The sequence below is a fragment of the Cystobacter fuscus DSM 2262 genome (genome assembly GCF_000335475.2).
Classification (GTDB): Bacteria; Myxococcota; Myxococcia; order Myxococcales; family Myxococcaceae; genus Cystobacter; species Cystobacter fuscus.
Genome location: NZ_ANAH02000001.1, coordinates 1 through 56695 on the forward strand (window position 1 = coordinate 1; position 56695 = coordinate 56695).

The 56695-nt window shown below is 70.5% G+C and carries 49 protein-coding genes and 1 pseudogene (1 of these 50 cut by a window edge); 19 read left to right on the forward strand and 31 right to left on the reverse strand.

What is annotated here, in order from left to right; all coding sequences use genetic code 11:
* Positions 1-594, forward strand: a 594-nt coding sequence (locus tag D187_RS00005; protein ID WP_211241425.1) for a hypothetical protein, incomplete at its 5' end; no start/stop codon positions are given.
* Positions 595-1118: 524 nt separating this feature from the next.
* On the opposite strand, the pseudogene D187_RS00010 reads toward D187_RS00005, so the two are convergent.
* Positions 1119-1376 (reverse strand): annotated as a pseudogene (locus D187_RS00010) (hypothetical protein); the annotation flags it as partial.
* Between the two features lie 81 nt (positions 1377-1457).
* Between D187_RS00010 and D187_RS54570 the strand changes: the two are divergent.
* Entirely contained in the window at positions 1458-1751 is a 294-nt protein-coding gene (locus tag D187_RS54570) for a hypothetical protein (protein WP_155893090.1), read from the forward strand.
* 908 nt (positions 1752-2659) lie between these two features.
* On the opposite strand, the gene D187_RS57345 is transcribed toward D187_RS54570, so the two are convergent.
* A complete protein-coding gene (locus tag D187_RS57345) occupies positions 2660-2941 on the reverse strand; it encodes a hypothetical protein (protein WP_245591568.1) in 282 nt (93 codons plus the stop codon).
* Between the two features lie 46 nt (positions 2942-2987).
* Between D187_RS57345 and D187_RS57350 the strand changes: the two genes are divergently transcribed.
* The gene (locus D187_RS57350; RefSeq protein ID WP_245591588.1) at positions 2988-3173 is read left to right on the forward strand and encodes a helix-turn-helix domain-containing protein; all 186 of its coding nucleotides are present in this window, start codon (positions 2988-2990) and stop codon (positions 3171-3173) included.
* A 42-nt stretch (positions 3174-3215) separates the two neighbouring features.
* On the opposite strand, the gene D187_RS00020 is transcribed toward D187_RS57350, so the two are convergent.
* The 4 genes from D187_RS00020 to D187_RS00035 all read right to left on the reverse strand — a co-directional run bounded on the left by D187_RS00020 (position 3216) and on the right by D187_RS00035 (position 9872).
* Entirely contained in the window at positions 3216-4601 is a 1386-nt protein-coding gene (locus D187_RS00020; protein WP_002632569.1) for a formimidoylglutamate deiminase, read from the reverse strand.
* A gap of 15 nt (positions 4602-4616) precedes the next feature.
* Positions 4617-5414, reverse strand: a complete 798-nt coding sequence (gene hutG / locus D187_RS00025) for an N-formylglutamate deformylase (protein WP_002632570.1) — start codon at positions 5412-5414, stop codon at positions 4617-4619.
* Positions 5415-5518: 104 nt separating this feature from the next.
* A complete protein-coding gene (locus D187_RS00030; RefSeq protein WP_051256142.1) occupies positions 5519-8881 on the reverse strand; it encodes a tetratricopeptide repeat protein in 3363 nt (1120 codons plus the stop codon).
* 37 nt (positions 8882-8918) lie between these two features.
* Complete coding sequence (locus D187_RS00035; RefSeq protein WP_002630145.1) at positions 8919-9872, reverse strand: RluA family pseudouridine synthase; 954 nt, start codon at positions 9870-9872, stop codon at positions 8919-8921.
* Between the two features lie 232 nt (positions 9873-10104).
* On the opposite strand from D187_RS00035, the gene D187_RS00040 reads away from it, so the two are divergent.
* The 3 genes from D187_RS00040 (at position 10105) to D187_RS57360 (ending at position 12063) form a co-directional block, all read left to right on the forward strand.
* On the forward strand, positions 10105-10803 hold the full coding sequence (locus D187_RS00040) for a hemerythrin domain-containing protein (RefSeq protein WP_002630144.1): 699 nt from the start codon (positions 10105-10107) through the stop codon (positions 10801-10803).
* A gap of 250 nt (positions 10804-11053) precedes the next feature.
* On the forward strand, positions 11054-11614 hold the full coding sequence (locus D187_RS57355; RefSeq protein ID WP_002630143.1) for a hypothetical protein: 561 nt from the start codon (positions 11054-11056) through the stop codon (positions 11612-11614).
* Between the two features lie 41 nt (positions 11615-11655).
* On the forward strand, positions 11656-12063 hold the full coding sequence (locus D187_RS57360; RefSeq protein ID WP_043427615.1) for a GIY-YIG nuclease family protein: 408 nt from the start codon (positions 11656-11658) through the stop codon (positions 12061-12063).
* A 53-nt stretch (positions 12064-12116) separates the two neighbouring features.
* Here the strand turns inward: D187_RS57360 and D187_RS00055 are convergent, their stop codons facing one another.
* Together D187_RS00055 and D187_RS57365 are read right to left on the reverse strand one after the other, a co-directional pair.
* Positions 12117-12482, reverse strand: a complete 366-nt coding sequence (locus D187_RS00055) for a hypothetical protein (RefSeq protein WP_043427616.1) — start codon at positions 12480-12482, stop codon at positions 12117-12119.
* A gap of 12 nt (positions 12483-12494) precedes the next feature.
* A complete protein-coding gene (locus D187_RS57365) occupies positions 12495-12959 on the reverse strand; it encodes a hypothetical protein (protein WP_245591569.1) in 465 nt (154 codons plus the stop codon).
* 205 nt (positions 12960-13164) lie between these two features.
* Between D187_RS57365 and D187_RS00060 the strand changes: the two genes are divergently transcribed.
* Entirely contained in the window at positions 13165-14685 is a 1521-nt protein-coding gene (locus D187_RS00060; RefSeq protein WP_002630138.1) for a hypothetical protein, read from the forward strand.
* Positions 14686-14719: 34 nt separating this feature from the next.
* On the opposite strand, the gene D187_RS00065 is transcribed toward D187_RS00060, so the two are convergent.
* Complete coding sequence (locus tag D187_RS00065; RefSeq protein WP_002630137.1) at positions 14720-15049, reverse strand: hypothetical protein; 330 nt, start codon at positions 15047-15049, stop codon at positions 14720-14722.
* A gap of 258 nt (positions 15050-15307) precedes the next feature.
* Positions 15308-16348 (reverse strand): hypothetical protein, encoded by a 1041-nt coding sequence (locus tag D187_RS00070; RefSeq protein ID WP_002630136.1) that lies wholly within the window; start codon positions 16346-16348, stop codon positions 15308-15310.
* A gap of 107 nt (positions 16349-16455) precedes the next feature.
* On the opposite strand from D187_RS00070, the gene D187_RS00075 reads away from it, so the two are divergent.
* On the forward strand, positions 16456-17301 hold the full coding sequence (locus tag D187_RS00075; protein ID WP_002630135.1) for a DUF2058 family protein: 846 nt from the start codon (positions 16456-16458) through the stop codon (positions 17299-17301).
* A gap of 76 nt (positions 17302-17377) precedes the next feature.
* Here D187_RS00075 and D187_RS49215 read toward each other — a convergent pair whose 3' ends face one another.
* The 4 genes from D187_RS49215 to D187_RS00095 all read right to left on the reverse strand — a co-directional run bounded on the left by D187_RS49215 (position 17378) and on the right by D187_RS00095 (position 25535).
* Positions 17378-21076, reverse strand: coding sequence for an OmpA family protein (locus tag D187_RS49215; RefSeq protein ID WP_002630134.1), 3699 nt, complete (start codon positions 21074-21076; stop codon positions 17378-17380).
* Between the two features lie 166 nt (positions 21077-21242).
* Entirely contained in the window at positions 21243-22553 is a 1311-nt protein-coding gene (locus tag D187_RS00085; protein WP_002630133.1) for a hypothetical protein, read from the reverse strand.
* Positions 22554-22684: 131 nt separating this feature from the next.
* Entirely contained in the window at positions 22685-24127 is a 1443-nt protein-coding gene (locus tag D187_RS00090; protein WP_051256190.1) for a M20 family metallopeptidase, read from the reverse strand.
* Positions 24128-24269: 142 nt separating this feature from the next.
* Positions 24270-25535, reverse strand: a complete 1266-nt coding sequence (locus D187_RS00095) for an acyl-CoA dehydrogenase family protein (RefSeq protein ID WP_281171736.1) — start codon at positions 25533-25535, stop codon at positions 24270-24272.
* Here D187_RS00095 and D187_RS00100 point away from each other — a divergent pair.
* Together D187_RS00100 and D187_RS00105 are read left to right on the forward strand one after the other, a co-directional pair.
* On the forward strand, positions 25534-26295 hold the full coding sequence (locus D187_RS00100; protein WP_002630129.1) for an SDR family NAD(P)-dependent oxidoreductase: 762 nt from the start codon (positions 25534-25536) through the stop codon (positions 26293-26295). The genes D187_RS00095 and D187_RS00100 overlap by 2 nt on opposite strands.
* Positions 26296-26409: 114 nt before the next feature.
* Positions 26410-29742 carry a hypothetical protein gene (locus D187_RS00105; protein WP_002630128.1) on the forward strand — a complete coding sequence of 1111 codons (3333 nt, stop codon included), beginning with the start codon at positions 26410-26412 and terminating at the stop codon, positions 29740-29742.
* Between the two features lie 7 nt (positions 29743-29749).
* Here the strand turns inward: D187_RS00105 and D187_RS00110 are convergent, their stop codons facing one another.
* Together D187_RS00110 and D187_RS00115 are read right to left on the reverse strand one after the other, a co-directional pair.
* A complete protein-coding gene (locus D187_RS00110) occupies positions 29750-31042 on the reverse strand; it encodes a hypothetical protein (protein ID WP_020917687.1) in 1293 nt (430 codons plus the stop codon).
* Positions 31043-31063: 21 nt separating this feature from the next.
* A complete protein-coding gene (locus D187_RS00115; RefSeq protein WP_002630125.1) occupies positions 31064-31945 on the reverse strand; it encodes a hypothetical protein in 882 nt (293 codons plus the stop codon).
* Between the two features lie 239 nt (positions 31946-32184).
* On the opposite strand from D187_RS00115, the gene D187_RS00120 reads away from it, so the two are divergent.
* Both D187_RS00120 and D187_RS00125 read left to right on the forward strand, forming a co-directional pair.
* Positions 32185-32667 carry a peroxiredoxin family protein gene (locus D187_RS00120; protein ID WP_002630123.1) on the forward strand — a complete coding sequence of 161 codons (483 nt, stop codon included), beginning with the start codon at positions 32185-32187 and terminating at the stop codon, positions 32665-32667.
* A 22-nt stretch (positions 32668-32689) separates the two neighbouring features.
* On the forward strand, positions 32690-33724 hold the full coding sequence (locus D187_RS00125; RefSeq protein WP_002630121.1) for an SDR family NAD(P)-dependent oxidoreductase: 1035 nt from the start codon (positions 32690-32692) through the stop codon (positions 33722-33724).
* A 54-nt stretch (positions 33725-33778) separates the two neighbouring features.
* Here the strand turns inward: D187_RS00125 and araH are convergent, their stop codons facing one another.
* From araH to D187_RS00140, 3 genes are read right to left on the reverse strand one after another with little or no spacing between them, the layout of a single operon-like run.
* Positions 33779-34726, reverse strand: coding sequence for an L-arabinose ABC transporter permease AraH (araH, locus tag D187_RS00130; protein ID WP_002630120.1), 948 nt, complete (start codon positions 34724-34726; stop codon positions 33779-33781).
* Entirely contained in the window at positions 34723-36246 is a 1524-nt protein-coding gene (gene araG / locus D187_RS00135) for an L-arabinose ABC transporter ATP-binding protein AraG (protein WP_002630117.1), read from the reverse strand. Before araG ends, araH begins: the two co-directional genes overlap by 4 nt.
* A gap of 13 nt (positions 36247-36259) precedes the next feature.
* Positions 36260-37249, reverse strand: coding sequence for an arabinose ABC transporter substrate-binding protein (locus D187_RS00140; protein ID WP_002630115.1), 990 nt, complete (start codon positions 37247-37249; stop codon positions 36260-36262).
* A gap of 423 nt (positions 37250-37672) precedes the next feature.
* Here D187_RS00140 and D187_RS00145 point away from each other — a divergent pair, with 423 nt between their 5' ends.
* Together D187_RS00145 and D187_RS00150 are read left to right on the forward strand one after the other, a co-directional pair.
* The gene (locus D187_RS00145) at positions 37673-38593 is read left to right on the forward strand and encodes an alpha/beta fold hydrolase (RefSeq protein ID WP_002630111.1); all 921 of its coding nucleotides are present in this window, start codon (positions 37673-37675) and stop codon (positions 38591-38593) included.
* 45 nt (positions 38594-38638) lie between these two features.
* Entirely contained in the window at positions 38639-39745 is a 1107-nt protein-coding gene (locus D187_RS00150) for a helix-turn-helix transcriptional regulator (protein WP_155893091.1), read from the forward strand.
* A 42-nt stretch (positions 39746-39787) separates the two neighbouring features.
* Here the strand turns inward: D187_RS00150 and D187_RS00155 are convergent, their stop codons facing one another.
* Both D187_RS00155 and D187_RS00160 read right to left on the reverse strand, forming a co-directional pair.
* Positions 39788-40660 carry a hypothetical protein gene (locus D187_RS00155; protein WP_043427935.1) on the reverse strand — a complete coding sequence of 291 codons (873 nt, stop codon included), beginning with the start codon at positions 40658-40660 and terminating at the stop codon, positions 39788-39790.
* Positions 40661-40776: 116 nt separating this feature from the next.
* A complete protein-coding gene (locus D187_RS00160) occupies positions 40777-41889 on the reverse strand; it encodes an MJ1255/VC2487 family glycosyltransferase (RefSeq protein WP_002630105.1) in 1113 nt (370 codons plus the stop codon).
* A gap of 59 nt (positions 41890-41948) precedes the next feature.
* Between D187_RS00160 and D187_RS00165 the strand changes: the two genes are divergently transcribed.
* Positions 41949-42260 carry a hypothetical protein gene (locus D187_RS00165; RefSeq protein WP_002630103.1) on the forward strand — a complete coding sequence of 104 codons (312 nt, stop codon included), beginning with the start codon at positions 41949-41951 and terminating at the stop codon, positions 42258-42260.
* A 92-nt stretch (positions 42261-42352) separates the two neighbouring features.
* On the forward strand, positions 42353-43252 hold the full coding sequence (locus tag D187_RS00170) for a LysR family transcriptional regulator (protein ID WP_002630101.1): 900 nt from the start codon (positions 42353-42355) through the stop codon (positions 43250-43252).
* Here the strand turns inward: D187_RS00170 and D187_RS00175 are convergent.
* Positions 43218-43991, reverse strand: a complete 774-nt coding sequence (locus D187_RS00175; RefSeq protein WP_043427622.1) for an alpha/beta fold hydrolase — start codon at positions 43989-43991, stop codon at positions 43218-43220. The two genes, D187_RS00170 and D187_RS00175, sit on opposite strands and share 35 nt — an antisense overlap.
* Entirely contained in the window at positions 43975-44586 is a 612-nt protein-coding gene (locus D187_RS00180) for a TIGR02265 family protein (protein WP_002630097.1), read from the reverse strand. The genes D187_RS00175 and D187_RS00180 overlap by 17 nt, the downstream gene beginning before the upstream one ends.
* Before the next feature lie 201 nt (positions 44587-44787).
* Here D187_RS00180 and D187_RS00185 point away from each other — a divergent pair, with 201 nt between their 5' ends.
* Positions 44788-45549: a protein kinase gene (locus D187_RS00185; RefSeq protein ID WP_162159603.1), complete on the forward strand. Its 762-nt coding sequence runs from the start codon at positions 44788-44790 to the stop codon at positions 45547-45549.
* 10 nt (positions 45550-45559) lie between these two features.
* Here the strand turns inward: D187_RS00185 and rsmB are convergent, their stop codons facing one another.
* From rsmB to D187_RS00225, 8 genes are all read right to left on the reverse strand, one after another.
* Complete coding sequence (rsmB, locus tag D187_RS00190; protein ID WP_002630094.1) at positions 45560-46879, reverse strand: 16S rRNA (cytosine(967)-C(5))-methyltransferase RsmB; 1320 nt, start codon at positions 46877-46879, stop codon at positions 45560-45562.
* Positions 46880-46889: 10 nt separating this feature from the next.
* Positions 46890-47852, reverse strand: coding sequence for a type II 3-dehydroquinate dehydratase (locus D187_RS00195; protein WP_002630092.1), 963 nt, complete (start codon positions 47850-47852; stop codon positions 46890-46892).
* 12 nt (positions 47853-47864) lie between these two features.
* Positions 47865-48800 carry a methionyl-tRNA formyltransferase gene (gene fmt / locus D187_RS00200; RefSeq protein ID WP_043427627.1) on the reverse strand — a complete coding sequence of 312 codons (936 nt, stop codon included), beginning with the start codon at positions 48798-48800 and terminating at the stop codon, positions 47865-47867.
* 30 nt (positions 48801-48830) lie between these two features.
* The gene (locus D187_RS00205) at positions 48831-49433 is read right to left on the reverse strand and encodes a sensor histidine kinase family protein (protein ID WP_002630089.1); all 603 of its coding nucleotides are present in this window, start codon (positions 49431-49433) and stop codon (positions 48831-48833) included.
* A gap of 110 nt (positions 49434-49543) precedes the next feature.
* On the reverse strand, positions 49544-50830 hold the full coding sequence (gene mxcL, locus D187_RS00210) for a myxochelin B biosynthesis transaminase MxcL (RefSeq protein ID WP_002630087.1): 1287 nt from the start codon (positions 50828-50830) through the stop codon (positions 49544-49546).
* Between the two features lie 49 nt (positions 50831-50879).
* Complete coding sequence (gene mxcK / locus D187_RS00215) at positions 50880-52103, reverse strand: myxochelin export MFS transporter MxcK (protein WP_043427628.1); 1224 nt, start codon at positions 52101-52103, stop codon at positions 50880-50882.
* Between the two features lie 136 nt (positions 52104-52239).
* Positions 52240-53565, reverse strand: coding sequence for an MFS transporter (locus tag D187_RS00220; protein ID WP_002630083.1), 1326 nt, complete (start codon positions 53563-53565; stop codon positions 52240-52242).
* Positions 53566-53620: 55 nt separating this feature from the next.
* Entirely contained in the window at positions 53621-53983 is a 363-nt protein-coding gene (locus D187_RS00225) for an LETM1 domain-containing protein (RefSeq protein ID WP_002630081.1), read from the reverse strand.
* Between the two features lie 174 nt (positions 53984-54157).
* On the opposite strand from D187_RS00225, the gene D187_RS00230 reads away from it, so the two are divergent.
* Together D187_RS00230 and D187_RS00235 are read left to right on the forward strand one after the other, a co-directional pair.
* Positions 54158-55987, forward strand: coding sequence for an HSP90 family protein (locus tag D187_RS00230; RefSeq protein WP_002630079.1), 1830 nt, complete (start codon positions 54158-54160; stop codon positions 55985-55987).
* Positions 55984-56695: the 5' portion of a hypothetical protein gene (locus D187_RS00235; protein ID WP_002630077.1), read on the forward strand. It continues 407 nt past the right edge of the window; 712 of the gene's 1119 nt are visible here — the first part of the coding sequence; it begins with the start codon at positions 55984-55986; the stop codon falls past the right edge of the window. Before D187_RS00230 ends, D187_RS00235 begins: the two co-directional genes overlap by 4 nt.

Consider the following 56695-nt stretch of genomic DNA (forward strand, 5'->3'; position numbering starts at 1 on the left):
CTTTCGCTCCTTCCCCCGCCAGTCCTTTCGCCCATACTCAGGCTAAATGGGACGGCAATTGGGTGTCTGGGTTTTTGCAGCAATGCACTTGACGGCTCGAAAAATCAGGAGCAACTATTAAGCCGCAGGACACAACAAGGAAAGCTTGCCCGTTTGAGCACACTTTCCGTACAAACCAGGACAACCCAAGCAATGGCCAATATGACCCAGGGATTCGCCGAGCTTATCTGTTACGGTGACGCACTACTCAACCCGAAGAAGTGGCTTGCAGAAGAAGTAAGCTATGAGGCCTTAAACATTCCCAATCTGGACGAATTTTCGCCTCAGGCCATCTTGCCGCTGGCGATGTTGGTTGCGAAGGGGGAGTGTGATGCGGCCAAATTGGCGCGGGCAATCGACATTGACAAGAGCAAGGTCGACTTATACCTGGAAGCGCTCTGCGAGTTTAAGTTTGCCGAGGAGACAGGGGACGGCTACAAATCAACACAGGCCGGCAAGCAGGCTTTCGAGGCGATCGGGAAGAGAATGGTGGAACGCGAGCTATTCGAGGTGAAGAGAAGACTGAAACAACTCGAAGAGCTACGTCAGGCATAGCAACGACAGGCGAGCTTCAAGAACCAGGGAGTCGTCCCTGAACAACGCTTGGTACGCGTTCAGTCGTCCGATAGAGGCTGCCTCTACGCGCTGAACGCGTACGACACAACTGGCCAACATCTCCAGGATTTCTCTCAGTCATTCGAGGTGGCAGCACGGACTCTTTCCTCGTGGTCTGCAGGCGGTGTGGAGCCGTGACCACCGAGGACCTGGACGGGGCGGTGCCCGAGGCAGCCTCGGACAGGTAGATGGGAAACTCCTGCATGGACCGGCGGGTGTCCAACAGGAAGATGACATTGGGGGCCACGGCGCCCGAGGAGCTCGACTGTCCCGGGCTCACGAGGGGCACGAGTCCCATCACGGTCACCAGCACGCGTCCCATTCACGGAGGCCCTGACAGACACGGTATCGACGGGTCGTTCCTGGGCCCCCCTGGACGCGCCCGCCACGAAGCACCTGACCAGACAGACGCGGGTCAGGTGCTCGGACAGATGGCGCGGGCCGGGGACAAGCCCACGCGGGGTTCAGCGCTTCTCGAGCTCTTCCGGGTGGAAGACGCGCGAGGCCACGCGATCGAGCACCTCGCGGCCCCAGACGAGGCTCGCCGCCCCCAGGCGCTTCATGTCCCGGGAGAAGTCCGCGCCCACGGGCATGGTGGTGTACTCGCGGCTGAGGAACAGGCCGCGATTCTCCCGCTCGTAGTCCACGGTGCCGCCGCCGGTGTCGGTGCCCTCGGCGGCCTCGGCCTCGAAGCCCGCGATGACGCCCGGCTTGGGCGGCTGGTGTTGAGCCTCGAGCCGTCACGGTGCCAAAGACGCCCACGCCCCTGCTGCCTTCCCCTGGGAAGGCCACTGGGCCGGCGTGTGCCCCATGGGGCTGCACCGCGTCTCCACCGGCCCGGCGCACAGCCCTCGTGGCACCCGTCCGCAGCCCTCCTCGACCCCTCGGCTCCTGCCCTCTCCCTCCACACCGCCCCCATCCCTCCTATACGCTACGGCTCCAAGTCACTGCGCGGCACCGAGGTGGCCGCCCTCTTCTACTCGCTGATTGAGACGGCCCGCCTGCGCGGCGAGGACCCCGGACGCTACCTGCTGCGCGCCGCGCTCGCCGCCATCGAGAATCCCGGCACCGTCTCGCTCCCGGCCTGCTCCGACTGACGCTGCTACGTCGTGCTTCAATGCCGGCGGGCGCATCCCCGCCCCGTCCAGACGGGGCGCGGCGAGCTATTACGCACTCCCAAGGCAGGCTTGCCCCGCGCATGGGCTTCGGCTTCCACTTCCTGGAGCAGTCCCCGCACCGCGCCCTGCCTCTCTTCTTCACTCCTCCCCGCCCAACACGGCAGCGGCGCTACCTCCAACTCCACCGGCTCGGCCTATTGCTTGGCGAAGCGCCCTCCCCCTCCGCCATGCCCCTACTTCCGCGTTTGCTCCAGCGCTTCGTCCAGTTGAACCACTGGAAGCGCCGCCGCGCCGCTCCCAGCAACTGCTCCCCCAAGCAGGAGAGGAGGAGGCGAGCGTGGCGCCCCAGGCTCCAGCGCTTCGTCCAGTTGAACCACTGGAAGCGCCGCCGCGCCGCTCCCAGCAACTGCTCCCCCAAGCAGGAGAGGAGGAGGCGAGCGTGGCGCCCCAGGCAGCTGCGAGGCAGGAAACGAGGAAGGAGCGGACAGCGCGAGTGGACTGGGCAGGGCTGCTACGAAGGACCTTCGCGGTGGAGGTGTTGGCCTGCGTGAGGTGTGGAGGCAGGCGGCGAGTGCTGGCGTACGTGAAGGGGGCTTCCGGGGTGCGCGCGATTCTTTAGCACCTGGGCCTGCCCACGGCAGGTGCGAGGCGGGCCCCGGCGCGAGGGCCCCCCCAGGCCGCGTGGTGTTGAGGCTCAAGCCGCCCGGGCCAAGAGAGCCAGCCCCCAGCCGCGCACCCCAGGGGAGCGCGGCCTGGGCAGTCGTGTACCTCATGGGGCTGCGCGGCCTCTCAACCGACCGGGTGCGCTGCTCGGGCGGCCCCTTTCAGCGGCCCTCCTCGGCCCCGGCGTTCCAGCTCGCCACCCCTCAACAGGCCTTCCCTCCTTCCTATACTCCTTGACGTCGGCGGGCGCCGCGGCGGGGCTCGATCTCTGTCTGCACATGGTGCGGCTCGACTACGGCGCCGCGGTGGCGGCGGATGCGGCCCGGCTCTCGGTGATGCCGCTCGAGCGCGACGGAGGACAGTCGCAGTTCATCCTGCACGCGCCGCCCGCCCCGGATGGCTCGTCGCTCGAGCCGCTGCTGCGCTGGCTCGACGAGAACCTCCACGAGCCGCTCACGCTCGAGGACATCGCGCGCCACGCGGCGCTGAGCGTGCCGCACGCTCAACCGCCGCTTCCGCGAACAGCTGGGCACCACGCCCCTGCAGTGGCTCCTGCGCACCCGCGTGCGCCGCGCGCAGCAACTGCTCGAGACGACGGGGCACTCCGTGGAAGTCATCGCGGAGCGGGTCGGCTTCGGCTCGGCGACCGCCTTCCGTGAGCACTTCCAGCGGTTCGTCACCACGAGCCCACAAGCCTACCGCCGGGCGTTCCGCTCCGCGCCTCCAGCCAGCCACTGAGGCGCCCGGGGAAGCGCGACTTCACCCGGGACGGGACTGGGGTCAGGCCACCGCGAGCAGCCGGTCCAGCTCGCGCCGGTAGCGCGCCAGAAGGGTGTCCTCCGCGGGGTGGCGCCCCTCGCGCACCACGAAGCGCCCGGCCACCATGACGTCGCGGACGCAATCGCTCCCACTGGCGAAGAGGTAGGAGTCGAGGAGCGCATCCCGCGTGCGCCCGTAGAGCTTGGGGTGGTCCGCATCGAGCACGACGAGGTCGGCCGGGGCCCCCACGTCCAAGCCGGGAGCGGACAGCCCCAGCGCCCGGGCACCTCCGGCCACGGCGGCGCGGTAGAGGCCCGCCCCCACCGAGTCCTCCGAGCCCACCCGCAGCACGTTGCGGCGCCGGGCCACCAACCGCTGGCCGTACTCCAGCAGGCGCAGCTCCTCCGGTGCGCTGACGCTGATGTGGCTGTCCGAGCCGATTCCGAACACGCCCCCCTGGCGCAGGTAGTCCCCCGCGGGGAAGAGCCCGTCCCCCAGGTTGGCCTCCGTCGTCGGGCACAGGCCGGCCACGGCGCCACTGGCCGCCAGCCGGGTCACCTCCTCGGGCGTGAGGTGCGTGGCGTGCACCAGGCACCACCGGGAGTCCACCGGCACGTGATTCAACAACCACTGCACGGGACGCTCACCGCTCCAGCCCAGGCAGTCCTCCACCTCCTTGACCTGCTCGGCGATGTGGATGTGGAGCGGCGCCCGCGCGTCCAGCGAGTTCATGCCGGCGAGCGCCTCGCGCAGCAACTCGGGCGTCACGGCGCGCAGCGAGTGCAGCGCCAGGCCCACGCGCACCGACGGATCCTCCGCCGTCGCCCGCCGCACGGACTCCACGATGCCCAGCAACCCCTCGACCGTGTTCAGGAAGCGCCGCTGCCCCTCGGTGGGAGCGCGTCCCCCGAAGCCCCCGTGGGCATAGAGCGTGGGCAGGTGCGTCAGCCGGATGCCCGTCTCGCGCGCGGCGGCCACGATGCGGTGCGAGTTCTCCGCGCAGTCGGAATACCGCGTCCCCGCCTGGTCATGGTGGAGGTAGTGGAACTCGGCCACGGAGGTGTAGCCGGCCTTCAACATCTCCAGGTACAGGAGCGCGGCCACCGCCTGCAGGCCCTCCGGGGTGAACCGGGCGAGAAAGCGGTACATCGTGTCCCGCCACGTCCAGAAGTCATCCTCGGTGCGGCCCGCCCGCTCGGCGAGCCCGGCCATGGCGCGCTGGAAGGCATGGGAGTGCAGATTGGGCAGCCCCGGTATCACCGGTCCCCCGGCCCGTACGTCCCCGGGTCGCGCCCCGCGATCCACCGCGGTGATGACGCCCCGGTCATCGAACCGCAGCAGCACATCCTCCGCCCAACCGTCCGCCAGCAGCACCGAGTGGCAGAACAGGCTCGTCTCACGGCTCATGGGAGTTCCTCGCGCTCAGGACCGGCCGCCGGAGCGGGCGAAGTCGGCCAGGACCTCGACGAAGCGCCGGAGCGCGGGCCGCAAGGCCGCCGCACGCTCCTCGCGGAAGGTGAAGGGCGCGTCCTCGTCCATGTAGTTGCACTGGGCCATCTCGAGTTGCACGGCGTGGTAGCCGGTGGTGGGCCGCCCGTAGTGGCGGGTGATGTAGCCGCCCTTGAAGCGGCCGTTGAGCACGTGCGAGTAGCCACTCGTGGCGCACGTGGCCACCAGCCGCTCGGTGACTTGCGGCGCGAGGCTCCGCCCGTCCGCGGTGCCGATGTTGAGGTCCGGCAGGCGTCCCTCGAACAGCCGCGGGACGACCGAGCAGATGGAGTGCGCATCGAGCAGCACCGCGACTCCATGCCGCGCGTGGAACCCGGCCAGCGTCTGCTCGAGGCGCTCGTGATAGGGGCGCCAGTACGTCTCGAGGCGCGCCTTGCGCTCGGTGGGCTCGGGAGCGAGGCCAGAGCGGTAGAGCGGACGCCCGTCGAAGAGCGTCTCGGGGAAGAGGCCGGTCGTCGCGGTGGCGTAGAGCGGCGTGTCATCCGGCGGGCGGTTGAGATCGATGGTGTAGCGCGAGTAGCGGGCCACCAGCACGCTGGCACCCACCTCCTCGAGGAAGTCATAGAGGATGGGCAGGTGCCAGTCGGTGTCCGGGAGGCCCTGGGCGTCGTCGGTGAGCCGCTCGCGCAGCCCCTCCGGGAGCTGGGTCCCCACGTGAGGCATGCTGACGAGCAACGGAATGCGTCCCGGTTTGAAGAGGTAGGGCTCCATGGGCCTCGAGTCGTTCGTAGGGGGGCGCGATTCTAGGGGACGGCCGGAGGGATGCCCAGGGCGCGCACCGGGGGGCTGTCGCGGGGCTGACCGTGGAGGGCGGCTCAAGCGCCGAGCGCGCGCAGGGGCAGGTAGCGCTCGGAGGCGGAGAAGCGCACCAGCTCGATGCACTCCGGCTCGCTGGACTTGAGCTGGCGCAACGCCGCCAGGGCCGGTCCCGGACCGCCGCCCGCCACGAGCCCCGCGCGGTTGGCCGAGTGCCGTGCCGCCTCCGCGAGCGCCGCCGCGTCGAACTCGCGCTGGGCCGACTCCAACAGGCCCAACGCCCGCTCGCGCGCCCGGGGATGCAGCGCGTCGCGGACCACCCGCGACTCGGGGCCGAAGTCGGAGCCCTCGCGCAGCACCGAGCCGAGAATGGCCACCGCGCGCAGGAGTTGATCCTTGCGCAGGCAGCGCAGCGCGAGCAGATCCGAGCTGACACAGAACAGGGCGCGTCCGGCGAAGAAGCGCAGCTCCGGCTCCGGGAGCACCTGGCGCACCGCGAGCCGACCCACCAGCACGCGCGGGCCGCCCGGATGCACGAGCGAGAAGGGTGGACCGTCGTCCTCGGACAGGTAGACGTCGGGCAGGGGCACGTCCAGCATGCGCGCGACGGCCTGCAACGCCTCGAGGGCGGCGCGGGCCCCCGGCCCCGAGTCCGGAAGGAGCGGCTCGGACGAGCCCGCGGCCCGGCCGAAGGTGGGGAAGAGCCGGCAGAGGGCGGAGCCCACGGCGACGAGCAACTCGCCCGACGGGTTGCGCAGGCCCGGGTGGCGCAGTCCCGCGCGCTCCTCGGGGGTGAGGGGACGGCGCGGAAAGCGGACCGTGGCCTCCCGGTTGCCCGCGAGCGCCGAGGACACCTCCGCCATCAACGCGCCGCGCGCCTGGTCCCCCCGGCTCTGGAAGAAGGCCGAGAGCTCGCGGTAGGCCGCCGGATCCAGCGGACGCTCGCGCACGCGCTCGATGGCCGCCGGCCGGGACTCGGCGGGAGCGGGCGCGGGAGCGGAGCGGGCGAGCGGCGTGGCGAGGGCGCGGGTCACGGTGACATCGGGGGAGGCGGGCACGAGCGGGAGCGGCTCGGGAGCCCCCTTCACCCGGCGGCGCACGGGGTCCATCTTCCCCGGCGGCGCTTCCCAGGCGGACGCCGGAGAAGCGTCCCCGGACGGGGGCGGAGCGGAGGGCTCGGACGCGGCCGGCGGGGGCGTCACGGCGGAGCGCGTCCGAGAGGTGGACGTCGCCGGCTTCGCGGGCGGGAGCGGGAGCTCGACCGCGGGCATCTCGAGGACGGTGGGCGCGGACGCGGAGACATCCGACTGCGAGATGGGAGGCGGAACGAGGACGGCGGAGCGGGTGCCGGTCGTCTCCGGCCGCGTGGAGGCGGCGCGAACCGGCTCGGGAGGCAGTGGCAGGGGCTCGGCCAGGGAGGCGCGCAGATTGTCCGCGCGGTTGGCGTACACCTGGGCCCGGGCCGCGTCCCCGAGCACGTCGCGGCAGAAGCGCGCGAGCCGCTCCCAGGCACTCATGCGCTCGCGATCGTCCTCGGTGGCGGTGGCGGCGTGCTCCAGGGCCCAGGCGGCCTCGCCATTCTGTCCGAGCGCGATGAGGCGCTCGACGAGCAACAGCCAGGCCTCCTTGTGGCCGGGCTCGAAGCGCACGGCCTGACGCAGCTCGGCGAGCGCGGCGTCCCGATCGCCCGCGGCCTCTTGCAGGGCCACCAGCTCCAGCCGGGCCTTGCGCGCCACCGGACCCCGGGGCTCGCGCGCGAGGCTCGCGCGCAAGAGGCGGCTCAACCCCTCCGAGTCTCCCAGGCGCCGCGTCAGCTCGAGCAACTGCTCCTGGGCCGCGGCATCTCCGGGGTTCTCCGCGAGCACCTCCGTCCAGGCCCAGTGGGCGAGCCGCGCGTCGCCGAGCGGATGGGAGACGAGCTCGGCGAGGCGGCGCAGGCCCTCGGCGCGCAGGGGAGCACGGCGGGGCATGGTGGTGAGCACGGCGCGCAGCCGCTCGGCGGCGCCGGGCCGCTCGGGCTCGGAGACACACCGGGCCAGGCCGATCAGCGCCGGCAGGGACTGGGGCGCGAGCGCCAGGCAAGCCTCGAAGTCGGCGCGGGCGAGCGCCTCCTCACCGGTGGACAACAACCGCTCCCCGCGCGCCAGGAAGGCGCTGGCCCGGGCCTCGGGGGTGCTCGCGCGCTGCACCGCCTCGTCGAGCACGCGCCGCACCGCCCAGTCATCGCCGTCGGAGCGCTGGGACAGCAGCCGCACCTGCTCGGCGAGCGCGGACTTGTCCCCGGTGAGGGCGACGATCTGCCCGTAGACGCGCGCCGCCTCCGCCCCGTCGTGCAGCTCGTTCTCGAGCAGCTCGGCGAGCCGCGTGAGGGCCTCGGCGCGCACGGACAGCTCCTCGGCCGAGTCCGCGCGGGCCAGGTAGAACTGAGCCAGCTCGCGCCAGGCCTGACGCGCGATGAGCTGCGCCTCCAGGCGCGGATCCTCGGGCTGCTCGCGCCGTCGCACGCGGGGAATCGAGGGGCCCGTCTCGTCGTCCTGGCCCCAGGGCACGGGAGGTCCGGAGCGGAGCGCCGCGGGCGGCGGGGCCGCGGGGCGCGCGGGGGCGTCGTCCTCGTCCAACGGAAGGTCGTCGGTGACGTCGAGGGTCATCCGCCGGTGGCTGAAGGCGGCTCCCTCGGAGTCCTCCCTCGGGGACGAAGGAGGAGCGGCGTCGGTCGAGAAGGGCAGGCCCGAGGCCTCGGAGGTGATCTCCTCCTCCTGCCTCGCCCACGGAGAGCGCGTCTCGAGCGGAGTACCATGCCGGTCATCGACGGAGGAGGCGCGCGGGGAGAAGCGCGCATCCGGCGGGACCGGGTTCTCCTGCGTGTGCTCGTCCTCCTCCTCCCAGGAGGTGGCGCCGAACATCAGGGTCTCACTGAAAATGGGCGGTGAGCCGGCCGCGGGCGGCGCGGGCGGGACCACGAAGCCGCCCGGGGGAGTCCCCTCACTCCGGGGCGGCCGGGGAGTGGTGGGGGCGCGTCCGGAGAGCAGCTCGAGGAGCCGGCGGGCGCGGCGATCCCCGGGGAACTCCTTGACGAGGGACTGGAGCGTCTCGATGGCGCGGGACTTCTGACCCACCCGGCGCAGCACCCGGGCGAGCTGGAGCCGCACGGCACGGCGGGTGTCGCCGCGGGTGGAGGGGAGCGAGGAGGACAGGAGCGCGATGGCGGCGGCCTCGGTTCCCGCGAGTTGCGAGAAGGCGACGAGCACGGCGGCCAGGCGCGGCGACATGGGCAGGACGCGGCTGGCGCGCACCATCTCGCCAAAGGCCCGCGCCGCGAGACCCTCGCGCAGCAGTCGGGCGGCGCTCTGGCGGTGCCGCTCGACGGGATCGAGCCCCTCGGCCCCCTCGCGGGAGCCCTTACCGTTTCTCACGCCAGCCATGGGGCGCGCAGTCTACACACGATGGGGCCTCCGGTCGTCACTGTCCGCCAGGGGGCTCGGCGACGGGGATGGCACCCGAGGGAGCGAGGAGGCTCGCGGCCGAGAAGAACCGGGCGAGGTCCTCCGGCACGGGGGCCTCGAACCGGACCGGAGCCCCCGTGCGGGGGTGGGCCAGCTCCAGGGTGCGCGCATGCAGGAGGCACCGGGGAGCGGCGAGTCCGCCTGCTTGGGGTGCGCCGCCATAGCGGGAGTCCCCGAGAATGGGCGCGCCCAGGGCGGTCAGGTGCGCGCGCAACTGGTGGGTGCGTCCCGTCTGGGGCAACAGCTCCACCAGGAGGAAGTCCGAGCCGGTGAACAGCACCCGGTAGCCGGTGAGCGCGGGAATGCCGTTGGCGGCGCGGGTCGCCCGCCAGCGGCCCGGACGGGAGGGATCCTTCGACAGGGGCAGGTCGATGAACCCCTGGGCGGGCAGCGACACGGGGCCCACGGCGGCCAGGTAGCGCTTGCGGGCGTGGCCCTCGCGGAACTCCCCGGCGAGCGCGGCCGTCGCCTCGGGCGTCTTGCCGAACACCGTCACCCCGGAGGTTTCGCGATCCAACCGGTGCACCAGGCCCGCGGGGCGCCCCAGGTGCGTGCCCACCCAGTCCACGAGGCTGTCGCCCACGCGGCCCTCGGTGGGCTGCGCCGTCATGCCCGCCGGCTTGTCCACCGCGAGCAGCCGATCGTCCTCGTGGAGGATGCGCGGCTCGAGCCGGGGAGTGCTCGCGGCCGCGAGGGGACTCTGTCCGCCCTCCTCGAGCACGACCGTCACCACCTGCTCCGGCGTCAGCCGCGCCGCCGCGTCGCGGCTGCGGCGTCCGCCCACGTACACCGCTCCCACGCCCACGAGCCGCTCCACCTCCTCGCGCGGCAGGCCCAGCACTCCGGCCAGCACCTCGCCCAGGGGGCGGCCCACGTGAAGGGTCTCGACTCGGAAGGTGCGGCGCTTCATGGAAGGAGTCCTCGGGGCTCGGCGGAAACGGCCCCCGGGCGCGTATCTCCTGGGCGCTCGCGGTTCAAGTCCTCCGCAACTGGCAATGCGACGGCGGGACGAGTGCCCCCCCGCGTCTTCCGCCCAGGAACCAACATCTTGGAGTGAAGGAGTATGGGAATGAACAAGGCCTCCCGGAATTCGGATTGTCAGACACTTCCGGCGGCGCGGCGAGGACTCATCCTGTCCACCCATGAACGCACTCAAGCTGCTCAAGAATGATCACCGCGCGGTGGAAGCCCTTTTCAAACAGTTCGAGAAGGCGGGCGACAAGGCATTCAAGGAGAAGCAGGAGATCGCCCGGAAGATCGTGAAGGAGTTGGCCATCCACGCCTCCATCGAGGAGCAGTTGCTCTACCCCGCCGCGCGCGCGCGTGACGAGCGGTTGGAGGATCAGGTGCTCGAGGCGCTCGAGGAGCACCACGTGGCGAAGTGGACGCTCGATGAGATCGATCGCATGTCGCCCGAGGACGAGCGCTTCGATGCGAAGGTCACCGTGCTCATGGAGAGCATCCGCCACCATGTGAAGGAAGAGGAGACCGAGCTGTTTCCCAAGCTCGAGCGGCTGATGGGCAAGGCGGAACTCAATGCGCTCGGCGCGGCCCTGGAGCAGGCGAAGACCCTCGCGCCGACGCGCCCGCACCCGATGTCGCCCGACACGCCGCCCGGCAACATCATCTCCGATGCGCTCGCGAAGATCCTCGACATGGGCCGCGACGCGGCGCGTGAGGTGGGCCGCCGGGCGGGCAAGGTGGCCACCCAGATGGTGAACCGGGCCAAGAACCCGAGAGGGGCGGCGAAGGCCAGCGGCGGCACGGCGAAGCGCGTGGCCACGGCCAAGCGCTCGGCCGCGGCCAAGCGAGGGGCCCGGCGGACCTCGGCGGCTCGCTAGGACAACACCCTCGGAGGGGTGGGGAAGGCAGACATCCGGAGCGGGCGGGGAATCCCGCCCGAGACATCCCGGATAAAAAGCACTTGCGGGCATGCCTGTCTTTCGCTCATTGTTCCCCGCACAGGTGCCGAGGGGCGCCTGTACCCTCCAAGACGACGTCACCCTCGCTTCACCGGTAGTCTGGTCCGTTCAGCTCAAGTTCCTGTCACGGTCCTCTCCAGGGTAAGGGGCCGCCTCCGAGGGACTTGCCATGCGTACCGCATCCTCCGCCGCTCCCCTGCCCCTGCGCGAGTGCAAGATTCGAGCATCGCTCCTGCTCAAGAGCCTGCTCGGTGCCGACGCGTCGAGCGCGACGCGGGCCGCGCAGCGGCTGTGCACCCTGCCCGACTACGCGGGGCTGAGCCCGGACGAGCTGCTCGCGCGCCGGGAGCAGGTGAGCCACAAGCACGCGCTCGCCGTCATCGCGCGTGAGCAGGGCCATGCCTCGTGGCGCGAGTTGAAGCACGCGCGCGAGACGGCTCCGCGGCGCTTCGACCCGGAAGCCTTCTTCACCCGGGAGGGGGGCGGCGACCTCAAGCGCTGGTTCTCCACCTACGCCCAGGCACGCGAGTCCCTGCTCGCGCACGGCGGCTGGCTCTTTCCCTTCCGCCAGCAGTTCTTCGTCTGCGAGCACACCTTCCTGCGCGCGCTCGGCGTGGACGCCACGGACCCGGACTGGCAGCGCATCGGCTTCAACTGGGTGGAGCCGGCGGACGACGCCGCGCGGGCCCGGCTGGAGTCCAAGCTCATCGCCCTCGGCTACACGCGCTGAAGCACGCGCGCGCCCTTCAACCCCCACCCGAAAGCCTCCTCATGTCCTCGAACGATTCCTCCGTCCCGAGCGGTGCGTCGTCGCGCCGTTCGGAATTGAAGCGTGCCTACAAGGAAAAGCCCCCCGCCATGGGCGTGTTCGCCGTGCGCAACCACCCCGAGGGCAAGGTGCTGGTGGGCTCGAGCCTCAACCTGCCCGGAGCACTCAACCGCCTGCGCTTCGAGCTGATGCACCTCGGCCACCGCAAGTTCCCCGCCCTGCAGGAGGACTGGAACCGGCTCGGCGCCGACGCCTTCTCCTTCGAGGTGCTCGACGTCCTGGAGCCACCGGAGGAGCCGGGCACGGACCTCGGCGAGGAACTGCGCGTCCTGGAAGCACTCTGGATGGAGCGGCTGCGCCCCTACGGCGAGGCTGGCTACCACCCTCCGCCCGAACCGTCCGCTTCGTGATTTCTCCGCCGTGGGATTGGAGCCCAGAGGCTCCAGCTCACCCGGAAGGAGTCCTACCGGCTCAGCTCTTCTGGCAGGGGAGTCCGGATGAACTTCAGTTCGTGCAGGGCCTGGATGACGGTGAACCCCTGACCGGCGATGCTGACCAACTCGCCATCCCGAGCCTCTCCACTGACGAGCCATGCGTCCGCGTCCGCCCGGGTCGGGAAGACATGCGCGGCAACCACGGGCCGGTGGGTGAAGAAGCGCTGGAAATAATCCCGGTACTCCTCCAGCTTCTGGATGTCTCGAACGTAGAGCAAGGCGACCGCGGCGATCCGCAGCGCTTCATCTTCCGGTGAGCCCTCCGTGAATCCATTGTTCACGGTTCCCAGCGTTTCCAACACGGCGTCGAGATTGAAGTTCGGGTTATAGGGCATGGGCACACCAGCTCAGAGCGCAAGAGGCGCCAGGATCAAGGAACCAAAACCACCTGTCGTCACGACGAAGGCCGTACCGGCAATGATGACAACGGTGCCAAGCGCCACCTCGGCCTTGTGATTCTTGATCCATTCGACGGCCTCATCCGCACGAGAGAACTTCAATTCTCCTGATTTCTTTTCGTTGGACCTCTCGCATTCGATGTACAGCTCGCGGCATTTCCGGGTGCAATGTTCGTGAAGCCAACCATCTCTCTTCGTGTGCGGATAGGGGAGCGGATCGGCGTTCCAGCAATCGGAAAAGCAGGTGTTCTGCTCCGCATCGCAATCACGGAAACCGGACCCACCCGTGCCGAGCGAAGAGCCAACGCCTCCAGCATCCTCGGCAATCACGTAGACCCGAGCCGATGGTGGCCGGGAGTGGGCACATCCAGACATCAGCACACTGGCAATCAACAGCAAAACAAATCGCGGCATCCGCCCCCCCCTATCAGCCATGGATCCTTTCGCCAAGAATGTTTGCTCGCGAGCAAAGAGAACAAGGTGCCTGGGCTCGTCGCCAGCGTCTACCCCACGGCGTTCGGAGTGTTCCGTCCATGACCAGAATGTCCATGCGGCCCAACGAGGGCGCCCATGGCAAAGGCCCATGCCGGACCCTCGCCGCTGGAGTATGAGAAGGGGCATGGACCGTCCCCTTCCCCTTCTGCGCGAGAACCTGGACGACTTCCTCGCCGCCCTGGCCACCTCCGCCTGGCGCTCGGCCGCGGGCCGCCCCCAGGACTCCTCCCTCCGCGAGCTCTATGAGGACTCGCCGGAGATCGCCTCCGCCGAGGCCTTCGCCGCCGCCACCGAGGCCGTTCCCAAGGCCCAGGCCAAGGGAGACCTGCTCGCCGTGCGCCGCCTGCGGCTGCTGCGCGACTTCATCGCCACCCAGGTCGAGGAAGCCCTCGCCGCCCCCGAGGCCGAGGCCGTGGCCCGGCTCGAGACCCGCTCGAGCCTCCCCGTGGACGATGGGACGCTCTCCTTCGGAGAAGTGCTCGGACAGATTCCCCTCGAGGGCAATCGCACCCGGCGCACCGTGCTCGAGAACGCCGCGGGCGGCTTCCTCTGGGACAACCGCGGCCGCTATGGCGCCCGCCACGAGGCCACCTTCCGCGTCGCCGAGAAGCTCGGCGCCCCGAGCTACCTCGCCCTGCGCGAGGACGTCTCCGGCATCGCGCTCCAGCCGCTCGCCGAGGCCGCCGCCCGGACGCTGCGCGCCACCGAGGATGCCTACCGGGACGTGCTCTCCTACGTGCTCAAGAAGGTGGAGCCCACGCTGCGACCGCTGCCCACGGGCAACGCGCGACGGCATGACCTGCGCGCCGCCACCCAGGTGCCCTGGATGCACGCCTTCTTCCGGCGCGAGGACGGGCTGCCCGCCGTCATCCGCTGGCTCGGTGAGTGGGGCTTCCACCCGTCCGCCGAAGGCCGCATCCGCCTGGACGACGAGGCGCGGCCCGGCAAGGCGGCGCGCCCCATCACCGCCGCGGTGCGCGTGCCGGGCGAGGTGCGCCTGGTGCTCCAGCGCCACGCGGGGCTCGACGCCCTGGGCAGCCTGCTGCACGAGTACGGACACGCGCTGCACCACGCCCACGTGTCGGAGCAACTCCCGCTGGAGCTGCGCCGCCTGGGCGACGCCTCGGTGACGGAGGGCTTCGCCACCCTCTTCGAGCGGCTGCTCATGGACGAGGAGTGGCTCAAGCGCTACGCGGGCCTGCCCACGGCACCCGCGCGCGACGCGGCCCGCATGGCGGCCTTCCAGGCGCTCACCGTGTTGCGCCGGCACTGCGCCCGGCTCGCCTACGAGCTGTCGCTGCGCACCAGCGGGCCCTCCACCGAGCGCGCCGAGGAATACGTCGACACCCAGCGCCAGGCGCTCTTCGTCGAGCCCCACCGCGGCTTCTTCCTCTTCGACGTGGACCCGCAGCTGTACGTCACGCGCTACCTGCGCGGCTGGGCGCTGGAGGCGCGGCTCACCCCGTTCCTCACCGGACGCTTCAACGAGGACTGGTGGCGCAACCCCTCCGCGCGCCAGTGGCTCCAGGGCCTCTTCGCCCGGGGTGGCACCGACGACGCCGAGACGCTCGCCCAGGAGATTTCAGGCAAGGAGATGGCGCTCCCCGAGGCGGGTGACCGCCTCGTGGCCCTGCTCAATCGCTGAGCGCCTTCTCGGGAATCCCCCCCTCGGGTACCGGCTACGGCTTCTTCTTCAGGGCGCGGACGATCTTCTCCTTCGTCGCCTTCGCGCTCGCGGCCGTCTGGGGCTTGTTGCTGGCCGTCTTCGTCTGGCCCGTGCGCTCGCGCATGGCCTTCATGAGCTGCATCTCGATGAGCAGCAGCTCATCGCCCAGCTCCTCGTTCTGGCCCGCGGCCCGCGGCAGCGGCGCGCTCTTGCTGGCGGCTCCGGCGCCGTGCCGCATGCGCAGCACCTTCTCCTCCTCGGGTGCCAGGGTCCGCGCCTTCTCCAGCGCTACCTTGACCTCCTTGGCCGTCACCGTGGTGCTACCGCTGACCTTGCGCTCCATTTCCACTCCCTTGCGATCGACCCTGAACATCCGATCATGTCGGACGCGTCCGAGCCGCAACCGACGAGGATTGTAGAGATCGCAAGAGGAGGGTCAAATTTTCTTCCAACATCTCGGTGCCTGCCTGTAGCGAGGCACACGCCTGCCTACCTCGGGGCATGAGACCCGGGTCTGATTCCCAAGTCCAATTCCGGACAGGCACGCGTGGGAACAGCGGGGGGACAGCGGGTGGAGACAACGAGGCCCCCCCCGGCGGGACTACGGCTCGTCCGGAGGATCCTCCGCCGGAGCGGGAGCGGCGCCGCCCGTCGTGGCGCCCTCGGGCTTGTTGCGCGGAATCCCGAAGCGATCCAGCGCGTCCGCGATGCCCTGCGGCTTGTCCGCGTCCGGCAGGAAGTTCTCCGGCGCCTGCAGCTTGGGATCCTTCCCGATTTCAGTCACGGCGGATTCCAGCACCATGCGCAGCTCGGCCAGACCGGCGGCGTCGTTGGCGGGCACGGAGATGCGGCCGTCGAGACGGACCTTGAGGACGACGGAGGTGGCGGCGTCCACGAGCACCTCGCCGCTGAGCGACTGGGGGACGCGGTGCTCGAAGAAGGCCAGGCGGCGGCGGGTGGTGTCGTCGCGGCCACCCTTGGGCGTGGCGAGCGCGGGCAGCACGACGGGCTGGGTGCCCGTGTTGCCCTCGGGCCCCAGGCTCACCTGGTAGCGCCACGCGGTGCGGCCCTCATAGGTGACGGTGCCCTGGGCCGCCAGATGCAGCCGATCCCGGAAGAGCGCGTCCAGGTCGCGGATGGCGCCGGTGAGCTCGGAGCGCGTGCGCTCGGCCATGCCCCGGTCACGCAAGCGCTGCCGGAAGACGCCGTAGCGGTTGCGGGCGTACACCTTGCCCCCCACGCGCATCACTTCCAGGCCCTGGTCCCGACTGTTCTCCAGCACACCATGGAAGTCCCCGCCCACGCCGCCGGGGCCCGCGCGGAAGGTGCGCGTCTCGGTGAGCTTGTTCGAGCCGCTGTTCTGCGCCCCCGTCCACTCGGAGGTGATGGTGGCCGTGTAGGCGTGGGGCCCGAGCCGCTCGGTCACCTCGGCGGCATCCATGGAGAGGATGCGACGCGCCACCCGGGGGTTGTCCGCCACGTCCTGGGGGTTGAGCTTCTCGGCCGCCGAGGCCACCACCTTGGGGGGATCCTCGGGGGAGAAGATGCGCGCCTTGGCAGCGCGGTCGACTTCGTCCGGCCGGCACGCCGAGGCGGAGAGCGCCAGGACGGCGGCGAAGGCGGACGGGGAAAAACGGGTCACGGGTCCTCCAACTTCCAGACGAGGGGGGTTGCCCAAATTACGAAGGAGGTACAAGAGGGGCAAGGGACGGCTTTGCGCGCGGCAATGTACGAGATAGAAGGCGCCATATGCAGAACCTGCGTGACAAGCTCTTGAAGGCCGGCCTGGTCTCCGAGGACCAGGCGAAGAAGTCCGAAACCACGGCCCCGAAGGCCGCCCGTCCCCCGTCCGAGCCGTCGGCCCAGCGCTCGGGCCCGCCCCGAGGCGAGCGCGAGGAGCGCCCGCCGCGCGAGCACCGGGGACGTGACGAGCGTCCGCCCCGCCGCGAGGCTCCGGGAGGAGGAGGACGTCCCCAGGGCGCCGGGGGTCGGCCGCAGGGAGGCTTCCGTCCGCAGGGTGCCGGTGGTCGGCCGCAGGGAGGGCGTCCTCCCCAGGCGGAGGCGGTGAGCCGCCCCGTGCCCAAGCTGCCGCCCCTGCCGGGCTCCAAGGCCGCCCAGCGCATGGAGTCCAAGAAGCAGGTGGAGCAGGACAGGAAGCTGCGCGAGCTGGTCTACGGCGGGCAGGTGCCCGTGGACGTCGGCGCCACCGTCTTCTACTTCATGACGCGCAAGGGGAAGCTGCGCCGCCTGGAGCTGACCGAGGCCCAGGCCAAGCAGCTCGAGGAAGGCATCCTCGGCGTGGTGGAGCGCCCCGAGCCGGCGCAGATCGAGCACTCGCTGGTGCCCGCGGCCGTGGCCGAGCAGATGTACGCCCTGTCGAAGAAGTCGGTGCGCTTCCTCAACCGCAAGGAGTCGCCCATCGGCTTCATGAGCGACGACCAGGTCAAGGAGCAGCAGGCGGCCGAGGCCCGGGGTGATGCGCCCGTGCCCGACGAGGACGACGAGCCGTCCGAGGCGTCCGCCTCCAACGACGCCGCGAGCGCCGCCCCCGAGGGCACCGCCCCCGAGGGCTCCAGCGAGCCCACGCCGTCCTGAGCCGCTGAAGCGGTACGCGCCCCGCGCCCCGAGCAGGGGGACGCGGGGCGTGGAGGACGCCTGGCTCAGGCGGGCATCAGCGCGTCTGGCCGTCTCCGCCCTCGGCCACCCTCACGATGTTGAACTCGACACGGCGGTTGTTCTCCCGGCCCGCCTCCGTCTGGTTGGTGTCCACGGGCTGGCTCTCGCCATGGCCCACCGCCTCCAGCCGCTCCCAGGCAATGCCTTCCCGCAGGAGGAAGGTGCGCACGTTGTCCGCGCGGCGCTGTGACAGGGCCCGGTTGCTGGCGTCATCGCCCCGGTCGTCCGTGTGCCCCTCCACTCGCAGCAGCTCCACCTGCGCGTGGGCCTTGAGCACCGACGCCACCTGCTTCAACAGATCGAAGGACCGCTCGAGGATGACGTCCTCGCCCGTGGCGAAGTAGACCTTCTCCAGGATGACGATGCGCTTGGACTCCAGGCGCACCTTGGACGCGCCCTCGTCCGGGCAGCCATCCTCGTCCTTCACCCCATTGATGACCTCGGGCCGCAGGGGGCACGCGTCCCGCGCGTCGGCGACGCCATCCTCATCATTGTCCAGCTCGGGGCAGCCGTCCTCGTCCCGGAAGCCATCCGCATCCTCGGGCGCGGTGACGCACCGGTCCTGGTCATCCCCGAGCCCATCACCGTCCGCATCCGCCGGGGGAGCCACGTCCGGGCAGCCGTCGGAGTCCTGGACGCCATTCAGCGTCTCGGACTGGAGGGGGCACGCGTCCCGCGCGTCGGCGACGCCATCCCCATCCGTATCGGAGAGGGGAGCACGAGGCGAGGGAGCACGCTCTCCAGGCTGTGCCCAGTCCAGGCCCGCGAGGAGACGGAAGCCGGGGGTGCCATAACCCCGCGAGAGGCCCGGACCACCGCCCACGTGCACCATCAGCCCGTCGCGCACGCGGTAGCGCACCGAGGCGAGCAGCTCCAGCGGCAACTCCTCGGAGTTCTGCTCGGCGAGTCCAAGCGCGCCCCCGAGCTGGGCCTGGACGGAGAACCGCTCGCCCACCGGCACCCGCGCGCCGAGCGCGAAGAGCAGTTCGTGGCCGGTGCGCAGGTTGCTCAATTGCTCGGTGCCCCGCAGGTGAGCCCCGAGGTTGGCGAGCACGCGCAGGCCACGCGCATCCGCCCACTCACCCACCACCTGGGGCTGCACGGCCAGCCCCGAGCCGCCCCGGAAGCCCTGCCCCCCCGCGGTGGGCAGCACCACGGGCACGGCGAGGCCCAGGTGCAGCGCGCCCGAGGAGAAGAGGTGCGCCTTGGGCACCAACCGCAGGTCCCCCAGGCCGCCACCGGTCACCCCTTGCGCGAAGGCCGGGGTGACGGCCGCGCCGCGTTGGGAGGCCTGGTACGTGAGGGGCAGGGCCACGCCCAGCTCCAACCGGTCCCACAGCGACAACGAGCCCATCACCTCCACCGTCACCTGGGTGGCCACCACGTTGTAGACGAACTGGCCCCGGCTCGAGTCGAGGAAGCCCAGCGGGTTGTTCGCGTAGCTGAGCGAGGTGCCCAGATGCCAGCCGAGGTGCCGGTCCACGCGGGCGCCATGTACGCCGAGGATGTCCGTGGCGCCAGGGCCGGGCTTGTAGCGCTGCACGTCGATGGACTGGGACAGCTCGGACGGCGCGAGGCTCTGGGCCTGCGCTGGCGCGGCGGACAGCGCGCCCAGCGCCACCAGTCCGGCCGAGTGAACCGCGCGCCGCGAGCGAACGCCCATTCCCAGCAGCAGCGTCGCCAGCCACACCAGGGGCGCGCCCCCGGCGGAGCTGCAACCGCGACCGGCGACGAGATACTCGGGGCCCGAGCCCCCCATGTCTTCGCCGCCGGTGGGCGTGCCCGTGTGGGGCTCGTCGGGAGTCTTCACGGTGAAGGTGGAGCTCACCGGAGCACTCTCGCCCCGGGAATCGCGAGCCACGACGCGGACGGTCTGGGGCCCATCGGAGAGCCACGTGGGCTCCTGGCACGACCAGACACCGGTGGAGTCGGCCACGCTCGAGCACACCTCCGAACCATCCTCACGCCGCACGATGACCGTGGCTCCCGCATCGGCCTTGCCGGAGTAGGTGGGCGAGTGCTCCGAGAGGGTGGAACCGTCCGCCGGCGTGTCGAGCGCGGGCGTGTTGGGGATTCCCACGGGCACGGAGGTGGGACCGGGGGAAGCGTCCTTGTTCGGACGCGAGGGCGTATCCATCACGTCCGCCCCGAGCTTGCCCCCCGCGGTGATGAGGGCCTGATTGTCGATGCTCCCCTGGGCCTCGTCCTTCACCCTCGCCTCGAACGAAACGGTCGCCGACGCCATCCGGTTCATCTCTCCGCCCCTGGCCGCCGTGGCGCCCTGCCCCAGGTAGACGGTGAGGGTGGTGCCCTTCCAGAAGGCCGTGTCATCACCCGGGGCATCGGTCATGGGGCGCTCGTTCACCCGGATGGAGCCCGGGACGACTTGCAGCTGAGCGGGCAGCGTGTCCGTGAACGTCGTTCCCACCGAGACGTCATCGCCCCGGTTGGTGGTCGTGATGGTGTAGAGCAGGCGGTCGCCCGGCCGCGTCGTGCCATCGGTGCGCGAGAGGTTCTTCACCGTCTTGACGGTGTCCCGGAAGTCCGGACGCTGCGTGGAAATGGAGGCGATGAAGCCCCCCAGCCAGAAGGTGTCCTTCTCCTTGCCCACCAGCACCTCGGCCGTCTTGTCCCCGGGCGCCAGCGACACATCCACGATGTCCAGATCCAACCCCGACAGACTCCAGGCATTGCCCCGCAGGCGGGGCAGATCCCCCGGCTCACTCACCGGGTGGGCGATGGGCGTGCCGACACCGCCCGCCCGCGGCTGGTAGCTGCGTGAGCTGTTGAAGAAGTTGTCCGCCGGGTTGAGGGTGTTCTCCATCTTGACCCCGTTGAACTTGAACCAGTCCCCCACATCGGGCTCGTCTCCATCGAAGGCCACCACCCCCAGCTTCGCGTCGGTGGTCCCCTCCGGCACGTAGAAGCCCTTGAGCTTGAGCGACACCTCCTTCGTCACGCCATCCAGTCCATCGAACAGCATCAGATGGCGCATCGGCTCGCTCTCCAGCTCATAGAAGACCACCATCCACCAGGCGCTGAACATGAACTCGGCGTTGAGGCCTCGCAGATCGATCGCGTCGACCCCCCCCAGCTGGTAGAGCCCCGAGCCGTGCTGGCGGATGAACGCCGTGATCTCCATCGAGGACTGGTATTGATAGTCCTGGGTGGCGAGCGAGACAGGGATTGACGCATCGTCGCGCAGCTCCAGGGGGAGCAGTTGCGAGGAGGGCGCGGTCCGGAAGGCCAATCGGGCCTCCCTGTCAGGCAATTGCTTCAGCGGATCCGCCGGAGTGGGCCACACCGTATTCGACCGGGTCGCCGCCCAGTAGACACGCGCGTAGGTCACCCTCGCGCCCTTGGGCAGCACGAGCTCGGCCTGGCTGCGCGCCTGCTCCGGGGACACGGACAGGTCGGCGTAGGCGCCCTGGCCATCCTCATCGAGGGTCCAGAAATAATCCGGAGACGTGTCGTCGTAATAACGGCACACGGGGCCCGTGCGGCCCACCAGCGGCGACGGAGTCCCCTCCTTGCACCCCTGCGCGAGCGTGTTGCCAATGAGTGCGTAGCTGCCGTGCTGGTCGTACCAGTAACGGGGCTTGCGCTCGGGAGCCGGAGCTGCCGCCAGGGACGTACTGGCCAGCAGCAGCGAGGCCAGGGAGGACAACGAGGACTTCAAGGAAGGGAGTCGCATGGCGCTCTCTGGGGTGAGGGGTCGTGAGTCCGGACCCGGAACCTCCGGCGTCCAGACAGGCACTACCCTGCCAGTCCCCCCTCTCCCCGACTGTGCGCGCCTTCACTCCCCGGATGTGAGGACTGTCACAGGCCCTCGGCCCCCTGGATGAGCGCTCGCGTCTCCCTCAGTTCTTCAGCCCTCCCGTGGGTCCGGACCGGGGCGGCTCCCCTGACGGGGAAGGGGTTCGCGCTTCATCGCCCATCTGGACGAAGCCGCAGATCATCCCGTCCTGGATGACCAGGGGCGTCGGGGAGATGGGCGCGGAGTCCTCACTCGCGTACTGCTCCTCGCACAAACCCATGAATCCCGCCGTGAGCGAGGGCTCCACGAGCGCGCTGGTGACCAGGAGCAACCCCTTGCGGGGCACCGCCGCCAGGAGCACCTGGCTGTCGAGGCGCTCGTGCATGGCGCGCAGGAAGGGCGCGTCCAGCACCTTCTCCGCGGCGAAGTAGTGGCCCGACACGGCGAGCACCCGCTGGGGACCCTCGCCCACCTCCTGGATCTCCACGGAGATGGCCTTCAGGTTCTCGAGCGCCTGGGCATGCAGCGCGTCCAGGTCCCCATCCCGGGAGCCGCCCCGCCTGAAGAGGGAGAACGAATTCGGCAGATCCTCCCCGTAGGCCACGAGCGGCACGTCGGCACGGGCCGGCGCGTCGAACAGGGGCCGGCAGAGCACCCGGTCGCGCACGCTCCAGTCCGAGGGCTTGAGCGTGAACAGCACGGGCCTGGGCTCGGTGGCCGCGAGGGACTGATCCTCCGCCATGCGCAGCAGCAGCACGAGGCTGTCGCGCTCCCCGTTCGTCAGGAACCGCTCGGCCTTGCCCACCACGTTGACGATCGCGGGCGACGCCCCCTCTGCTCCCCCGAGGCGGAAGGCGAAGGGCATCGTCGCCAGCTCCTGGGCCTCGGCCCACCGCCCGCCATGACGGGCCCGCAGGAGTTCTCCGGCTACCGCCGCCAGTTCGACGACGCGCGTCCAGTAGCCGGGCTCGTCCTCCTCCACGCCGGGCTGCTGGGCGTACTCCTCCTGCAGCGCCGACAGGACCCCCTCGTCCAGGGACGCCTCCCGTCCATGCGCCACCCGGTACGCGAGCTTGCGGAAGGCGTCTTCCGCGAGATCCTCCGGGGTGCCGATGGGGCCTTCGTACACGGAGACCGGCTCGTCGTTGATCTGCACCCGGCCCCCCGCCGAGGTCACCACGCTGCGCAGAAAGTCGGGCGGCGCTTCCGAGCAGACGTAGAGCACGTCCACCGGTCCCTCCTCGGACTCGATGGCCTGGCGCGCGTTGAGCACGCGGGTGAGGGCGAACAGGGTGGACACCTCCCGCTCCTGTTGGATCTCCGCGGCCGAGCGGTGATCCGTCTGCAGGAAGCCCTTGCGGCCCGTCGCTTCGTTCTGCGTGACGATGTCGATGCTGTCGAGGCTGCTGTACATGGTCTTTTTCGAGGGGCCGGGACCCTACCCGTTGCCCACTCCGAGCCTCCGAGCCGCGAGCGGCGGCGTGCGGTGTCGAACAGAGCCCCCCCGCGGCCCTACTGCCGGGCCACGGGGTGGCGAGTCCCGACCTAGCGGGACAGGTGCGCGGAGATGACGCTGGCCACGCAGCAGGTGAGCTTCTTGCCGGTGGGGAGGTGCAGGAACTCGTTGGGGCCGTGGGCGTTGCTGTTGGGCCCGAGCACGCCGGTGATGAGGAACTGGGCCTGGGGGAAGCGCCGGCCGAGCATCTCCATGAAGGGGATGGTGCCGCCCTCGCCCATGGCCATGAACGGCCGGCCGAAGTACGTGCGCGAGGCATCCTGCACCGCCGCCTCCAGCCACTTCTCCAGCGGCGGCGCGTCCCAACCGGCGCTCGCCTTCTCGCCCTCGAACGACACCTTCGCGCCATAGGGCGGGTACGCCTCGAGCGCCAGCTTGAGCGCCTCGGTGGCCGCCTTCGGATCCAACCGCGGAGGAATGCGCATGGACAGCTTCACCGAGGTGAAGGGACGCAGCACGTTGCCCGCGCTGCCCAGCGCCGGCATGCCGTCCACGCCCGTGACGGACAGGGCCGGGCGCCAGGTGCGGTTGAGGATCTGCTCCACGCGATCCGTCGTCACCGGGTGGGCGCCGGGCACCCAGGGGAACTTCGAGTACACCTCCTCGCCCAGCACCTCCGCCACGGCCGCGGCCTGCTCCCGGCGCGCCTGGGGGATGTGCACGTGCAGGCCCTCGACGCGGATGCGGCCCGTCTGCTCGTCCTCCACGCGCGAGAGGATCTGCCGCATGATGCGGAACGACGAGGGCACGATGCCGCTCGCGTCTCCCGAGTGCACGCCCTCGGTGAGGATGTCCACGCGCAGGTTGCCGGACACGAGCCCGCGCAGCGACGTCGTCATCCACAACTGCTCGTAGTTGGCGCAGCCCGAATCCAGGCACACCACGAGCGACGCCTTGCCGATGCGCGGCGCGAGGTGCTCGATATAGGCCGGCAGGTCGTAGCTGCCGCTCTCCTCGCACGCCTCGATGAGCACCACGCAGCGCGCGTGCGGCACGCCCTGCTCGCGCAACAGGCGGATGGCCGCCAGCGACGCGAAGGCCGAGTACCCATCATCCGCGCCGCCACGGCCGTAGAGCTTGTCGCCCTCGCGCACCGGCTCCCAGGGGGAGAGCCCCGCGCGCCAGCCCGTCATCTCCGGCTGCTTGTCCAGGTGGCCATAGAGCACCACCGTGTCGTCGCCGGTGCCGGGAATCTCCATGTAGATGACGGGGGTGCGCGCCTCGCCCTGCTCGTTCTTGAGCGTCACCACCTCCACCTTGAGACCGGGGATGTGCTTCGCCTGGGACTCGCACCAGCCGGCGATGAGCTTCACCGCCTTGTCCATGTGCCCGCTCTTCACCCACTCCTTGTCGAAGCTGGGCGACTTGTTGGGGATGCGGATGTAGTCGTGCAGCCGGGGGATGATCTCCTCCTCCCAGATGCGCTCGGACGTGGCGGTGGCGGTGGTGACGTTCAACCGGGGGGTGCTCATGAGGATGGGCTCCGGGTTCGATTCGTGAAACACGAGGCGCCCTCCCCTCTACACCACCCCGGGCCCCCATGGGCGTCCGCTCTGCTCCCGCCCGGCCGCTTCCCTCCCGGGCGTTCCTTCCCAGACACACTCCGGGTGGGAATTAGCCGAATGCGTCATGGCCGGTAATGGCCTTGCCGAGCACCAACGTATGCACCTCGTGGGTGCCCTCGTAGGTGAAGACGCTCTCCAGGTTGAGCATGTGGCGGATGGGCGGGTAGGCATCCGTGACGCCGTTGGCGCCGTAGATGCTCCGGGCCGAGCGGGCGATGTCCAGCGCCACCTTCACGTTGTTGCGCTTGGCCAGGCTCACCATGATGGGCGTCAGCTTGCCCTCGTCCTTGAGCCGCGCCAGGCGCAGCGAGAGCAACTGCGCCTTGACGATCTCCTGCAGCATGTCCGCCAGCTTCTCCTGCGTGAGCTGGTAGGCGGCGATGGGCTTGTCGAACTGCCCCCGGGTGAGCGCGTACTCCCGGGCCCCCTCGAAACAGGCGATGGCCGCGCCGGTGACGGAGAAGGCGATGCTCATCCGCGCGCTGTTCAGACACGACAGCGGCCCGCGCAACCCCTTCACCCCGGGCAGCACGTTGCGCTCGGGCACACGCACGTCCTGGAAGGACAACTCCCCCGTGGTGGACGCGCGCAGCGAGAACTTGCCCGGAATCTCCCGGGCGCCGAAGCCCGGCATCCCCTTCTCCACCAGGAAGCCGCGCACGGACTCCGCTCCCCCCTCGTCCGTCTTGGCCCACACGACGGCCACATCGGCGATGGTCGCGTTGGTGATCCACGCCTTGGAGCCGTTGAGGACCCACGTGTCCCCATCGCGGCGGGCCCGGGTGCGCATGCCGGCGGGATTGGAGCCGAAGTCCGCCTCGGTGAGGCCAAAGCAGCCGATGAGCTCTCCCCGGGCCATGGCGGGCAGGAAGCGCTGTTTCTGCTCCTCGCTCCCATAGGAGTGGATGGGGAACATGCACAGCGAGCCCTGCACGGAGGCGAAGGAGCGCAGCCCCGAGTCCCCCCGCTCCAGCTCCTGGAGGACGAGGCCCTGGCTGACGGCGTTCATCCCAGCGCAGCCATACCCCTGGAGGTTGGCGCCGAGCACGCCCAGCTCCGCCAGGCGCGGCACGAGGTGCGCGGGGAAGGTGCCCTCGCGGAAGTGCTGACCGATGATGGGGAGCACCTCGGTGTCGACGAAGCGGGCCATGGTGTCCCGGGCGGCCTTCTCCTCGTCGGAGAGCAGGTCATCCAGGCGCATCAGGTCGGTGATGTCCGCGCGGGGCATGGGCGTGTCCTCCCAGACAAGAGCCGAGGGGCTTGTATCACCGGACAGGGCCAGGGGGACCCGGGTCCGGGTATGGTTCGGCGCCATGACGACATCCAAGAAGATAGCGGTGGTGACGGGCGCCAGCCGGGGCATCGGGCGGGCGCTGGTGCAGTCGTTCGTGAAGGAGGGCTACGAGGTGTGGGCGCTCGCGCGGGCGGTGGACGCGCTGGAGCAGCTCGCGCGCGAGTCCAATGGAGCGGTGCGCCCGCTGGCGATCGACGTGGCGGACGAAGCGGCGGTGATCGCCGCGAGCCAGCGCATCCGCGAGGCGGGCGCGCCCCGCGTGCTGGTGAACAACGCGGGCATCACCGTGTCGGCGCCCATCCAGAAGACGAGCATGGAGGACTTCCACCGGGTGATGGCAGTGAACGTGACGGCGCCCTTCCTCTTCTGCCGCGAGCTGTTGCCGGCGATGGCGGCGGCGGGCGGGGGCCGGATCATCAACATCGGCAGCATGGCGGCGACGCGGGGCGTGAAGTACACGTCGGCCTACTGCGCGTCGAAGCACGCGCTGCTCGGGCTCACGCGCTCGCTGGCGGCGGAGTGGGCGCGCAAGAACGTGACGGTGAACATCGTCAATCCGGGCTGGACGGAGACGGACATGCTCTCCAACGCCAAGGCCGCCATCAGCAAGACCACGGGCCGCTCGGAGCAGGAGGCCCACGCGGCGCTGGCGAACATGCACGCCATGGGACGCGTCATCCAGCCCGAGGAAGTCGCGGCGCTGTGCCTCTTCCTGGCCTCGGACGCGGCGGCCTCCATCACCGGCTCCGCCTACAACATCGACGCCGGCGAGGCGGGCTGAGCGGCCTGTCAGGCACGCCCCAGCAACTCCATCAGTGCCCCGGCCTCCGGGTCCGGGGGACATCCCCGCCCCATGCCGTCCCGTCCCGGGCGGCCACCTGGAGAGGAAGTCCGCATGCGGATCCCGTCGCGAGAAGCGTTGCTGTCGGAGCTGGACAAGCTGAACCACGGGGCGCGGCTCAAGCGAGTCGCCCTCCTGGGCCGCGATAACCGCGACCTCCCCGAGCTCAAATCGCTCATGAGCCGGCTGCTCTCCGGCGGCGCCCACGAAGGACTGCTGGCGCTCGAGATGGCCCGGGCGGCGAGCGACGGCGACATCCTGCTGCGGGGACTCACCCACCCCTCCTGCCAGGTCCAGGGCCGCGCCGCCGCCTTCGCCGGACGCTTCGTCCTGGACGACACCGCCCTCGAGCGGCGCCTGCCCGAGCTGGCCCCCTTCGTCCGCCGCCGCGTCCTCAAGGGCCTGGCCCACAACCGACGGAGCGCGCTCGCCGCGCGGCTCTTCCCCCTCATCCGCTCGCGCCACGGGGCCGCGGAAGCCTCGCTCCTCCTGCCCGCGCTCGACCCGGCCGCGCTGCACCGCCTGCTCCCCGAGCTCGCCCACCAGGTCAACGTCTGGCGCTCACTCGTGCACCAGATGCCGGACGTGGTGCTCACCTTCCTCCGCGACACCTTCGCCCAGGCCTCCGGACTCGAGCGCGTCTCCCTCTTCCAGCGCTACCACGTGCCGCTCCAGGAGCTGACGCTCTCGCGGGCCGACGCCGTGCTGGCGCTCGTCCAGGACTTCGCTCCTCCCGACCACCTGCCCGCCTTCGTGACGCGCGCCCTGCCGCGCCTCGTGCGCCGCCACCCCGAGCAGATTCTCGCGCTCCTGCTGCGTCCCGCCTTCCGGGCCACCCTCCTCCACACGCCCCTGCCCCGGGGCGCGCTGCGCGAGCTGAAGAGCGCCTCCGCGGACCAACGGCGCGCCCTCGCGCGGGCCCTCGCGGAGGAGCCCTCCCTCCTCGCCCGCGTCCTCGCGGCGTGTCCCCCTTCCGAGCGCCCCGCCCTCTTCGCCCACGCCTTCGAGGGGACGGCACCGCGCGCGCACCCCGACACCCTGCTCACCGTCCTGCCCCTCGCCTCGCGCGACGCCGAGGCCACCCGGCAGCTCGGCCTGCGCGAGGTGCGCGAGGACCGCGACCGGCGGCTCGCCATGCTGGCCCTGCGCGCCATCGAGCACGCGCGTGAGCCCCTGCGCCAGGCCGCCTCCGCGAGCAAGGCCGAGGACCGGGCCCGGGCGCTCTCCCTGCTCGTGGCCTGCACCGGCCTGTCCCGCCGAGGCCTCACGGAGACGCTCGCCGCCCTGGCCCGGCTGAGGAACGAGCAGGATCCGGTCCGCCATGGAGTCCTGCTCGAACTCTCCCGCATCCCGCTGTCCCTCTTCGCGCCCGAGCACATCCCCGCCCTCGAGGCCCTGGTGACGTACGCCGTCGAGGCGCGCGACACGTCCCTCGGCACGCACCATGCGCTCCAGGCGCTGGCCCTGCGCCTGCTGCGCCAGTACGCCACGGCGCCGGACCAGCCCCTCTTCCGCTTCGCCCTGGAGACCGTGAAGCGGCTGGTGGTCCGGGCCGGAGCGCTCCATCTGCCCTCCCTGGAGCGAGATCTTCCCCGGGGCGCGGAGCACCACCTCTTCGCGGCCCTGCTCCCGCTCATCCGCGCCGCCAACCAGCGCGAGAGCCACGGGATGACCCTCGCCCTCGCGCGCGCCCTGGGCCGGCGGGCGTGGAACCTGGACATGCTCCAGAGCCAGCTCGCGACCATCACCGAATCCACCCCCGACACGGGCGCGCAGGAGGCCATCGGACTCTGGCTCGCCCCGCCGCGCACGCGAGACGCGCGGGTACGCGAGCTGCTCGATCGCGACGAGAGCCACGTCGTCCTCTACCCCGTCCTCGAGCACCTGCACCGCAGGCGCCAGGAGTGGTTGGATCCCTTCCTCAAGGGCCGGCGCATCAAGGGGCGCTTCAGCACGGGCAAGACGATCTGGGTGCCCTCGGTGTTCGACGGCTTCCACCGCTGGGTGCCCCGCCAGCAGGAGCTGCTGCGCGACCTGCTGCTGCGCATCGCCGCGGACACCGAGCGCAGTGCCTTCGAGCGCATGCGCGTGCTGCACGTCCTGCCACGCCTGTTCGTGGTCGACGTGGACACCCTCGCCCCGTTCCTCGCCTCCCCGGACGTGCCCACGGTGGAGGCCGCGCTGGGCGCGCTCGCGGCGTTGGACCAGCCCGAGCCCGGGCTGCCCCTGCTGCTGGACGCCCTGGACGGAGACCGGGCGCGGGTGGCCATGTACGCGGTGCCCCGGGTGGCCCGCCGCGTCGCCCCCGAGGTGCTCTCCACCACGCTCGGCACGCTGCTCGCGCGCGAGCGGCTCAAGGTGACGGTGCACAAGGAGGCCCTGCGGCTGCTCGGTGCCTTCCGCTCGCCGCGCAGCCTCCCCCTGCTGCGCGAGCAGTGGGACAATCCCCGGCTGCACAAGGACGTGCGCATCGCCGTGGGCCACGCCGCGCGGCAACTGCTCGACGAGCCCGCGGCGTGGGAGCTGCTGGAGGCCATCGCGCGCAGTCCGGAGGCGGATATCGCCGCGAGCCTCCTCGACGAAGCCCCGGCGCGGCTGCCTCCCGAGGCGCGGCCCCGCTACGCGGCGCTCCTGCTCCAGGTGTCGCGCCACCCCGAGCCCACCGTGCGCCGCCGAGCCTTCACCGGGCTCGCGCACTGGGCCAGCGGCATGGAGGACGAGGTGGCGCGCGAGGCGGCCGGGCGCGTGCTGGACATCGCCCAGGGCATCGAGTGGCGCGAGGCCCTCGGCGCCCTGGTGGGCACCACTTGCGAGGGCAAGGCCTTCGAGCACGTGAAGGACTGCGCCGCGCGGCTCGTCTCCGCGCCCCTCGCCTTCAATGCCACCGCCGAGCGCGACATCCCCGAGCGGCAACGGCTCGCGGGGCTGATCCGGGCACTGCTCGGCCAGCCGCTGCCGGTGCGCGTGCGCCTGCGAGCGCACCTCGAGGAGCTGGCCCAGGTGCTGGCGCGAGAGCCGTCACTCTGGCCCGAGAGCGCGGCCCTGCGGCTGGCGGGACTCCCGTGGAAGGACGTGCCGGACGCCACCCGGGTGCTGCTCGCCCTGGCGGAGGAGACGCGGGAGGAGCCCCTCTTCGCCTCGGGGCTCACCACCACGGTGGCCAGCGCGGTGGACCATCGCGGCGCCGAGTGGACGCCCGAGGGACTGTTGCAGCTCGCCCAGGCCGTCACCGGACCCCTGCCCCTGGTCGCGGTGGTGCTCGTCTCCACCGCCGGGCACCGGCTGAACTGGCGCGAGGACGCGGCCCAGGCCTTGCGCGCCCTGCGTCAGCACCCGAGTGCCGCCGTGCGCGCCGCCGCCTTCGCCCTGCTCACCGCGAACGAGTAGCCTTGGCTCAGGGAGGACCCTTGCCCGCGAGCGCGTCCAGGTGCGCCTGGGCGTCGGCCACGTCCCGGGAGAACTCGTCCAGGTAGCGCTGGCGCTCCTCGCTCGTCCACTCGTCCGCGGCGAAGCGCTCCAGGGGGTACTCCCCCGTGGTGTGCACGACGCCCGCGAGGGTCTTCACCAGCTCCCGATCCGGATCCCCCCGCTCGCGCAGGAGGAAGCCCTCCACGTCGCGCAGCCGCAGGGGGAAGTCCGGCTTCTTGTCGTGCAGCAACAACCCGAAGAGCGAGAAGCGCACCTCGCGCGCGCCCGCCTCCAGCTCCTCGTTGAAGTCCAGGTAGGCGAGCGGCACGCCCGCCTCGTCATCCACGCGCGCCGCGAACACGTAGCGGCCGGGCTTGCGCACCTGGAGCCCGACGTACAACCGCAACGAGCCCTGCTCCACCACCTCGCGCACCTTGCCGGTGAAGGTGGCGGGGGGCGCGGGGGTGAACTGGATGTCGAAGAAGGAGCTGCCCTCGGCACTGCCCGCGGCCCTCACGCCGAAGCCCACGCGCAGGGTGCCCTCGAACAGGGGGAACCCCTGACGCAAGGGCTGGAAGCTCGTCGTCCACGTCCCATCCCCGGCCACCTCGTCCCCCAGGCGCCCCGAGTCGTTGAACTCCAGTGGCACCGCGCTGATCTTCCCCGCCTGCTCCAGGTAGGGCGCCTCGCTCGCGGTGGCGGAGTGCACCTCGCAGGACAGGGGCTGTCCGGTGTGCGCGTTCTCGCAGCCCACGAAGAAGCGCACCGACTCCTCGCCCACGACGAAGATCTTCTCCTGCTTGAGCCGCAGGGAGATGTCGCCCCCCTTCTTGCCGAGCGGCTGCTTGCGCGAGGGCGAAGCCGGGTACACCCGGTCCGGGTGCTCCTCGATGGGGCGGGACTCGTGCGGGTAGCGCGTGGACTGCCGGTAGGAGTCGAGCGAGAAGCGCGCCCGCTCCAACCGCGCCGTCCAGAGCCGCCGTTGGGCCTCACGCTCGGCCTCCTCGGGCGACGGAGCGGAAGCCACTGGCGCCCTGGGGACCGAGGGAGACGGAGCACCCGGCACGCGGGCCCCGGGGCTCGCGCGCACCGGGGAGGCCGAGGAAACACCCGGCCCGGACGTCTCCGGCGAATCCGGCTCCGGAGCGGGCATCCCCAGGGACAACAGCAGCCCCCCTCCACCCACCACGAGGGGAACGAGCAGGAGGAACCATCGGCCGCGGCGCGCGGGGCGAGCCGGCGGAGCGGACGGAGTGGAAGGGCTGCTGTCGTGCTTCATGTCGAGGACGCCCGGAGGGAGCTACTTGGCGTAGGTGACCACGTCGGAGCGCACGGGCCCGACGATGCCGGCCCAGTTGCCGGCGGCGTGGTGATCATAGGACTCGCCATCATCGCGCAGCGACACCGAGTGGTAGGACCACTTGGCGATGCCGTTGCTGCACGCGCTGGTGCCCGTGTTCAGCGTGCCGTCGCAGAACCAGTCGCCGGGGTTGCACTGGGAGCTGCCCGAGGAGCCGGAGACGCCACCGGTCGAGTGATAGGAGACGGCCTCGTCGTCCTGGCCCGGGAGCACGCCCGAGTAGGCCGTGCCCTTGGCGCCCGCGAAGTTGTAGAACCACAACGAGCGCGTGGTGTTGTGGTTGTACATGCCGCGCGCCGTGGTGGTGACCAGGTCGCTCACGAGCGGATCCGACACCGCCCAGTCGCCATGGTCCGCCAGCTCGCTGCCGCCGCTCGCGCCCGAGGCCACGTTCACCCACTTGATGTTCCAGCCCACCTGGGTGCCGCCCGCGTTGCCGCATACGCCCGTGCTGCTCGGCACGGCGTTCTTGATGGAGCGCGTGGAGCCACCGTAGAGCGACAGCGCGTAGCCGATCTGCAGGTCCCCCGCGCTGTGCGCGGCGATGTAGCACCAGTTGGCGCCCGTGCAGAAGCAGTCGAGCGCGTCCCGGACGCGGTAGTTCTCCACGGAGATGCGCTGGGTGCCGTTCCAGTTGACGGCCTTCTTGTTCACGCCCGCCGCGGTGGTGCTCGGACCCCAGTAGCTGAAGTCGGTGTAGTTGCCCGGCTTGGTGGTGCTGCCGTTCTTGCCGTGAATCCACAGCGTGTAGTTGGTCGCCGATGCCTCGGCGGCCATCAGCGTGGTGACGGCCACGGCGGCCGCGCTCAGGAACTGCTTCATGGGGGAGTACCTCCTGCTCGAACTTCCGGGGGGGACCTGCATGCAGGGCTGCCAGACAGGTGAGCCCAATCTACCTCGCTTTCTCAGAATTTGAAACAGGGCCACCTTTTTCCCATTGACATCCACGACTCACCGCGTCAGGGCGCGGGAGACGCGGCGCGCCATCCCCCGCGTGGACGGAGAGCGGCCTGGGGGCCGGGGCCTCCAGAGGGCATGGAGCCGATGCATAGCTTCAGGCCATGTCCTCACTCGACGTTCCCCTGACGCTGTTGGATCCGCGGGGCGGTTGGATCAACGCTCCGGTACACGTTCACGACCTGCATGGACGGCCCGTACTGCTGTACTTCTGGACGGAGCGCTTCGCCTCCAGCCAGACCCAGCTCCCACGGCTCCAGGCCCTGGTGAGGGAGTTCCTCCCCCGAGGGCTCCAGGTGATTGGCGTCCACGAGCCCATGAAGGGACAGGACGCGAAGCAGGCCATGGACACGAACGACATCGAGGCCACGGTCAAGCGCCTGGGCTTCCACCACCCGGTGGCGGTGGACGATGGCTCCATGGCGAAGGCCTATGGTGTCCAGGGCACCCCCGCCTACCTCGTGTTCGACGAGTCGCTGAAGCTGCGCCTGCGCGTGCTGGGCGATGAGTCCCTGGAGGAGGTGCTGCGGCCGCTGCTGGAGCGGCTCACCTCCGCCGAGTCCACCTCCGGCGCGTCCGCGCCCTGAACCCCAGATTTCGAGGAGCGATATGGCCGACCACAAGAAGAAGGAGTCTTCGCGGCTGACACTGAGCGCCGTGGCCGCGGCGGGCGTGGGCGCGGTGATGGGACTGCGCGCCCTGCGGCGCGAGAAGCCGTCCTTCCAGGGACGCACGGTGTTGGTGACGGGTGGCTCGCGCGGACTGGGCCTGGAGATGGCCCGGCTCTTCGTCGCCGAGGGAGCGCGCGTCGTGTTGTGCGCGCGCGAGCAGGTGGAGCTGACGCGGGCGAAGGACGAGCTGGAGGCCAGCGGCGGCGAAGTGCTGGCGATCCCGTGCGACGTGACGGACCGGGTGCAGGTGGAGGCGATGGTGGCCCGGGTGCACGAGCGCTTCGGCCCGGTGGACGTGCTGGTGAACAACGCCGGCACCATCCAGGTGGGGCCCCTCGAGTCCATGGACGAGCAGGACTTCTCCGAGGCGATGAACCTGCACTTCTGGGCGCCGCTCTACACGACGCTGGCGGTGCTGCCGGAGATGAAGCAACGGGGCTGGGGCCGCATCGTGAACATCTCCTCCATTGGAGGAAAGGTCAGCGTGCCGCACATGCTGCCCTACAGCTCGAGCAAGTTCGCCCTGGTGGGGTTGTCGGACGGGCTGCGCGTGGAGCTGGCGCAGGACGGAATTCTCGTGACGACGGTGTGCCCGGGACTGATGCGCACGGGCAGCCCGCCCAACGTGGTCGTCAAGGGAGACCACGAGGCGGAGTACGCCTGGTTCATCACGAGCGACTCGTTGCCGGGCCTGTCGATGAACGCGGAGCGGGCGGCGCGAAAAATCATCGAGTCCTGCCGCCGGGGTGACGCGGAGGCCCTGGTGGGACTGCCCGCCAAGGTCGCCACGCTCGCCAGGACGCTGGCGCCCAACCTCACGGCGGCGGTGCTCGCGCAGATCACCCGCCTGATGCCCCAGGACGGCAGCACCGAGCGGCACTGGGGCTTCGAGAGCGAGACGCCCCTCACGCGCTCCTGGGTCACCCAGCTCACGCGGTGGGCGGCCCAGCGCAACAACGAGCTGCTGCACTGAGCCGCTGTCCCGGGCCAATCGGGCCCCGTTCGTCTCGAACGGGGCCCTTGCCTCTCAGCGCCGCCCCATCGCGCGCGTGCGCAGGTTGTCGAGCAGCACGGCGAGCAGCAGGATCACGCCTCGGGCCACGTACTGGTAGAAGGCCTGGATGTTCATCAGGTTCATCACGTTCTCCGCGATGCCCATGATGAGCACACCCACCAGCACGCCGGAGACGGCCGCCCGGCCACCGGACATCGACACGCCGCCCAGCACGCACGCGGAGATGACCGACAGCTCGAGCCCCTGGGCCGCGTTGGGCTGACCGCTGGTGATGCGCGAGGACAGCAGGATGCCGGCGACCGCGCACGCGATGCCTTGCAGCACGAAGATGATGACGCGGGTGGCGCCGACGTTGAGGCCGGCCAGCCGCGAGGCGTCCGGGTTGCCACCAATGGCCAGGGTGTTGCGCCCGAACACGGTGCGGTTGAGCACGAAGCCGAAGAGCAGGAAGACGACCACCATCACGAGGATGGGCATCGGCACGCCCACCACGCTCTTCTGCGCGATCTCGAAGTAGTCCGAGTCATCCACGCCGACGGCGCGTCCGTCGGAGGAGATCAGCGCCAGGCCGCGCACCACCTGCATGGTCGCCAGCGTGGTGATGAAGGCGTTGACGCCGAGCTTCGCGATGATGACGCCGTTGACCGCGCCCACCACCACGCCGGCCGCGATCGCCGCCAGCAGCCCGAGCAGGATGTTCTCGGTGTGGTTGGCCATCATCACGGCGATCATGCCGGTGAAGGCCACCGTCGAGCCGACCGACAGGTCCACGTCGCGCGAGGCCAGGCACAACATCATCGTGCAGGACACGATGCCGATGGTCACCACCGCCTGCAGCAGACCCAGCACGTTGCGCTGGGTCATGAAGTTGGGAACGGTGAGGGAGACGATCGCCAGGGCGAGCAGGAACAGGATGACCAATCCCTGCTCACCGAGCACGATGCGCTTCAAACGATTCATTTCGAATCCTCTTGGGCCACCTGGGCCACGGAGCGGTCGGGCAGTGCCGCCGCCAGGAGTTTCTCCTCGGAGAAGTGGGGTCGGTCGAACTCCGCCGTGATGCGGCCACCGCACATGACGAGAATCCGGTCGCTGATGCCCATGACCTCGGGCAGCTCGCTGGAGATGACGATGATGGCGATGCCCTGCTCCGCCAGTCCGTACAGCACCTCGTAGATGTCGCTCTTGGCCCCCACGTCGATGCCACGGGTGGGCTCGTCGACGATGAAGACCTTGATGCCCTGCTCGGCCAGCCAGCGCGACAGGATGACCTTCTGCTGATTGCCGCCCGACAGGTTGACGATGTCCTGGAAGCGCGACGGCGTGCGCACCCCGAGCCGCTTGATGTAGTCCTCGGCCATGCGCGCCTCGCGGCCCGGGTTGATGAGCCCCAGCGGCGAGAAGTGGCGGCGGCAGGAGACGTTGACGTTCTCCTCCACCGAGCGGCCCTGGAGGATGCCATCCGCCTTGCGGTCCTCCGGACAGAGCACGAGCCCCGCGCGCACCGCCTGCCGCGGGTCGCGCACGTGGATGGGCTGGCCATCCATCCGCAACTCGCCCGCGTGACGCCGGTCGGCGCCGTAGAGCAGGCGCGACAGCTCGCTGCGCCCCGCCCCCACCAGCCCGAAGAAGCCGAGGATCTCCCCGGCGCGCACCTCGAAGGACGCGGGAATGGGCAGGCGCGAGCCCCTCACCCCCGAGGCCGACAGGCGCACCTCGCCCAGCTTCCGGGGCCGCCAGCCCCAGATGTCCTGGATCTCCCGCCCCACCATCTCGCGCACCAGCACCTCGCGCGTGAGGCCCTCCATGGTCTCGTGATGCGCCACCAGGCGGCCATCGCGCAGCACCACGCAGCCGTCGCACAGCCGGAACAGCTCATCCAACCGGTGTGACACGTAGAGGATGACCTTGCCCGCCTCGCGCAGCCGGGCCACCAGGCGGAAGAGCACCTCACTCTCGTGCGCGGAGAGCGAGGAGGTGGGCTCGTCCAGGGCGATGACGGAGGCGTCGAAGATGGCCGCCTTGGCGATCTCCACCATCTGCCGGGTGCCGATCGACAGCTCGGAGACCTTGACCCGGGGATCCACCTCCACGCCGATGTCCTTCAGGACGGCGCCCACCTGCTCGAACAGCTTGCGGAAGTCCACCACCCCCGCCTTCGCGGGGAAGCGGCCGAGCATGAGGTTCTCGGCCACCGTCAGCTCGGGCACCAGTTGCAGCTCCTGGTGCACCACGGTGACTCCGGCGGCGAGCGAGGCGCGCGTCGAGGTGAAGCGCCGCGCCTGGCCCGCGATGCGAATTTCTCCCGAGTCCGGCTGGTAGTCCCCGCCCAAGATCTTGATGAGCGTGGACTTGCCCGCGCCGTTCTCGCCCAGCAGGCCGATGACCCGGCCGGCGGGGACGGAGAAGCTCAACTCCTTGAGGGCGCGGACCCCGGGGAAGCTCTTGGTGATGTTCGTGAATTCGAGGAACGGGGTCATGCGCCTTGGACGGCTAGAGTCCGAGCTGCTTGCGGACGTCCTTGTACGTGTCGCGGGTGGCCAGCTCGCCCGAGGTGAGGATGAGCTTCTCCGGCTCCTTGCCGGTGCTCACCCAGTTGAACATGTTGAGCGCGGTCTCGTAGCCGTGGCGCTTGGGCGAGATGATGATGCTGCCGTAGAAGCCCGTCGGGGCGGACTTCTTGAACTCGTTGATGGACGCGTCCGAGCCACCGATGCCGATGCCCACCACGTCCGCCGCCTTCAGCCCGGCCGTCTCGGTGGCCCGGACGGCGCCGAGCACCGCCTCGTCGTTGAGGCCGAACGCCACCCACTTCTTGAGGCCCGCGTTCTTGTTGAGCACCACGTTGGCCGCGTTGAGCGCCGCCTCGGTGTCCGTCTTGCTCTGGGGCGCGTCGAAGATGTTCTGCGCCAGGAAGCCGTTCTTCTTGAGCACGGAGATGGCGCCCTCGACGCGCTCCTTCGCCGTGGGGAGCTGATCATAGGAGACGCGGATGGCGCCGACTTCCTTCATGTTCCAGCCCCGCGCCTTGATCTGATCCACGATGGCCTGCCCCACCGCCTCGCCAATCTTGGTGGCGGAGATGCCCATGTGCGGCACCTTCTCCAGCGGCCGGCCCTTGCTGTCCACCAGCCGGTCATCCACCGTCATGAGCTTGAGCTGGTTGGCATTGGCCCGGGCCACCAGACCCGGCCCGAGCTTCACGTCGGGCGTGCAGATGATGACGCCCTGGGCGCCCTGCGCCCCGAGGTTGTCGATGGCCGCCAGGGCCTTCTCCCCGTCCTCGGCGCCAATCTTCACCAGGGTGAAGCCCTTCTCCTTGGCCGCGATGTCCGCGAACTTCCACTCGTCCTGGAACCAGGGCTCCTCGGGCTGCTTGACGACAAAGCCAATCTTCACGTCCTTGGCGTCGGCGGCGGAGGCGGTGAACGCCGAGAGCAAGGACACGGCACAAGCCACGATCAGGTTCTTCCAAAGGCGCATTTCGTCCTCCTGAACTGTCTGATGTTGGTGATGCTTGCGTGCTGTATGACTTTTGCAGGGGCAGGCGTAGTCCCATGTCGCGCCCAGCGCAAGCGCTATGTTCGTCCCCCTCTCTCCCAGAGGGTGAGAGGACGGGAAGCCGCCCGGGCGAGCGGGCGGGTGACGCGGGACGTCATCGCTGTGCTGTCATTGAGCCCGTCCTCGAACGCGGGGTGCGTCAACTCCAATCAGGCCGGCTCGATGACGATTGACATCAACTGCACTATTCCACACGCAGCGGATTTGCCTGTTATTTCCTGATATACAAATCTTGCCATTCTTTGCTGGATCGGTATCCAGGAGGAACGACAGGGGAGCCCGTGGCGGGTCCCCTCGCCCACCGGCCTGACGTGGGCCGGGGTGAATGCTCCTGGAGGGGGGCCCATGAAGAACCATCTGATCCTGCTGCTCGCCGTGGCGGCGCTGAGCGCCTGCGGTCCGGAAGACGAATCCCTGGAAGCCCACCTGGGCACGGGGGCCGAGGCCCTCGGCGCCGAGGCGGGCCCGCGCGAGGGCTTCGTGTGGCTGTCCACCGGCGTGCGCATGCACTACGTCGAGCAGGGCCGCCGCGACGGCCCGGTGCTCGTGCTGCTGCACGGCTACACCGACTCGTACCGCTCCTTCGATCTGGACTACCCGCTGCTGTCGCGCCGCTATCACGTCTACGCGCTCGACCAGCGCGGCCACGGTGACTCCTCGCGGCCCGGCGGCGGCTATTCCCAGTCCGACTTCGCCGCCGACGTGGTGGCCTTCCTCGACGCCCGGGGCCACCGGCGCGCCACCCTCGTGGGCCACTCCATGGGCAGCTTCATCGCCCAGCAGGTCGCCCTCGAGTCCCCCCAGCGCGTCCAGGCCCTCGTGCTCGTCGGCTCGGCCCCCACCGCCCGGGGCAATGCCGTCATCGCCGACCTGAAGTCCGTCGTGGACACGCTGAGCGATCCCATCGACCCGGCCTTCGTGCGCGACTTCCAGGCGAGCACCTTCCACCGCCCCATCCCCTCCACCTTCCTCGACACCGCCGTCGCCGAGAGCCTCAAGGTGCCCGCTCGCGTCTGGAAGGACGCCCTGGCGGGACTCGCCGCCGAGGACCATTCCACCCAGCTCGGGAGCATCCGCGTCCCCGCGCTCGTCGTGGGCGGGGACCAGGACGGCATCTTCTCCGTCGCCGAGCAGCGGGCGCTCGCCGAGGAGCTGGGCCGGGGCCGGCTGCTGCTCTACCCGGACACCGGCCACGCCCCCCACGTCGAGCGGCCCGAGCGATTCGTCGCCGACGTCACCGCGTTCCTCGACTCGCTGCACCCGTAGGCGGGAGGGTATGCTCCCCCTCGCACGGCCAGAGGGGGGGTTCTCATGCCTCGGGCTCGGGAGGACATGGGCATGGTCGACTCGCCGGGATTGACGGAGAAGGAATGGCCTCTGGCCTTCGAGCTGCTGCGCGCGCTCGACGACGCCTCGAGCTTCTCGGAGCTGTATGAGTCCACGGAGCAGGTGCTGGCCAGACTCTGCGGGGCGCACCACGTGGCGCTGTGCATGGCCCAGCCCGACAACCCCATGGCGTTCGAATTCAAGACGCGCACGCTGTGGCCCCTGCTCGGGGATCTCCCCCGCTGGAGCAGCACCGACTTCGTGAGCCGCGGCGTCATCCAGCGACCCAACAAGGCGTTGACAGAGCAGGAGATGCTCCAGGGCACAGCGCTCGATCAGACCGAGACGTGGCGACGAAGCCGGGACAAAGGACTGGATCTCCACCGGGCCCTGGCGATGTTGGTCCTCCCCGAGGGGCCAGGCGTCGCGGGAGGCGTCACCCTCTACTGGGAGGACCCCCGGCTGTCCCCCAGGAAGAGCCAACGCATCCTCGACTGGTTCATGCCCCGGTTCCGGCGTGCGTTCCAGACCCTCCACCGCATCACCGAATGCACCACCCGGCAGCAGGTCCTGGAGTCAATCGCCGGTCAGGACTCCGCGGCCCTCGTGTTGACCTCCCGGGGGAAGGAATTCCTGCGGACGGCCTCCGCCACCGCGCTGCTGCGCAGGTGGTTTTCCCGCTTCGAGCTCGACGCCTCGGGACTCCCCCGGCAGTGGGTGGAGCGGCTGGCCCTGCTGGTGAGAACGGACGGCCAACTCGGACCGGAGCCGTACACGTGGCGCCGCGAGGGAACCTGCCGGGATCTGGAGGTGACGTTCCTGCCCCTGCACGTCGCGGGACTTCGCTTGTGGGAGTTGAAGCTGAAGGAGACCGTGCTCCTGCCCGAGGCCTGGCGGGTGTTGTTGACCCCGACGCAGCTCCAGGTGGCGGACTGCGTGCTCCGGGGGATGCAGGACAAGGAGATCGCCCTCGAGCTCCGCATGGCCCTGGGCACCGTGAAGGAACACACCGATGCGAGCTACGACAGGGTGGGCGCGGATGGCCGCAACGACTTCATCTCCCGGGCCTTGCGGTTGAGCCGCACCCCGTGAGGCGGCACGGCCCGAGGACCGGGCCACCTCCCCCCGGCGGGCTCAGGGGCAGCCGCTGCTCACCGAGAGCGCGTCGTACGCCATCCACCCGTTGCGCTTGGTGCCCGTGGCGGCGATGACGTAGCCGTAGATGAACTTCATCGTGCCCGACTGGGTGCGGTAGCGACCCTCGCTGTCCTGGACCCAGAGTGGGATGTCGATCGACGGCGCGCCGGCATCGGTCGGCACGTCCAGGCGCTGGAACTTCGTGCCCGCGGGGAAGTGGTCCACCGCGACGCCGCCCAGGCCGAAGCCCGGCACGTTGAAGGCGAGGTTGGCCGAGCGCCCGCCATTGGCGCGCACGAGCGGGAGGTAGTCGCCCGCGCGCTCGTGCACCGCGTCGCTGTCGTAGACCACCTTCTTGAACTCCAGGGTGGTGTCATGCGAGTCGCGCACGGCGTAGCAGCCCAGCTTCGCCAGGCCCGCCCCCAACGCCGACACGTGCCCGACCTTCTGCGCGAAGGACTCCTGGCCCAGGATGCTCGACAGGGGCATCCATCCGGCGCTCGAGTTGGACGTCGACACCGCGAAGGCGTAGGTCTCGCCAGCGAAGGTGCGCGTCTGGCCGTAGTTGAAGGTGACGCGCGTCCGGGTCGAGGTGCCCATCACGGTGCCGTTGCCGTCGCGAATGGGCACCCCCGTCACCACGCCCCACGAGTCATCGTCATCCGGATCGTTGGTGGCGACGCGATTGCCCCCGGTGGGGCGCAGCTTGCAGTTGTACGGGCTCGCCGTGCAGGCCTCGCCATTCACCCCCGCGTAGAGGGCCTGTCCCGTGCTGCCTCCCGCCGCTTCTCCTTCGTCGACCAGCGCCTCGCCACCGCACGCGGAGGACACCCACGCGAGCGCGGACACAACCAGCAATTGGTTTCTCATGGACTTCATGGAAAACCCGGGAGACCCGGGCTGTCAAACCCACCCGGGCGTCCTGGGTCGACTGGCCGCCGACGCACCGCGGCGCACGCGGTGCGTCGTGTGGAACGGGGCGAGCCTCAGCCCTTCACGGGTTCGCCCGGCTCGACGTCCTCCCACCAGCGGCCCTTGTACTCGGCGGCCCGGGCGAGCTGCTCGCGCAGGGCGCTCATCATCTTCACGTTCCCGTCCTGGGTGTAGCCCTCGAGCGCCTTCTGGCACTGGGGGACGCGCTCGAGGAAGTCGCGCAGCCGCTCCACGGTGAGCGTGGGCGCGTACATGCCGTAGCCGAGCTTCTCCAGGTACAGGGCGTTGAGCACCTGCTCGAACTGGCCCTGCACGGGGAGCGCGAGCATGGGCTTGTGCAGGTAGACGGCCTCGCTCATGAGGGTGTAGCCGCCACCGGCCACCACGGCCCGCGCGGTGCGCAGGTCGTCGATGAAGCCCGCCTCGCTGAAGGGGCGGTAGAGCAGGTTGCCGTCGCGCACGTCCTCGGTGAGATCCCTCCGCAGCCCGTAGATGTGGCAGGGCAGCCCGCTCTGCTTGAGGATGTCCGGCAGCGCGGTGTTGGAGGTGGAGGTCTGGTAGACGAGCAGGTGCTCGCCGGGCTCGGAGCGGGCGGCGAGGATCTCCGGCCGGAGGATGGAGGGCAGCAGCGTGGTGCGCTCCTTGCGCACCGGCGGATAGAAGAAGGTGGTGGTGAGGTAGTGGAAGCAGCCGGGCAGCTTGGACTTCACGATGGCGCGCGTGCCCTCGAAGTCCTCCTCCCACCCGGCGAGCAGCGCGCTGTCGTGCTGGCACCGGTTGATGATCTGCATGTTGTCCACGCTGATGACGGGCAGGCGGTGGTTGCGGCCGAAGAGGTAGCTGAAGCTCTCGAAGTCGCTCACCACCACGTCGGGCTGGAACTTCTCCGCGAGCTCGAAGTACTGGCGGATGTTGTGCGGCCAGCCCTTGATGGCCCCGGAGAGGTTCTGCAGCAGCGTCTGCAGCTTCTTCACCGAGTTGCCCTCGTAGGCCAGGGTGAGCCCCCAGATGCCGTGCACCTGGTCGAAGCGTTTGGCCAGGTAGTCCTTGGCCCGCCCCGAGACGACGATCTGCACCTCGTGCTCGCGGGTGAGCTCCTCGAGAATGACGCGGGAGCGGGTCGCGTGCCCCATGCCTTCACCAACGACACCGTAGAGGATTCGCATGGGGGCCGAGCATACGCGGGATGTGGCGCGCCACCCCAGGGCGGGGATAGCGTCCGGCCATGCGACGCGAAGCCAGAAACACCCAGGGCCCCTCGGGCGCCCAGAGGCTCATCCGGGCGGCCCTGCTGGGACTGAGTGGAGGCCTGCTGCTCGGCGGCCTCTTCCTCGCCGGCACGGGCCTCGTGACACGATTCAAACCCGCCGACTGCATGGAACTCTCCGAGGAGGAGTGCACCTTCATGCAGGACACCACGCGGGAGATGAGCCGCGTGCAGGGCCTGTCGGGAGCGGCCCTGCTGGCGCTCGGCCTGGCCACGGCGGTGCTCGTGCTGCGCTCCAAATCTCCTACCTCCACCGAGGGGTCAGGCTGACGAGCCAGTCAATCAAGCGAGCCGCCATCCGGCGAAGACCGACTAATTAGGGCTAGCCTCGTTATTAGGCTTCGGTTAGGAGGGGCGCCGCCATGCAGCTTGAATCCCTGAAAATGTTTTGTGACGTGGTTGAGACCGGCTCCTTCTCGCGCGCCGCGCAACTCAACCACGTGACCCAGTCGGCGGTGAGCCAGCAGATTCGTGCCCTGGAGAACCGCTACGAGCAGAAACTGTTGTCGCGCAGCGCGCGGCAGGTGACGCCGACGCCCGCGGGCGAGCGCCTCTTCCGCGGGTGCAAGGAAATCCTGGCGCGCTTCGCCGAGGTGGAGCAGGAGATCCGCGAGCAGTCCGCCGAGGTGCATGGCACCACGACGGTCTCCACCATCTATTCGGTGGGTCTGCACGAGCTGCGCAACGTGCAGAAGCAGCTGCTCAAGACCCATCCCAAGGTGAACATGCGCCTGAACTACCGGCGCAATGATCAGGTGTATGACGATGTCATCCTGGGTGCGGCGGAGATTGGCATTGTCGCCTATCCGCAGCCGCGCGCCGGCGTGGACATCCATCCGTTCCGCGATGACAAGCTGGCGGTTGTTTGCGCCCCCAACCACCCGTTCGCCAGCAAGGCGAAGGTGAGCCTCACGGCGCTCTCGGGCGTGCCCTTCATCGCCTTCGATCGCGAGGCGCCCACGCGCAAGGCGTTGGACCGGTTGGTGCGCGAGAAGAACCTGGATCTCAACCCGGTGATGGAGATCGACAACATCGAGACCATCAAGCGCGCGGTGGAGATGGGCATTGGCGTGGCCATCCTGCCCATGGCGACGGTGGCGGCCGAGGTGGCCCAGGGGACGATCGTCTCCAAGCCCTTCGCCGAGGGGCCGGTGTCCCGGCCGATCGGCCTGCTCATCCGCAAGGGCAAGTACCTGGACCGCGCGTCCGCCGCGGTGCTCGAGGCCTTCAAGCTCGCTGAAGCATCGGCCGAGGAGAGCTGAGCATCACGGGAGGCGCCAGCGCCGCGAGCCAGGGCTCGAGCAGGCGCGCGCACTCCTCCGGGTGGGTGAAGTAGGGCACGTGACCGGCGCCGCGCAGCAGGTGCTGGGGCGTGCCCGGAGGCAGCGAGGCGACGAGGCGCTTCACCGTCGCGGGTGGCACCAGCACGTCACGACTGCCCTGGATGCACACACACGACACGGGCAGGCCCCGCAGGGACGGAGGCGGCGGCTCGCCACGAATGGCGAAGGCCCGGTGGAGCGTGGTCATCCGCTCGAGCCGGGTGGTGGGGACCACCTCGGGCACGCGGGCGGGCGCGATGGGCTTCCAGGAAGCCAGGGCGGCGGTGAGCGGACCCGGCCGCCCCAGCACGGCGATGGGCCCCATCATCGCGATGAGCCGGCCGCGCGCGCCCAGGTGCTCGGTGCGGGTGAAGGAGCCCAGGAAGGCCACGCCCCGCGCGGCGCCCGCCGCGGCCAGGTGCGCGGCCACCATGCCTCCGAAGGAGCTGGCCACCACGGCGTCCACCGGGCCGCAGGCCTCGAAGACCTCCTGGGCGAGCGCCCTCGCGCCCCGGGCCGCGTGAGGGCCCTCGGGGTACTCGACGAGAAGGGGCCGCGCCACGTGCTGGAGCCGTCTGGCGAGCGCCTGGAAGCCCGCGCCCCGGGCCCCCAGCCCTGGCAACATCAGGATCCGGGGTCCCTCGCCCGGCATCTGCGTCCACTCAACCACCCGCCGCATGTCGATCCTTGTCCCAGGACACTTCCACCTCCGTGTCGAGCAGGTTCACCTGCCGCGCGCTGACCAGGGTCTGCGCGATGCGCGTGCTCTGGAAGACGCCCCGCACCGCGCCCTCGTAGTACTCGGCCGGCAGGGTACAGCCCTGGAAGAGCAGCCGGCCATGGTTCGGCCCCAACCAGGAGACCGAGCACTCGCCATGCCGGACGGCCGTCCGGAAGGCGGAGGGAAGTCCTTCGAGCAACCACCGCGGCTCCCCTCGAGCCAACAGCAACAGCACCTGCCCCGCGCTGGATTCCAGGTAGTACGGCACCATCTCCCGTCCCAGGTGCCACAAGGCCGTGCGGAAGTCCCCGCGCCCCTCGCTCAGCACGCCCGCCGCGGCGTAGAGCAGCCGGATGAAGGAATCCATGGGGTAGCTGAAGAAGGCCATGAACCGATCACCCCCGGCCGCCTCGATGCAGCGGCGCCAGGAGACCGGGTCACCCAGCGGGCGCACCTGCTCCAGCACGCCATTGAAGAAGAAACCCCGCAGGGTGTCCTCGGGACGAATCACCTCCAGCCGCCGCTCCAGTTCCTGCTGTGCGCCGTGCTCCATGTCGCTCGTTGGGTGACCAGGGAACCGCGAGACCTTCTTGTTCGGGGATGGACTCCACCTGAAGAGGACCCCTCACGTCCAGGGTCCTCATCCAGTTTACACTTCACTCCCATGAGCCCACTGATTCCAGGTGACATCCTTGGGGGGACGTGGCGGGTAGTCCGGCCCGCCCTTGGCGACGAGCCCGGTGTGGAGTGCCAGGTGGAGCCCACCCAGGGAGGAGAAGCCGGCCGGCTCACCCTGTGGCGGACGCTCCGGGCCCCCTCCCACGCCGAGGTGGAGCACTTCACGCACGTACTGCGCGAGGCCCAACGCACCGGACACGCCGCCTTCGCCCCCGTGGTGGACACCGGGTACGACGAGGCCCGGGAGGGCCTGTGGCTCGTGCGCCCCTGGTGGAGCGGCGAGTCCCTGCCCTCCATGTTGAGGGGACTGCACGAGATAGGAGTCGATCTGCCCGACCTGCGCGCGCTCGCGCGGCAGTTGGCCGGAGCGATCACCGCCGCCCGGAGCGCGGGACTCGTGCATGGACGGCTGCGCTCCTCGCGGGTGCTCGTCGCCTCGGGGCCGACGGGCGCGCGGCTGAGCGTGCTCGACATGGGCCTGGAGCAGTTCCGGCGCACGCACGCCGCGGGCTGGCTCAAGCCCCCCGAGGCAGGCGCGGACTACCTCGCGCCCGAGTGGACGGAAGAGGGGCCCCTGCCCGCGTCCACGGATGTCTTCGCCTTCGGGCGCGTCCTGCACGACATGCTGAGCTCGCGCCGGGATGGGGCGTGGCGCGGACGCTGGGAGTCCTGGGTGGAGCGGGCCACGGCTCCGGCGCCCCACGAGCGCTTCGGCGACGTCGCCGCGGCCCTCGACGCCCTCCTGCCCATCCTCAACACCCTGCCCACCCCGGTGTCCCCACCGCCGGACAACTACCAGCCCGAGCCGCCGGATCCGCTGGTACTCCCGCCCCGCTGACGGGGGCGTCTCAGTACAGCTTGCGCAAGCGCGCGGCGAAGAAGCCGTCCCACCCCTCGGGTCCCGGCAACGTGCGCAGGTACGCCTGGGTGAGCGGCAGCTTCACGCCCTCGCGCGGCACCGGGGGCTCCGCCGTCCACTCCGGGTGGCTGCGCAGGAACATCTCCACCTGATCCTGCCCCTCCTGGGGCTCGGGGGTGCACACCGCGTAGACGAGCAGGCCCCCGGGGGGCACCGCCTCCTGACAGTTCTCCAGGATGCGCCGCTGCAACACCGCCAGCCGCGCCATGTCCTCCGGCTTGCGCCGGTAGCGCAGCTCCGGGTGGCGCCGCAGCGTCCCCAGGCCCGAGCACGGCGCGTCCACCACGAACGCGTGGAACTCGCCCCACGCCTCCGGCCAGGGCTCGGTCGCGTCGTGCACCTCGGCCCGCAGGCGCTCGGTGAGGCCCAGGCGCCGCGCCTCGGAGAGGATCTTCCGCATCTTGTTGGCGTGCAGATCCGTGGCCACCACCACGTGCGTCTCGGCCTGGTGGCACGCCTTGCCACCCGGCGCCGCGCACGCATCCAGCACGCGCGCCGTGTCGGGAATGTCGCCGTAGACGCCGACGAGCTGCGCCGCCTCGTCCTGCACCTGCCACAGGCCCTCGGCGTAGCCGTACACGTCCTCCACCCGGCCCACCGGAGGCAGGATGATGCCCACCGGGGACACCGGCGTGGGGCGCGCCTCCAGCCCCGTCTCGCGCAACTGCGCGAGCAGCGCGTCGCGCGTCACCTTCGCGCGGTTGGCGCGGATGACCACGGCGGGCGTCTGGTTGTTGGCGACGAGCATCGCCTCGGCGCGCTCCCGGCCGAACTGGCGCAGCCAGCGCTCCACCAGCCAGCGCGGGTGGCTCTCGCGCACCGACAGGAACTCGGCCAGGTCGTCCTCGGGGGGCAGGGGCTGCGCGGGGAGCGCCGCGAGCTTGCGCAGGATGGCGTTGGCGAAGCCCGCCGCGCGCGCGAGCCCCACGTCCTTGAGGGCCTGCACCGTCTCGGCCACCGCGGCGCGCGCCGGCACCCGCGTGTAGAAGAGCTGGTAGACGCCCACGCGCAACGCCGCGAGCACCTTGTCCTCCAGCGCGTCCAGCTTGCGGTCGGCGAAGCGGGTGATGGCGTAGTCCAGCGCGAGCTCGCGGCGCGTGGTGCCGTAGACGAGCTCGGTGATGAGCCCCGCGTCCCGGGGATCCGCCGGCGGCGACTCCGAGAGAAACGTGTCGAGCACCACGTTGAGGTAGGCATCCGTGGCGCGGACGCGGCTGAGGATCTGGATGCTGATGGCGCGTGCGTTCATGAAGTGTCCCTCACCCCTCCAACCGGGTCATCCAATCCACCAGCTCCGTCTCGGACATGCGGGTCGCCGGGATGTTGGCGAGGGTGAGCCGCTGCAGGATGTCCTCGAGCAGCTCCCGGTGGCCCGTCTCCGCCGGGGCGCCGCCCTGGATGCGCGTCCACCACGAGCGCGCCCAGGTGGCCAGGTCCGCGGGAGACAGGCGTCCGGCGAGCCGATCGGCGATCTTGCTCCGCACCAGCTCCCGGGAGAGCACGTCCTCCGAGGGCGCGGCCCGAGGGCTCTTGCGGCCCAGCGTCTTCACGGACGAAGGGGGCGGGGCCTCCTCCACCCCCTTGCGGCCCAGCGTCTTGCGGGGGCCCGGGGCAGGGGTCGTGACCGGAGCCTTCGCGCCCGTGCCCCGGCGGCCCAGCGTCTTCACGAGCCCCACGGGCGCCTCGGCCACCGCGTCCTCCCCCGCCTCCTCGTCCTCTGCCTCGACGTCCTCGTCGTCGACGTCTTCATCCTCGACGTCTTCGTCCTCGACGTCCTCGTCGCCTTCGTCCTCCTCGGAGGACTCGCCGGTGAGGTCTCCGCTCGCGAAGCGCTCCAGGGCCTGGAGGTACGAGTCGAACCCCTCCCCCTCGAGCGTGGCGACGCAGGCCTCGGCCACCACGGACTCGCGCCCACCGAGCTCCTCCAGGTACACCTCGAGCGCGGGCAGCCCGATGGCCTCCAGCGCATCGCGCAGCGGGTAGGAGCCGAAGAGGCTCGAGGGGCTCACCACCACGCCCTCCACGCGCGAGCGCTCGGCGTGCAGGGTGTCGAGCAGGACGCCCTCGTGGTTGGACTGCACCACCGTCAGCTCCAGCCCCAGGGCCGAGGCCCGGGCCTTCAGGGCGGCGTCGAGGTCGGCGAACCGTCCGCCCTCGCGGCCCTCGCGCTCACCCAACAGGTTCAGGTTGGGCCCATGCAGCACCAACAGCCTCTTGCCCATGTCGTGTCTCTCCTACGTCTCGAAAGGCCGGCTGCCCGGCGCGAGCTTGCGGCCCGACAGGAAGTCCCCCACGGGCATCACCCGCTTGCCCTCGGGTTGCACCTCGAGCAGCACCAGCGAGCCCTGCGCGCACGCCACCTCCAGCCCCCGCGCGTCCGCGGACAGCACGGTGCCCGGCGCGCCCTGCCCCGTGCCCACCTTCGCCTTGTGGACCTTGAATAGCTTGCCCTCGAGGGTGGTGAAGGCGCCCGGCCAGGGGGTGAAGGCCCGCAGCCGCCGCTCCAGCTCCACCGCGGGCCGCGAGAAGTCGAGCTTGCCCTCCTCCTTGTGGATGATGGGCGCGAGCACCATGCCCTCGGACGGCTGTGGCACCGGCGTCAGCTCGCCGCGCAGGTAGGCCGGGAGGTACTCGCGCAGGAGCGCTCCGCCCAGCGAGGACAGCTTGTCGTGCAGGGTGGCGCTCGTCTCGTCCGGGGCGATGGGCAGCCGCTTCTCGGCCAGCACCGGCCCGGTGTCCAGGCCCTCGTCCATCACCATCAACGCCACGCCCGTCTCCGTGTCCCCATGGGCGATGGCCCACTGGATGGGGGCGGCCCCGCGGAAGCGCGGCAGCAGCGAGGCGTGCACGTTGAGGCACCCGCGCCTGGGCGTCTCCAGCAAGTCCTTGGGGAGGATCTTCCCGTAGGCCGTCACCACGGCGACATCGGGTTTGAGCTCGCGCAGCACCTCGGAGAAGGGAGGGGTGCGCAGCTTCTGGGGCTGCAACACCGGCACGCCCCGCTCGAGCGCGTAGGCCTTCACCGGGGAGATGGCGAGCGCCTGGCCCCGGCCCTTGGGCTTGTCCGGCTGGGTGACGACGGCCACCACGTCCCCGATGTCGAAGAGGGCGGCCAGGGAAGGCACGGCGAAGTCGGGCGTGCCCATGAAGACGATGCGGGGACGGGTCATGGAAGGGGTGTTGTGCTGCACCCGGGCGCTTCAGGCAACGGACTTCAGCGTGCCCGAGGTGGGACCTTCGATGGCCTGACGTTTGCGGGTGCGCATCGAGCCGAGGATGCGCAGCGCCGCCTGGGCATCCTGGGTGCTGGCCAGGGGCTCCAGGGCGTCGATGACCTCGGTGAGCAGGCGGGCCTCCTCGGCCTCGCGCTCGCGCAGCCGGTCCACGGTGTAGCTCAGGGACTCGAAGAACTCGCGCAGCTCGTCGCCGCTGCGCAGCGGACGCAGCCGCGGATAGCGGCCGGCGGCGATGGACGCGAGGTAGAGGTTCATCACGTGCACGGGCCCCGCCACCCGGTGGGTGAGCACCAGCCCCACCAGGGACGTGAGGATCGCCATCACGATCGCGCCCACCCCACCGAGCCACAGCAGGGTGTCGCTGCTCGCCAGCATCACCTCCGGCGAGCCGCCCTCCTCCACCACCGCGTTGCGAATCACCCGGGAGGCGAGCACTCCGATGAGCAGCACCCCGAACGCGCCAATGGCGGCGAACCGAAACATGTAGCGGAACTGAAAGCCGGCATCGAGCAGGAGCGTCCGACGCAGGATGTGGGGGCGACCCGAGGGCGAGGAGTCAAGAGACATGGCGGGGCAGCCTACCCCAATCTCCCCGGTCGGGCGGCGCCTTCCGCATGGCCGGGTTCCCCCCCCAAAGCCGGCCGGGGGTCCCCCCCCGGGCCCGGTGGACGTCCGGCTCAGGCCGCGCTGGGGGCCGGGGCCTGCTGGAGGCACTCGCGCATCACTTCCTCGGCCATCTCGACGGTGTAGTCGATCTGCTCGAGCGTGTGCGCCGAGCAGATGAAGTTGAGGTCGCGGCGCAGCAGGATGCCACGGCGCGCCATGCCCGCCTGGAAGGGCTGGGTGAGCTTCGCGTTCTCCATGGGGTTCTTGGAGAAGCGGAACAGGGGGATGGCGTCATAGCCCAGGATGCGCAGCGGCGAGCCCACGCGCTCGGCCCGGGCGTTGATGCCCGTGGCGAGCCGCCGGCCGAGGGTGGCCAGGTGCTCGGTGAAGCCCGGCTCGCGGCTCACCTTGAGCACGGCCTCGCACACCGCCAGGGACAAGAGCTCGCCACCGAACGTGGTGGACACCTGCAGGTCCGACAGCTTGCTCAGGAACTTCTCCGGCCCCGCTACCGCCGACAGGGGCATGCCCGCGGCGATCGCCTTGGACAGACAGACGAAGTCGGCCTTCACGTCGAAGAACTGCTGGGCGCCGCCCGGCGCCAGCCGGAAGCCGGTGATGACCTCGTCCTGGATGAGCAGCACGCCGTGCGCCGTGCAGGTGGCGCGCAGCTTGTGCATGAACTCGCGGGTGAGGCAGCGGTTGAAGGGCACCGACAGGAGCACCGCCGCGAGCTGGCTGCCCGTCTGCTCGATGCGGGCGAGCAGCGCCGCCTCGTCCGGCTCCTCGAACAGCGGCATGCGCGTGGTGTACTGGGCGAGCACCGCGGGCACTCCCGGCGTGTCATACATGAAGTGGTCGTGCCAGCCGTTGTAGCCCACCGTGATGAGGTGCTCCTTGCCCGTGACGTAGCGCGCCAGGCGCACCGCCGCCGACGTGGCATCCGCCCCCGTCTTGAAGAAGCGCGCCATCTCCGCGCCGGGGATCATCTCCACCAGCGTCCGCGCGGCGCTCACCTCCCAGGCCGTGGGCAGCGAGTGCAGGAGCCCCTCGTCCAGGTGCCGGCGGATGGTGTCCACGACGGCCGGGTGGTTGTGGCCGAGCGAGTTCGCCCCGAGCCCGCAGATGAAGTCGATGTACTGCTGGCCGTCCACGTCCTCCACCAGCGCGCCCTGACCGCGGGCGAGGTAGACGGGGAAGGAGCCGGGGGCGAACATCTCCGGCTTCTTCATCATCGTCTGGGTGAGACCGGGCACCAGCCGCTTGGCCTCGGCCAGGAGGCGGTTGGAGTTGGTCAGGTCCATCTTGCCCACGATGGGCCGGGGCAGAGACGGATGCCTGTTCGCGTGTACGTCCATGGGATTCCTCGTGTGAAGGGAAGTTGAAGGGAAACTGCGTTGGAAGAACTCAGGCCGGCACCGCGCTCGGGGCGGTGACACGGCGGCCGAACACCCAGAGCGTGAGGAGCGCGCAGCCCGTCACCCCGGCGGCGATCCACCCCAGCCGGCCAAACCCCGCGAGCGCGCCATCCGGCATCACCGTCAGCAAGAGGCCCCCCACCCACGCGCCGGCTCCCGAGGCGCCATCGCTCGCCGCCATGTTGACCGCCATGTAGCGGCCGCGCAGCGCGGGGGGCACCCGCGAGGCGACCAGCGCCAGGGTGGGAATGGCCCGCCCGGAGGTGAGCACCATGAACAGCACGAACACCGCCGCCACCCCGGGCAGCGGCGCCGCGCTCAGGTGCGTGAACAACAGGTGCGGCCCCACCGTGCCCACCAACAGTCCGCCCAGCACGCGGGCCGGGCCGAACCGGTCCGCCAGCCGGCCAATCCACCGCGAGCTGAACAACGTGGCGGCCCCACCCGCCAGGTACACCCAGGACAGGTCGGACAGCTGGAGCCCGAGGTTGCCCACCATGTAGGGGCTCAAATAGGGAATCAGCAGGAAGCCGGAGAACACCACGCAGAAGGTCAACACCCACCCGAGCGCCAGGGCGGGCGACCACCCCGGCCCGGCCGTGGCCCCCCCCCGCGCCTCACGCCGCCCGGCCAGGTGCTGGTTGACCGCGGGCAGCACGAACAGCAGCGCGAGCCACAACCCGCCGCCGAGCGCGCAGATGACCCAGAACGGCGAGCGCCAGCCCCACTGGCTCGCCAGCCACAGCCCCAGCGGCACGCCCGCCACCGCGCACAGGCCATACGCCGACATCACCGTGCCGATGGCCCGCCCCCGGCGCTCCGCCGGGATGACATCCCCGATGATGGCCTGCACCACCGCGCTCATCAGCCCCGCGCACGCCCCCGCCACCGTGCGCGCCCCGAGCAGCCCCAGGTGCGTGTCCGACAAGCCGCACAGCAGCGTGGACACGATGAACCCCGCGTACAGCCCGAGCAGCGTGCGCTTTCTATCGAACCGGTCCAACCACAGCCCCCCGAGCAGCCCCATCCCCGCCGACGCCAGCGTGTACGCCGACACCAGCACCCCGAACTGCGCGGCCGTGATGCCCAGGCGCCGCATGAACTCCGGCCCCAGCGGCATGACGATCATGAAGTCCAGCAGGTGGGTGAACTGCACGGCGGCCAGCAGCCAGAGCATCCGCTGCTCGGACCTCGGCGGGGTGGATACGGTCACGACAGGCTCCCAGGACTCGACGCCCTTCCAGCTCTGATAATGATAATGAAAATCAAAATCATGAAGCGGGCACACTTATAGACGACACGGGGGCGGCCGGCAAGTCCCCCGTGTGCGAGTGCGTATCCGTGCCTGGTCAGGAGGCGCGCATGGAGGCGAAGCGCTCGCGCCCGGCGGTCAGCAGGTAGAGCGCCACGGCGAGCCCCACGGCCCCGAGCGCCGCCACGTAGTGCGCGGGTGCCAGGGGTGACACCTGGATCATCAGCGTCACCACCAACGGCGTCACCCCGCCGAAAATCGCGTAGGCCATGTTGTACGAGAACGACAGGCCCGAGAAGCGCACCGGCGCGGGAAAGGCGCGCACCATCACCGAGGGCACCACCCCCACCACGCCCGCGCCCAGCCCCGCGAGCACGTACAGCGGGGCGAGGTGCTCGGGCCGCGCGCCCACGCCGACATAGAGCAGGTACGTCGTCACGGACAGCAGCAGGCTGCCCGCGGCCAGCGCCCACCCCGCGCCGAAGCGATCCACCGCCAGGCCGAAGAGCACCGCCCCCAGGGTGAGGCTCAGCGTGGCCAGGCTGTTGGCGCGCAGCGCGAGCGCCGGCGCGATGCCGTGCAGCTTCTGCATCAACGTCGGCGTCATCAGGATGACCACCACGATGGCGGCGGTGAGCAACCAGGTGATCAACATGGACACCCCCACGCCGGTGCCGTGGCCGCGCAGCACCTCCTTGAGCGGCAGCCCCTGCACGAGCGCCTTGCGCTGGCGCATCTGCTCGAACACGGGCGTCTCGGCCAGCCAGCGGCGCAGGTAGACGGCGAAGAAGCCGAACACGCCGCCCACCAGGAAGGGGATGCGCCAGGCGAAGTCCTTCACCTGCGCGGGGGTGTAGAGCACGTTGATGGCCGTCGCCATCAGCGAGCCGAGCAGGATGCCGAACGTGAGGCCCGCGGTGAGGATGCCGCAGGCGAGCCCCACGCGCCGCTCCGGCACGTGCTCGGAGACGAACACCCACGCGCCGGGCACCTCCCCGCCCACCGCCGCGCCCTGCATCATGCGCATGAGCAACAGCAACAGCGGCGCCGCGTACCCGGCCGTGGCGTAGGTGGGCAGCGAGCCGATGAGCAGCGTGGGCACCGCCATCATGAACACGCTCAGCGCGAACATGCGCTTGCGCCCGCCGCGATCGCCGAAGTGCGCCATCACGATGCCGCCCAGGGGCCGCACGAGGTAGCCCGCCGCGAACAGGCCGAACGCCTGCAACTGGCGCAGCCACTCCGGCGTGTCGGCGGGGAAGAAGAGCTCACCAATCACCGCGGTGAAGAACACGAAGATGATGAAGTCGTAGAACTCCAGCGCACCTCCCAGCGCCGCCAGGCCGAGCGTCCTCACGTCCTGGGCGGAGAGCGGGCGCTGCGCGAGGGAAGGCTGGTTCTCGAGGCTCGAGTGGGTCTCCATGGGGACAACAGAGCGTGATTCCCCGGGGCCGGGCAAGCACTCGTCGCGGGGGATGTCAGCCCACCTCACGCCGCACGGGCTCGTCCGCTGCCGGGACCGGGACCGGGACCGGCGGGGGAGGCGCGGGCGGATCCTCCCGGAAGGCGCTGGGCAACAAGCTGAAGGGCAGCACCTTGCCCAGGACGATCAACAGCAACATGCCGCCGGGCGCCGCGAAGATCGCGAGCGCGGGGAGCACCTTGGCCACGTCGATCAACTGCGCCCGCATGCGTCGGCGCTCCTCGGGCGTGAGCGGCTGCCGGCGCGCGGCCCGGGCGAGCAGATGATACAGCTCACCCGTCTCGCGCACCTCGCGCCGCAACCGGCCGTAGTAGCGCCCCAGCAGCGAGGAGAACCTGGCCGCCCTTGCCTGCTTCATGTGTGGAACCCACCTCGGAGACCGCGCCGGCCCGCCCGAGAGGAAATACTCCACCGCCGCCCCGGACGCCACTGGCCCCCGCCACCGGAGCGCACGCCCGCCCGACCGTCATGAGCTGGACGCCCCGGAACGAGCGCATACGGGCCCAGGCATCTGCGCTAGAGTGCGCGGCCCGTGTCACATCGCTTCCAGGTCAACCTCCGGGGGGTTATCGACCTCCTCTCCCACCATCTCTACAGCACGCCCGGGGTGTTCGTGCGCGAGCTGCTGCAGAACGCCACCGACGCCAACCGCGCCCGCCAGCACCTGGAGCCCACCCACCCCGGCGCGGTGCACGTGGAGCTCATCGAGAAGCAGGACGGCGGGCCCCCCACCCTGCTCTTCCGCGACGAGGGCGTGGGGCTGACCGAGGAGGAGCTGCACCGCTTCCTGGCCACCATCGGCGAGAGCTCCAAGCGCGAGGCGCTCGAGGCCCACCGGGCGGACTTCATCGGTCAGTTCGGTATCGGACTGCTCTCGTGCTTCATGGTGTGTGACGAGCTGCTGGTGGTGACGCGCTCGGTCAAGGGAGACGGGAGCACCTGGGAGTGGCGGGGCCGGCATGATGGAACCTACTCCGTGGGTATTTCCGCGCACCCGATGGAGCGCTGCGGCACCCAGGTCTTCCTCCTGCCCCGCCCGGACGCCGCCGAGTACTTCACCCCCGAGCGCGTGCGTCAGCTCATCCTCCACTACGGCGGCCTGCTGCCCTACCCCATCCACCTCACCGCCGACGGCCACACCGAGCACCTCAACCGCGCCCCGCCCCCCTGGCGCCGCACGTACCCGAGCGCGGCGGCCCGGCGCCAGGCGCTGCTGGCCCATGGGCGCGAGGTGTTCGGCATGGACTTCGTGGACTGCATCTCGCTGCGCGCGGAGGCCGGAGGCGTGGAGGGCGTGGCCTACGTGCTGCCCTTCTCGCCCCACTTCAACGCCCGCCAGAAGCACCGCGTGTACCTCAAGGGCATGCTGCTGTCGGAGAGCGCGGAGAACCTGCTGCCGGACTGGGCCTTCTTCGTCAAATGCGTGGTGGACGCCCAGGGCCTGCGCCCCACCGCCAGCCGCGAGTCCTTCTACGAGGACGCCACGCTCTCGCGCACCCGCGAGGCGCTCGGCCAGCAGCTGCGCCAGTACCTCGTGGACCTGGCCACCGAGCAGCCCCGCGCCCTCCAGCGGCTCATCGCCCTGCATGGCCTGTCGGTGAAGTCGCTCGCGCTGGACGACGACGACTTCTACCGGCTCGTCATCCACTGGCTGCCCTTCGAGACGACGCTCGGCACGATGACGCTGGAGCACTACCGCCAGGAGTCCTCCACGGTGCGCTACGTCAACACCCTGGAGACCTTCCGGCAGGTGGCGCGCGTGGCGGCCGCCCAGGGGCTGTGCATCATCAACGCCGCCTACACGCACGACACGGCGCTCCTGGAGAAGCTGCCCCGGGTGCACCCGGACGCCCAGGTGGAGCTGTTCTCCGCGGCGCGGCTCCCCCAGGGCTTCGAGGAGCTGACGCACGAGGAGAACGAGGCGGTGGCCCGGCTGCGGCGCGTGGCGGAGGAGGCCCTGGAGCCCTTCCGGTGCGAGGTGAGCCTCAAGAAATTCCTCCCGCCCGAGGTGCCCACGCTCTACGGCGACGCGAGCGACGGCGCCTTCCAGCGCGACCTGGAGCGGGCACGCGAGGAGACGGACGCGCTGTACGCCTCGGTGCTCGAGGGGGCACTGGGCAAGCGCTCCGACGAGGAGCGGCCCCAGTTGTGCTTCAACCTGCGCAACCCCGTGGTACGCCAGCTCGCGCGCGTGCGCGACACCGCCCAGCTCCGGCTGTCGGTGGAGATGCTGTATGTCCAGGCACTCCTGCTCGGGCACCGGCCGCTCAACGCGCGGGAGATGGCGCTGCTCAACCGGGGCCTGCTCGGCCTCATCGCGGCGCGCCTGGACGACGACGAAGGCACGGGAGGCATGCATTGACGGAGCAAGACTGGCGCGAGCGGTTCAACACCCTGCGCGCACGTGCCGAGCGGTTGGAGCCGGGCGAGTCCAAGGTGATGGCGCTGGAGGAAGCGGCCCGGCTGGCGGACACGCACGGCGAGGTGGGGCTCGCCTATGAGACGCGCGACGAGCTCATCGAGGCGGCCACCTTCGCGGGCTTCCCGGAGCGCGCCCTGGTCGCCTACGCCTGGTGCCGCGGCCAGCAGCAGAGAGACCCCCGGCGCTTCGATCCCGAGGGCCTGCTGTGGAAGCAGAAGTGGATGGTGGGCGTGCTGCCCGAGTTCCCCCATATCGGCCGCAAGCAGATAGAGGCCGCGCTGGAGGACGTGGAGCAGGGCTACGCGAAGGCGGGGGCGGGCCAGCGCGCGGTGTTCAAGCTGCGCTACCTCGCCGCCCGGGACATGGGCGAGCGGGCCCTGGCCGAGGAGATGCGCGCCCGGTGGCTGGAGACGCCTCGCGACCACCTCACGGACTGTCTCGCGTGCGAGCTGAACGTCGAGCTGCACCACTACCTCGATCAGGGGGACCACGCGCGGCTGATGCAGAAGGCCCGGCCCCTGCTCGAGGGCCGCCATACGTGCGCGAAGGTGCCGCACCTCACGTTCGGACGGGTGCTCTACCCGCTCTTCAAGCTGGGCCAGTGGGAGCAGGCGCGCGAGCACCATCTGCGCGGCTACGCGATGGTGC

Excerpts from the sequence above, each read along its gene's own strand:
- D187_RS00020 (WP_002632569.1), bottom strand. The coding sequence starts at position 4,601 with ATGAGCCGTGAGACGAGCCTGTTCTGCCACTCGGTGCTGCTGGCGGAC.
- hutG (WP_002632570.1), bottom strand. The coding sequence starts at position 5,414 with ATGGAGCCCTACCTCTTCAAACCGGGACGCATTCCGTTGCTCGTCAGC.
- D187_RS00030 (WP_051256142.1), bottom strand. The coding sequence starts at position 8,881 with ATGGCTGGCGTGAGAAACGGTAAGGGCTCCCGCGAGGGGGCCGAGGGG.
- D187_RS00035 (WP_002630145.1), bottom strand. The coding sequence starts at position 9,872 with ATGAAGCGCCGCACCTTCCGAGTCGAGACCCTTCACGTGGGCCGCCCC.
- D187_RS00040 (WP_002630144.1), top strand. The coding sequence starts at position 10,105 with ATGAACGCACTCAAGCTGCTCAAGAATGATCACCGCGCGGTGGAAGCC.
- D187_RS57355 (WP_002630143.1), top strand. The coding sequence starts at position 11,054 with ATGCGTACCGCATCCTCCGCCGCTCCCCTGCCCCTGCGCGAGTGCAAG.
- D187_RS57360 (WP_043427615.1), top strand. The coding sequence starts at position 11,656 with ATGTCCTCGAACGATTCCTCCGTCCCGAGCGGTGCGTCGTCGCGCCGT.
- D187_RS00055 (WP_043427616.1), bottom strand. The coding sequence starts at position 12,482 with ATGCCCTATAACCCGAACTTCAATCTCGACGCCGTGTTGGAAACGCTG.
- D187_RS57365 (WP_245591569.1), bottom strand. The coding sequence starts at position 12,959 with ATGCCGCGATTTGTTTTGCTGTTGATTGCCAGTGTGCTGATGTCTGGA.
- D187_RS00060 (WP_002630138.1), top strand. The coding sequence starts at position 13,165 with ATGGACCGTCCCCTTCCCCTTCTGCGCGAGAACCTGGACGACTTCCTC.
- D187_RS00065 (WP_002630137.1), bottom strand. The coding sequence starts at position 15,049 with ATGGAGCGCAAGGTCAGCGGTAGCACCACGGTGACGGCCAAGGAGGTC.
- D187_RS00075 (WP_002630135.1), top strand. The coding sequence starts at position 16,456 with ATGCAGAACCTGCGTGACAAGCTCTTGAAGGCCGGCCTGGTCTCCGAG.
- D187_RS49215 (WP_002630134.1), bottom strand. The coding sequence starts at position 21,076 with ATGCGACTCCCTTCCTTGAAGTCCTCGTTGTCCTCCCTGGCCTCGCTG.
- D187_RS00085 (WP_002630133.1), bottom strand. The coding sequence starts at position 22,553 with ATGTACAGCAGCCTCGACAGCATCGACATCGTCACGCAGAACGAAGCG.
- D187_RS00090 (WP_051256190.1), bottom strand. The coding sequence starts at position 24,127 with ATGAGCACCCCCCGGTTGAACGTCACCACCGCCACCGCCACGTCCGAG.
- D187_RS00100 (WP_002630129.1), top strand. The coding sequence starts at position 25,534 with ATGACGACATCCAAGAAGATAGCGGTGGTGACGGGCGCCAGCCGGGGC.
- D187_RS00095 (WP_281171736.1), bottom strand. The coding sequence starts at position 25,535 with ATGGCGCCGAACCATACCCGGACCCGGGTCCCCCTGGCCCTGTCCGGT.
- D187_RS00105 (WP_002630128.1), top strand. The coding sequence starts at position 26,410 with ATGCGGATCCCGTCGCGAGAAGCGTTGCTGTCGGAGCTGGACAAGCTG.
- D187_RS00110 (WP_020917687.1), bottom strand. The coding sequence starts at position 31,042 with ATGAAGCACGACAGCAGCCCTTCCACTCCGTCCGCTCCGCCGGCTCGC.
- D187_RS00115 (WP_002630125.1), bottom strand. The coding sequence starts at position 31,945 with ATGAAGCAGTTCCTGAGCGCGGCCGCCGTGGCCGTCACCACGCTGATG.
- D187_RS00120 (WP_002630123.1), top strand. The coding sequence starts at position 32,185 with ATGTCCTCACTCGACGTTCCCCTGACGCTGTTGGATCCGCGGGGCGGT.
- D187_RS00125 (WP_002630121.1), top strand. The coding sequence starts at position 32,690 with ATGGCCGACCACAAGAAGAAGGAGTCTTCGCGGCTGACACTGAGCGCC.
- araH (WP_002630120.1), bottom strand. The coding sequence starts at position 34,726 with ATGAATCGTTTGAAGCGCATCGTGCTCGGTGAGCAGGGATTGGTCATC.
- araG (WP_002630117.1), bottom strand. The coding sequence starts at position 36,246 with ATGACCCCGTTCCTCGAATTCACGAACATCACCAAGAGCTTCCCCGGG.
- D187_RS00140 (WP_002630115.1), bottom strand. The coding sequence starts at position 37,249 with ATGCGCCTTTGGAAGAACCTGATCGTGGCTTGTGCCGTGTCCTTGCTC.
- D187_RS00145 (WP_002630111.1), top strand. The coding sequence starts at position 37,673 with ATGAAGAACCATCTGATCCTGCTGCTCGCCGTGGCGGCGCTGAGCGCC.
- D187_RS00150 (WP_155893091.1), top strand. The coding sequence starts at position 38,639 with ATGCCTCGGGCTCGGGAGGACATGGGCATGGTCGACTCGCCGGGATTG.
- D187_RS00155 (WP_043427935.1), bottom strand. The coding sequence starts at position 40,660 with ATGAGAAACCAATTGCTGGTTGTGTCCGCGCTCGCGTGGGTGTCCTCC.
- D187_RS00160 (WP_002630105.1), bottom strand. The coding sequence starts at position 41,889 with ATGCGAATCCTCTACGGTGTCGTTGGTGAAGGCATGGGGCACGCGACC.
- D187_RS00165 (WP_002630103.1), top strand. The coding sequence starts at position 41,949 with ATGCGACGCGAAGCCAGAAACACCCAGGGCCCCTCGGGCGCCCAGAGG.
- D187_RS00170 (WP_002630101.1), top strand. The coding sequence starts at position 42,353 with ATGCAGCTTGAATCCCTGAAAATGTTTTGTGACGTGGTTGAGACCGGC.
- D187_RS00175 (WP_043427622.1), bottom strand. The coding sequence starts at position 43,991 with ATGCGGCGGGTGGTTGAGTGGACGCAGATGCCGGGCGAGGGACCCCGG.
- D187_RS00180 (WP_002630097.1), bottom strand. The coding sequence starts at position 44,586 with ATGGAGCACGGCGCACAGCAGGAACTGGAGCGGCGGCTGGAGGTGATT.
- rsmB (WP_002630094.1), bottom strand. The coding sequence starts at position 46,879 with ATGAACGCACGCGCCATCAGCATCCAGATCCTCAGCCGCGTCCGCGCC.
- D187_RS00195 (WP_002630092.1), bottom strand. The coding sequence starts at position 47,852 with ATGGGCAAGAGGCTGTTGGTGCTGCATGGGCCCAACCTGAACCTGTTG.
- fmt (WP_043427627.1), bottom strand. The coding sequence starts at position 48,800 with ATGACCCGTCCCCGCATCGTCTTCATGGGCACGCCCGACTTCGCCGTG.
- D187_RS00205 (WP_002630089.1), bottom strand. The coding sequence starts at position 49,433 with ATGTCTCTTGACTCCTCGCCCTCGGGTCGCCCCCACATCCTGCGTCGG.
- mxcL (WP_002630087.1), bottom strand. The coding sequence starts at position 50,830 with ATGGACGTACACGCGAACAGGCATCCGTCTCTGCCCCGGCCCATCGTG.
- D187_RS00220 (WP_002630083.1), bottom strand. The coding sequence starts at position 53,565 with ATGGAGACCCACTCGAGCCTCGAGAACCAGCCTTCCCTCGCGCAGCGC.
- D187_RS00225 (WP_002630081.1), bottom strand. The coding sequence starts at position 53,983 with ATGAAGCAGGCAAGGGCGGCCAGGTTCTCCTCGCTGCTGGGGCGCTAC.